Genomic DNA, 57,671 nt, shown 5'->3' on the forward strand with positions numbered 1-57,671 from the left:
ACAGCCTCTCAATCGTCAAACATCGGGCACCAAACGCGGCGACTATCATGGAGACCGAAGAGGTGGTTGCCATGATGCGGTTGTTCCACAGTACGACTGTCGGTGACGGCGGCGATGATGCCGCCCGCACCCTGCCCGAATCGACATACATCCGCCCGGCCGCGGTGGCCGGCTCGTTCTACCCGGCCGATCCCGGCGAACTGAAGGACATGATCGACCGGCAGCTGGATTACGCGCGCACGCTGCTGCACGATTCAGGGTTCGCGCAACGGCTGCCCGCCGGCGCGCCGAAGGCGGTGATCGTGCCCCATGCCGGATACGTGTACTCCGGCACCACCGCGGCGCTCGCCTACGCGCTGCTCGAACGCGGCCGCGGCACGATCCGCCGCGCCGTGATCGTGGGCCCGACGCACCGTGTGGCCGTGCGCGGCGTGGCCTGCCCGACGGCTGCCGCATTCCAAACCCCGCTTGGCACCGTGCCGGTCGACCGGGACGCGGAACGCCGTGCGCTCGCGGTCGTGCCGTCCATGATCGTCAACGACGCGACCCATGCGCGCGAACACGCGGTCGAAGTGCAGATCCCGTTCCTGCAGCGCGTGCTCGGCGACGATCTGAGCATCGTGCCGCTCAATGCGGGCGACGCGAGCCCGGCCGAGGTCGGCGACGCGATCCGCGCCCTGTGGGGCGGGCCGGAAACGGTGATCGTGATCAGCTCCGACCTGTCGCACTATCATCCCGAATCCGTCGCCCGCGCCTTGGACGACGCGACCATCGCGCGCATCGCGCCGCTGGGCGAGCCGACGATCCGGCCGAACCGCGCGTGCGGCGCGTACCCGATCAACGGCCTGCTGGACGTATGCCCCGGCAAGGGCATGACGCTGCGGTTCCTCGGATGCTCGACCTCGGGCGACGACGGGGAAGTGGCACTGGCGAACGCCGCGGCGGGAGCTCCGTCGGATGACAGCCCGCGCGCCAAGCGTCCGCCGATGCGCGACCCGGACACGCCGGTGGTCGGCTACGCGTCGTTCGCCGCATGGGAGCACGACCCCGAGCATGACCCCGAAGGCCATGAATCGCTGCAGGCCGCATCCGACCGTCGTCGTGCCGCCGACGGCGCGTTCGGCAGTGCGGCCAATCTGCCGGACCATGCCGACACGGTGCTGCCTGGTCTGGCCCGCGCCGCGCTCGCGCAATACTTTGGCCTCGCCCAACCCGGCGACCCCACGCCGGCCGACATCGTCGCCGCGCACCCCGAACTGAACCGCCCGGGCGCCAGCTTCGTCACCCTGACCGAACACGGACGGCTGCGCGGCTGCATCGGCACCATCGAGGCGTACCGCCCGCTCGGCCGCGACATCGCCGAACACGCGATCGACGCCGCCATCCACGACCCGCGGTTCCGCCCGGTCACCGCAGGCGAATACCCGGACGTCAGCGTCGAAGTGTCGGTGCTGTCCGCGCCCGAACCGATGCGCGTGCCGTCCCGCACCGCACTGGAGCGTATGCTCGAACCCGGCCGCGACGGGCTCATCATCGACGACCGCCACGGCCATCGCGCCACGTTCCTGCCGCAGGTGTGGGCCGAACTGCCCGACAGCCGCGAGTTCGTCGGCCATCTGCTGCGCAAGGCGGGACTGCCGGCTTCCTATGACTGGCATGACGGCAGCGTGATCTGCAGCCGGTACACCGTCGCCGCGTTCGACGAGGCGCGGCGATGAGCGCGAACGGCGGAGAGCCCGGATTCGCGCGAACGTCGGCGGTGCCGCCGACCGGACCGCTCACGGCGGACGAACGCCCGGCCGAGCACGCGACGGAACCGTCCGTTGCCTCGTCGGCGACCGGCCGCTGGCAGCACCGATTGCCGGACGGCCGCGTGCAGTGCGACCTGTGCCCGCGCCACTGCGCGCTGCGCGACGGCCAGCGCGGCTTCTGCTTCGTGCGCTCCAACCACCACGGCACGATCATGCTCGACACGTACGGCCGCAGTTCCGGCTTCGCGATGGACCCGGTCGAAAAGAAGCCGCTCAACCACTTCCATCCCGGAAGCGCCGTGCTCAGCTTCGGCACGGCCGGCTGCAACAGCGCCTGCCGCTACTGCCAAAACTGGTCGATCTCCGCCTCCCGCCAGTGGAGCACGCTCGCTGTCGAAGCGAGCCCGGAGAACATCGCCGCGGTCGCCGCCGACTACGGCGCGCAATCGGTCGCGTTCACCTACAACGATCCGATCATCTTCGCCGAGTACGCGATCGACACCGCACAGGCCTGCCACGAGCTCGGCATCAACGCGATCGCCGTCACCGCCGGCTACATGTCGGACGCCTCGCGCGCCGACTTCTACCGGGTCATGGACGCGGCGAACATCGACCTCAAAGGCTTCACCGAGGACTTCTACCGCAGCGTCACCGGCACGCGGCTGCGCGACGTGCTCGATACGATCGCATACGCGTGCAACGAAACGGACACGTGGGTCGAACTGACCACGCTGCTCATTCCCGGCTACAACGACGACGACGCGCAGCTGCACGCCGAATGCGCGTGGATCCGCGAGCATTGCGGCCGCGACGTGCCGCTGCACTTCTCCGCGTTCCACCCGGACTACAAGATGCGCGACGTGCCGCCGACCCCGCTCGCCACGCTTGTGCACGCGCGCGGGATCGCGATGGGAGAGGGCCTGCGCTTCGTCTACACCGGCAATGTGGTCAACCGCGACGGCGACACCACGTTCTGCCCCGGATGCGGCGCGGCGCTCATCGTGCGCGACCGGTACGACATCGTCTCCTACCGGCTCTCCGCCGACGGGCATTGCCCGGACTGCGGATCGGCGATCCCCGGCAGATGGGACGCCGACGGAGCCGGCGGCTTCGGACGGCGTCGGTGGCGCGTCGCCATGCGGTAGGAGAGGTTGGTGCGGTCTGCGCAATTCGGGCGGCTGATGTCCGGTCCGCGCGGTCGAGGCGCGGCAGAGTCCCGCAAACGCCGTCGTTCCGGACTTTGTGAAGATTCTGACGGGAAGCTGTGAGGATTACGTTGTTTTCACCTGCCGCCCAGCGCGTTGCCAAGAATTTTTACTAGGCTCACGAACCGTGAGGAATTTTTTCAAAGGCATATCGCTGACGTCGTTGGCCGCGGGCGCGCTCGCCGCGGTCACGTCGTTTCTGCTGTCGGCCAAGATAGGCATGGCCGGCTCGGTGATCGGCGTCGCCGCGGGTTCGATCGTCTCCGCGGTCTCGTCGCAGATCTACAAGAACGTGCTGAGCGCTTCCGGTCAGAAACTGCAGGACGTGACCGGCGTCGGTTCGTCGTCGGATGACGGCAAGGCCGACAGCAAGACCGATGCAGCTGCCGACAGTGCGTCCGATACGTCCGATACGGCCGGCGTGGCGAATGGCAATGACGAAACGACCGTGCTCGCGCCCGGCGCCGTCGCGTTGCAGGAACGTGCGGATGCGGCCGCTCGTGCAGGCCGCGTGATCAGCTCCGCGGACGGCGCCGATGCGACAGTCTCCGATATGACCGCGGTCGGTGCGGACGGCACGACCGTGCTGCCGACGATCGACGGTGCGGCCGGTGTGTCCGGAGCGGAGCAGGCCGGCAACACGCTGGCGAATCTGGTCAACGCGACCGAAACGGCGCACCATGGCGGTTCCGTTGATCGTGCCGGCCAAGCCGGTCGTGTCGGACGCGTCGCGTCGTCGCAGGGCGTGCATCATGTGGCCGCGCCGAGCATCGCCACGACCGTCAGGCAAAAGCGCATCGCGTTGGCCGTCGCCATCATCAGCTCGCTGGTCGCCGTGGCCGCGACCGCCGGCATCATCATGCTGATCACGCAGGGACAGGGCACCGACTCCGTGGTGCGCGACATTGTCAGCACCACGCAAACCCCGTCGCAGCCGAGCGATCAGGGGCAGACCGGCAACGCGCCGACCGAAGGCCCGACGGACACGCACCACGGCACGACGGACGATACCGGCACGACGGACGGCGACACCGATGGCACCGATTCCGGCACCACCGGTTCGACCACGCAGGACGGCGCCGATGCCAACGATTCGACCGATTCCGGCACCAGCGGCTCCACGTCGGACGGTACGTCGTCCGGCTCGTCGAACGGTTCGACCTCGTCCGGTTCGACCAGCGGCTCGGACGGTTCGACCTCGTCCGGCACGTCAAGCGGCACGTCCACCGATTCCGGCACCAGCGGATCCACCGACAGCGGTTCCAGCTCCTCCGGCGGTTCGTCTTCGGGCACGACCAGCGGATCGGATTCGTCCGGCAATTCTGGTTCGACATCCTCCGGATCCTCTTCCTCGAGCGGCGGCGACTCGTCGTCCGGCTCCTCCAGTGGCACCGGTTCGACGGACGGCTCCGGCTCGTCCACATCGGGGGAGAGCGGATCGTCATCCGGTTCGGCGCAGTGATCCGACGGCAATCCGCCATCCGGCCGGTGTGACGCGGCGGGCGGCTCGGCTTCTTCGGAACTGTCGGAACTGAGCGAAGCCGCCGACACGCCGATGTTGCGGGCCTGACCATACTGTCGTATGCTATCTCAGGTTCGCAAGAACGGGGCTATGGCGCAGCTGGTAGCGCATCTCCATGGCATGGAGAGGGTCAGGGGTTCGAATCCCCTTAGCTCCACCAACAAAGGCCCGGAAGCCAATCGCTTCCGGGCCTTTTGCATATCATTCGCATCCGGCAACGTGTTTGGCGTGACATTGTCCCTGGCACAGCCGGCCTACTAGCCGCAATGTCACGCTATAAGGTTGATTTGCGTGACATTGCGGCCAGTGTCTCCACTCTGCCCTCGGCAATGTCACGCAAGTGCCGCATGAACCGGACCCTACACGCCACTGTCTCTACACGCCACAATACGAAGGGCTTTTTCACCACACGATGGTGTGGCCGGCGGCAGCGGCCCCCAATTCCATGTGCAGCTTGGCGATGCCAAGGCCGATTTCGGATTGCACGCCATCCAACGCCTCGGCGCGGACCGTCTGGCCGTCGGCCAGCAGCGTGAACCGGAACGGCTGCTTGCCCAATGCGCTCGGCGCCAGCTGCGCGGCCTCCAGCGCGCTGACGAACCACGCCGGTGCATCGGCCAGCGTGCCGCCGCCCTCCACGGCGCCCAATTCCTCGACCGGCTTGCTGCGGTGCGGCCGGCCCGGACGGGTGGCGTGGCCGAAGGCGATCGCCGCGGGCATGCGCTCGCCGTCCTCCAGATGCCAGAAATCGTCGTGTTCCGCCACATCGTGCAGCACGGCCCAGCCGGTGTCCAAACCGAGCGACACGGCGGTCAGTGCGAGACGCTCGCCGAAATATCCGGCACGCTCGTCCAGATCGGCGGTGTCGCCGGCGGCCGCGTCGCGTCCGATCAGCGCAAGGCACCAGCGCACGTTCCTGAACCGGCCGTAATGCGTCGGGCATCCGCCGAACGCGTCCGTCTCGTCATGCACCAGCCGGATGTTGAGTCCGCCCTCCGCATTCGCCGCGGCCACCGCGGCGCGCAACTCATCCAGCGCGGCCGCATCGATCGGCTGGTCGGCGAAATCGCGCACGGCATGACGGGCTTCCATGGCTTCGGTGATGTTCATTACGGCTCCTCAACAACGTGTCCGTCGACGGACGGCACGAACGGCTGCATGATGCTGCACCCATCGTAGAAGACGCACGATATATTCTCTGAGAGATTTTTCACAGAGGCGCGCTGGCGGACGCATGCCGACCGGCGTAGGCTGGAATCGTTTGGCAACCGTATGTCGTAGTGAAAGGACGCTATCATGGCAACGCTCACCGCTGAGATGAAGACCTTCATCGAGAACAACCTCGCTTGGATCGCCACTGTCGACAAGGACGGCAACCTCGACCTCGGCCCGAAGATGTCGCTGTTCGTACTTGACGACAACCACCTCGCCTACCACGAGCGCACCGCCGGCCAGCATTACCAGAACCTTGAGAACGGTTCCCCGCTGGTCGTGGCCGTCGCGAACCTCGCCGAGAAGAAGGGCTACCGCTTCCGCGGCAACGTGACCCTGCACACCGACGACGCGATCTACGACGAACAGGTCAAGGTCGCCGAGGAGAAGGGCACCAAGAAGCCCGCCGCCATCCCGGTGCTCGAGATCACCGAGATTCAGGACCTGTCCTCCGGCGCCACCGCCGGCAAGACCATCGAAAAGGACTGAGCCGGTCCTTTCCGGCCGCATCTTGCTCGGCCGGTATTTGGTTTGGCCGGTGTCCGCGAATCGTCGCGGGCACCGGCCTTTTGCATTGCATGGTGCGTTACGTGGTCCGCAAGATCCCGGCGTCCTCGAAGGCTTCGCGGTAGACGTCGATCAGCCGCGGCAGCCGCATGGACGCGTTCGCCGGGCTGGTGGACGGCAGCTGGATCATGGGCACGGCGCACCCTGCGGCCGACAGTCCCGGTTCGATGAGGCGACGATACAGCTGCCCGGCCTTGGCGCCGGTCGTGAACACGCGCGTGACGCGCGAGCCGCGCAGGATCGGCGTGAGATCGTTCGGCATCGCATTGCGGATGCTCGAGTCGCTTGCCCCGACGATGTCGCACGAGGCGATCACGTCCCACAGCGCGACATGATGCCGCAACGCGAATGCGCGCCGCGAATCGGGGGAGTCTCCGGGCACGTCGTTCGGATCGGCAGGATCGGCGAACAGGGCGGCCATCACCGGCCAGAACCGGTTCTGCCGGTGCATGTAGTAGAACCCGGCCTCGCGGGATTTCGGGCTCGGCATCGACCCCAGCACCAGCACCCGGGATGCCGCGTCCCAGACCGGTCCGAACCCGTGTTCCACGTGTTCCATTCGTCTTGCCCTGCGATTCAGCGGATCCGATACTCGTGTCCGCGTTGCGTGATGAAGAACCCCAGCCGGCGCATTTTGCGCGTGAGCGAATACAGGGTCGTCGCCATCACGTCCCGCTGCTCCGCGAATCCGACCCCGTCGCCGAAGACGAGCCGCGACAGGTCGTCGAAGCTCAGGAACCGCCCGTCGGCGCGGATCAGCGCCTCCAGCGCCGAGTATTCGCGCGGCGACAGGGCGATCGGCCGGCTGGCGCTGCGGTAGTAGGCGCGTTGGGCCCGCGTATCGAGCGTCAGGTCGCCGTGGATGAGCAGCGCCGGACCGTCCGACCCGGCATGGCCGGGCGACAGCAGTTCGACGTAGGACAGCAGTTCCGCATCCGAGAACGGTTTGTTGATCGTGACCGACGGATGCAGGGGAGAGGCCGGGTCGTCGATGGCGTAACGGCTGGTCTGCTCGCGTCCGCGCGGCATCGACGGTGTGGCGAGCAACGCGATTTTCGGCAGCGGCCGGGCGTGGCTTTCGCCGCCGTCGGCATCGCCGTCGGCCGGATGGGGCTGCAGGAGCTGCGCGAGCCGGCCCATGAGCTCCGGGTCGGTCAAGTCGTCAAGCAGCACCGCATCATAAGGTTTCGGGGCGTGACCGCCGCGGCCGTCCCGGCCGTCCCAGCCGGCGCGGCGGGCTTCGCCGGGCGGCGTCCGCTGCGGAAGATCCTGATCGTGCAGGCTTGCCGCGATCCGAAACGCCTCGTCAAGCTGCCGCGCATCCGACGCCACGTCGACCGTGTGCCCGGCGGACTGCAGCGTTCCGGCCACGGCCGTACCGAGCGCCGCACTGCTGGTCACGAAGAGCAGATCCATCGTCGCCTCCCGCATCCCGCCGGATATCCGTATGCTCCAGCACGTATATTCCAGCACTATAGTCCCGCGGGTGCGCAACGGGACCGCCGCCTGAACGGTCGTTTCGGCCGGCGTGCCCGGCGCGGCCGCGCCCATCGCGCGTTCGATGCGGAGCGCCCCATGCCGCATGCGATATCGCCCGGCCGATATGATGTGAACGGAACGAACGGCCCGACCTTTGCGAAACGGGGGAGACGATGATCGACGAAGTGGTGATGCTCAGGCACGGACGGACCTCGTACAATCTGGCGCGCCGGCTGCAGGGGCAGATCGACGTGCCGCTCGACATCGTCGGCCAATGGCAGGCCGATCAGGCCGGCTTCGAGCTTGCGCAACGCTACTACTGGGCCAAAGTCGGCAACATCGCCCGCAATCCCGAGCTGCTCGCCCAGCCCGGTCCCGACGCGGCGGAACGCAGCAGCATCGACGAATACCGTCAGGCCCCGGCCGCCCGCCGCCGGCTCGTCGTGCTCGCGTCCGACCTGTTCCGCGCGCAGCAGACCGCGCACGCGTTCGCCGACCTGCTCGGCATTCCGGTCGAGCTCGACCCGCGCCTGCGCGAGCGCAAATTCGGCCAGTGGGAGGGCCTGACCCGCGAGGAGATCCGGACGATGGACGAAGCCGCGTACGTCTCGTGGCGCAAGCATGAGGGCGGCGAGCTCGCGTACGGCGTGGAGAGCCGGCGCGACGTGGGCCGGCGCGGAGCCGAGGCGATGCGCGCGATCATCGTCGACCCGCGGTATGCGGCCGAGCCGACCACGTTGGTGGTCGTCGGCCACGGGTCGTGGATCGCGGCCACGATCGAAACGCTGATCGGACTCGACCCGGACGGCAACGCGCTCGGCGGCATCCGCAACGCCTCGTGGAGCCGGCTGAGCGTGGTCGGCGCGATGGGCGGCGTGCCGCTCGACGAGCCGGTCTGGCAGCTCGACGAGTTCAACCGGTCGCCCATGATCGCCCAGTACGCCGACTGGGAGAACGGCCCGGCGGATCTGCGCGGCCCGGACATGCCCGGCTGGAAGCCGATCGCCATGTGACGAGGGGGACGACGGATCCGGACCGGCGCGCGGACGTGCGAGAACGCGCGCACGCACGCAAGCGCACGCACGCTCACGCATTCCGCACGCGAACATGAACGTGATGTGCCGATATGCCCGCCACGGCGGGCCTGTCGCACCATAGGGACTATTCTTGTCACGGTTTTACACGGGACGCGGCGGCACGCGCCGCATTCGAACGGCGGAAGGCGGGTGAGACGAGACATGCTGAGAATCTTCAGCACCATCAACGGCCAAGTGGAGCAGGTGCAGAAACCCGAGAACGGTTCGTGGATATCGCTGAGCGAACCGACCGACGTGGAACTCGCCACCATCGCGCAGGAGACCGGCGTGGACCTCGCCGACCTGCGCGCCCCGCTTGATGACGAGGAACGCTCCCGCGTCGACATCGAGGACGACTACACGATGATCATCGTCGACATCCCGACCGTCGAGGAGCGCGGCGGCCGCGACTGGTACGAGACGATCCCGTTGTCGATCATCGTCACGCAAAGCCTCATCATCACCGTGTGCATGCAGGACACGCCCGTGCTCCACCCGTTCATGGAGGGCACGATCCGCGGGTTCAACACGTTCATGCGCACGCGGTTCATCCTGCAGATCCTGTACCGCAACGCGACCATGTACCTGCGCTACCTGCGCATCATCGACCGCGAAAGCGACAAACTGGAATTGAAGCTCCGCCATTCCATGCAGAACCGCGAGATCGTGATGCTCATGGAGCTGAGCAAGACGTTGGTGTATTTCACCACGTCGCTCAAATCGAACGAAATCGTGATGGAGAAGCTCACCACGCTGCCTCGCGTCAAGCAGTACCCGGACGACGAGGACCTGCTCGAGGACGTCATCACCGAGAACAAGCAGGCCATCGAGATGGCGAACATCTACAGCGGCGTTCTTGCGAACATGACCGACGCGTTCGCCTCGATCGTGTCCAACAACCTGAACAACGTGATGCGCATCTTCACGATCATCTCGATCACCCTGTCGGTGCCCACGCTCATCTTCTCCATGTACGGCATGAACTTCCAGACCGGCATGCTCGGCATGCCGCTGAGCGACAAGCCGTGGGGCTTCGCCGCGATCATCATCATCTCGATCGCCCTGTCCGCGGTGGTGACATGGTTCCTCACCCGTTCGCGCATGTTCAAGTAGCCGCGTCGCGTGCGGTCCGCGCGGCGGCGGCCGGATGCGCGCTCGCCCTGCTGACGATGCCGTTGCTGTCGGGCTGCGGCGTCGCCTCGAGCGGCGGTGCAGCCGACGGAGGCGACGCCGCGGCGACGTCGGCCACGTCCGGACAGCCGCTCGGGCCCACGATCACGATCGGCGTCGCCGCCGACCTGCCCGGTCTCGGCTATTGGCACGACGGATCGTATTCCGGATTCGACGTGGACGTGGCCCGTCACGTCGCCAAAACGCTCGGCTACGGCTCTCAGCAGATCGTGTTCGTACGCGTCGAACCGCAGGATCGCGCCGCCGTGCTGCAGGACGGGAGAGCCGACATGGTCGTCGCCGGCTACGCGATGACCGACGAGTCCGCGCAGGCCGTCACGTTCGCCGGCCCGTATCTGGAAACCCGGCCGGCCGTGCTCGTGCACGACGACGATACGTCGCTCGACGATCTGTTCGCGACCGGCGATGATCGCATGAACGACGATCGCGAGGACAATACGGAACACGCGGCGGACGACGCGACGGTATGCGCCGCGACCGGCACGGCAATGCACGCGCGCGTCGCGTCCCGCGACGACGTGACGCTGTCCGACTACGACACATACGGCCGATGCATGACCGCGCTCATGGCCGGCACGGTCGACGCGGTCGCCGGCGACGACGCGACGTTGCCGGGACTGGCGCGCCACCGTCGCGAGTCGTACCGGATCGTCGCGGACGATCGCGGCGACGACGCGCTGCGCTACGGCATCGCCGTGCGCCACGGCTACGACGAACTCGCGAACAAGATCGCCGGAGCGCTGCGGGCGATGATCGACGACGGCTCGTGGCGACGGTACGTCGACGCCGATCTCACGCCGCTCGGATACCGGACGTCGCGGGACCTGTCCGCCCGGGACGTCACCGTCCACTAATCGCGGCGCCGGCCGCGGTTCGCCGGCCGCGTTCCACGGTGCGACCGCAATGGGCGGAATCACGCGCATGTGTCCAGTTGCGTGGCAATAATGCACCGTATGGCTAATGAGAAGAACACCGCCGCGCAGGCGGCCGAAGTCCCCGCCGAGCCGTCGTTCCGCTACAACGCGGCGCTCGCGCAGGACATCGAAACCAAGTGGCAGAAGAAGTGGGACGACGAGGGCACCTTCTGGGCCGCCAACGTCAACGGTGACCTCAAGGACGGCAAGGGCCGCAACGCGGACGGCCGCCCGGCCTTCTTCGCGATGGACATGTTCCCGTACCCGTCCGGCAAGGGCCTGCACGTCGGCCACCCGCTCGGCTACCTCGCCACCGACGTGGTCTCCCGCTACCACCGCATGAAGGGCGAGAACGTGCTGCACGCCATGGGCTACGACGCGTTCGGCCTGCCCGCCGAGCAGTACGCCGTGCAGACCGGCCAGCACCCGCGCATCACCACCGAGCAGAACATCGCCAACATGCGCCGCCAGCTGCACCGCATGGGCCTGAGCTTCGACAACCGCCGCTCGTTCGCGACCATCGACCCCGGCTACGTGCGCTGGACGCAGTGGATCTTCTCGCGCATCTACGATGCGTGGTATGACGAGGACGCCAAAAACCCGTCCGGCTCGCAGGGTTCGGCCCGTCCGATTTCGGAGCTCGTCGCCAAGTTCGAGAACGGCGAGAAGGCCATTCCGGGCCACGAGTCCGACGGCAAGGCGTGGGGCGACCTGAGTGAGGCCGAACAGCAGGACATCCTCAACGACTTCCGCCTCGCCTACATCTCCAAGTCGCCGGTCAACTGGTGCCCGGGTCTGGGCACCGTGCTCGCCAACGAGGAGGTCACCGCCGAAGGCAAGTCCGAGCGCGGCAACTTCCCGGTCTTTCAGCGTGAGCTGCGCCAGTGGTCCATGCGCATCACCGCGTACGGCCACCGCCTGATCGAGGACCTCGACGGCATCGACTGGCCGGAGAAGGTTAAGCTCATGCAGCGCAACTGGATCGGCGAGTCCCACGGCGCGTCCGTGCACTTCACCGTCGCGACGCCTGCGGGCGACAAGGACATGGAGATCTACACCACCCGTCCCGACACCCTGTTCGGCACCACGTTCGCCGTCGTCTCCCCGGAGCACGACCTGCTGCAGTACGTGCCCGCCGAATGGCCGGCCGGCATTCCGGACGACTGGAAGGGCGGCTACGCGACCCCGGCCGAAGGCGTCAAGGCATACCGTCTGGCCGCCGAGTCGAAGACCGCTAAGGACCGCGTCGAAGAGGCCGGCGAGAAGACCGGTCTGTTCACCGGCCTGTATGCGACCAACCCGATCACCGGCGTGAAGCTCCCGCTGTTCACCGCCGACTACGTGCTCATGGACTACGGCACCGGCGCGATCATGGCCGTTCCGGGCGGCGATCAGCGCGACTACGACTTCGCCGTGAAGTACGGCCTGCCGGTCATCTACACCGTCCAGCCGCTGCCGGAATCCGGCGACGACCTCGCCAACTACGAGGGCAAGGCGCCGTTCGTCAGCCACGACGGCATCGTCATCAACTCGTCCGTGGACGCGACCGCCGCGAAGGGCGACGCGCTTTCGCTCAACGGCCTGCGCGTCGACGACGCGATCGCCAAGGTCAACGCGTGGCTCGAGGAGGCCGGCGTCGGCAAGGGCACCGTGAGCTACCGTCTGCGCGACTGGCTGTTCAGCCGTCAGCGCTACTGGGGCGAGCCGTTCCCGATCGTCTACGGCGAGGACGGCACCCCGCACCTGCTGCCGGACTCCGCACTGCCGATCAACCTGCCGGACGTGCCCGACTACCAGCCGCGCACCTTCGACCCGATGGACGCCGAATCCAACCCGGAGGCGCCGCTGAGCCGCAACGAGGATTGGGTCAAGGTCGAGCTCGATCTTGGCGACGGCAAGAAGACCTATTACCGCGACACGAACACCATGCCGAACTGGGCCGGCTCCTGCTGGTACTACATGCGCTACATCGACCCGACCGACACGGCCCACATGGTCGAGAAGGACGAGTTCGACTACTGGATGGGTCCGAACCACAACAAGTACTCGGGTCCGGAAGGCGGCGTCGACCTGTATGTGGGCGGCGTCGAGCACGCCGTGCTGCACCTGCTCTACTCGCGCTTCTGGCACAAGGTGCTCTTCGACCTCGGCTACGTGGATTCGGCCGAACCGTTCCACAAGCTGTTCAATCAGGGCATGATCCAGGCGTTCGCCTACACCGACGACCGCGGCCAGTACGTGCCGGCCGCCGAAGTCGAGGAAGGTCCGGCAGGCGCCGACGGCGAGCCGACTTTCACGTGGCACGGCGAGCACGTCAACCGCGAGTTCGGCAAGATGGGCAAGAGCCTCAAGAACATCATCACGCCGGACGACATGTACGAGAACTACGGCGCGGACACGTTCCGCCTGTACGAGATGAGCATGGGCCCGCTGGCCGACTCCCGCCCGTGGAACACGCGCAACGTGGTCGGCGGCATGCGCTTCCTGCAGCGCCTGTGGCGCAACGTCGTGGACGAGAACACCGGCGAGGTGCACGTCTCCGAGGACGCTTTGGACGCGAAGACCCTCAAGGCGCTCAACAACACGATCGCCGAGGTGACCGAGGAAATGGAGGGCATGCGCCCGAACACCGCGATCTCCAAGCTCATCGTGCTCAACAACCACCTGACCTCGCTCGGTTCTGTGCCGCGCGCCGCCGTCGAGCCGCTGATCCTCATGCTCTCGCCGATCGCGCCGCACATCTGCGAGGAACTGTGGGCGCGTCTCGGCCACACGGAGTCGCTCGCGCACGAGCCGTGGCCGGTCGCCGACGAGCGTTATGTCGGCCAGGACACGGTGACCGCGGTTGTGCAGATCAAGGGCAAGATCCGCGCCAAGCTCGAGGTTTCGCCCGACATCGATCCGGCCGAACTGGAGAAGATGGCGCTCGAGGCCGTCGCCAACCGTCTCGGCGGCAAGACTCCGCGCAAGGTGATCGTCAAGGCCCCGAAGATCGTGTCGATCGTTCCGGCCGAGTGATCGGTTGCGGTCAGCCGCCCTCCGCGGTTGACCGTCGGTCGAACGGTTGTGGACAACCCGTTGTGGACAACTCCCGACCATTCGACCACACAGACTATTCCGACTGGACAAACGCCCGTGCATCCCGCACTGTTGGGAGGCATGGGCGTTTCTCATATCGGCACGAAACGCGCGCCCGCTGGCTCCGATCCGGCATTGCGGCTGCGCGCGGCGGCGCGGGACACGGTGCGGCGTGATGCCGAGCCGTTGCGTAATGCTGCCGTGCCGCATGACGCTGCCGTATTGCGTGACGATGGCGCATGGCATGATGCGCGGCATGACGAGTGGGGCAACGACGATCCGCCGTCGCTCGATCCGCCGCCCCCGCCTGCTGTTGCGGCCGTTGCCGCCGACGATGCGGCTGATGCGGCCGGCATCGCCGAGACTGCCGCATCCGCTGCGTCGCGACGACCGCGGATGACGTCGCTGCACGGCATCGCCGGCGTGCGATCGGGCGACGGCGACGCGGAACGCCACCGCATCGTGCGAGACCGGCCGCGGCTCGCGTTCAGGCAGATCCACGCGCTCATGGCGGTCCTGCTGCTGACCGCCGCATTGTGCGCGAGTCTGACCATGCTGCTGCAGCAGTCGCTGCGCTACGAGTCGGCGCTGGCGGAGACGCGAGCGCAGCTGCAGCCGGATGAATCATCATCGTCCGGTGACTCGTCCGATACGACGACGTCCGACGGAGGGCGGACGGGATCGTCGGCATCAGCGTCTCCATCCGACACGAACGACAGTTCTGGCAAACAAGCCGCGCAAGCCGGCACGGACGGAGGGAATGGCACCGTCGCAGGGGCCGACGACGGCGTCTCCGGCAACAACGATGCAAACGGCACGAGCGCTGTCGAGAACGGCGGCGGCGATGCCGCAACGCAATCCGACGGAAGCGCGGCATCCGGCACGGCGACCCAGCCAGTCAACGACGGACTGATCGATCTCAACACGGCGTCGGCCGAGGAACTTCAGACGATCAAGGGGATAGGCCCGGTCACCGCCGACCGCATCATCGCCTACCGCAAGCAGATCGGCCGATTCTCCAGTGTTGACCAACTGCTCGAAGTCAAGGGCATCGGCGCGAAAACGCTCGCCAAAATCCGCGATCAGGTGGCGGCGCGATGAGTCGGCAAGACCGCGAACAGGGCAGCCGCGACTGGCGCATGCTGCCGGTCGCGCTTGCCGTATGGGCGGCCAGCCTCGCCACGCACCACACGTTCACACGGATCATGAGTGCGACCGCGGGGGAGCGGTCCGTCCGACTGGTCTTGATCTGCATGGCGTCGCTGACGATGGCGTGCGGTTTGTTTGCCGCAATCGGCATGGGCGGTCGAATGCCTGCATGCTTTCGCCGCGGCTGCGCCGATGACGAATGTGGGCCAAACGACACTGCCAGAGTCATGAACGGAGTCCCGGTCGGAGGCGGCATGACCGTTGTCGTCATCGCCGTGCTGCTGTCGGCGGTCGCCGCATTATCCGCCGATCTGGCGCAGTGGCATGACCCGGCCAGCACGCTCGCACGCGAACGTTCGCCGGTCGTCACCGCCGACGTCCGCATCGCCACGCCGGCCACCGCGGCCGACAAACGCGGCATGGACTGCCAGATTGACGGCATCATCCGCACGCTGCACGACGGCGACGTCGAACGCGCATCGACGGCCGGCGTGCGCGTGTACGCGTCCGACGTGAACTGCGCGGCGCTCGTCGACGGCGCGACCGTTCGCGCGCAGGGCGCGCTGCAGCAGGCGCAATACGGCAAGCAGCCGCTGTGGCTCGTCATCGACATGCCAGAATCGGTTGCGATCGTTCGCCAAGCAAGCCCGGGCAAACGCGTCGTCGCGCACATGCAGGACGCGTTCTTCGCCGTCACCGAACGGCTCTCCGACCAAGGGCGCGTGCTCGTGCCCGGCCTCACGCTCGGCGTACTCGGACAGGACCACGTCGTCGCCGGCGGCGTGATCGCCGGTCACGGCGCAACCGGTACCGGCGCAAACCCGAACGGCAACGATGGCACGGGAGCGGCGGCCCAGCCGGGCGGGGCGACGGGCATTCCGAAACTCAACGCGACCTACGCGGCCGGCGTCGAAGAGAACTTCCGCCGTTCCGGCATCATGCACCTCATGGCCGTCTCCGGCGGGCACTTCATGCTCGTCGCCGACATGACGCGGCGAACGTGCGCACGGTTCCTGCTGCCGCGACGGATCGTCGCCGGCATGGTGGCGGTCGCATACCTGCTGCTCGCCGCGATCATGTACCCGTCCGATTCCGTGACGCGCGCGCTCGTCATGGGACTGTTCGGCGCTGCCGCGGTGTTCGTTGGCCGCCGGGGCCAATCCGTGAGCGCGTTGAGCTGGACCGTGATCGGCACGCTGCTGATCCGACCGAGCATGGCGGCCAGCTACGGATTCGCGCTCTCCTGCGCCGCCGTGCTCGGCATCGTCCTGTTCGCCGGCACGATCGGCGACCGGCTCGGCGCGCTCATGCCGCGGTTCCTCGCCCAGCCGCTTGCCATGACCATCGCCGCGCAGTCACTGACCTTGCCGATCCAAGTGCTCATGGAGCCCGAACTGCCGCTCGCTTCCGTGCCCGCGAACCTGCTCGTCAGCCCGTTCGTCGACTTCGCGACGCTTGCCGGACTCGCCGCGCTCGCCGTCTCATGGGCGAGTCCGCAGGTCGGATTCGCGCTTGCATGGGTCGCCTCCTGCGGCACGCAAGTCATGGAACGCGTCGCCGCATGGCTTGCCAGCGGCCGATACGCCGTCGTCCCGTGGGCGGGCGGCATCCCGGGAGCCCTGCTCATGCTTGCCGCCGAAGCTGCGCTCGTAGTCTTATTCGCCGTTGCCGTGCCTTGTTTTGTTCGTCGTCTGCGCGACGCATTCGGGACGCAGAACCTGCATGACGTGTACGGCGGACGAGACGTGCGTAGAAAACCGGGCATTCGTCGCATGCGTAATGGGCGTCATTTTCGTTCTTCCGCGTCAACGTTGCCCGGTGAATCGTTTCGTCCTGGTATCCGTGCCCGTGCCGCCCGATGGCTTGCCGAAACCACGACCCTGTTCGGCCGTGATTTCGACTGATCAGGATATGGCCTCGGCGGATGCCGGATGACGATCGGCGGCAGGGGTTAGTACTGTCCGGACTGCGAGGCGAGGGTCCAGCCGTCGTTGAAGGCGAAGTGATCGGTCACTTCGGTCTTGTTTTTGAGCTGGTACTTGGTGCCGGCGGTGCTGCCGTCATCATCCCATGTGGCGTCGATGACCAGCCATTTGCCGTCGATCTTCACGTAATTCCAGGCGTGCGACGTGCTGTAGCCGGACACGGAGCCGGAGACCACGCGAGTGTCGAGTCCGGCGGCCTTGCCAAGCAGCTGGTAGGCGTATGCGTAGGACATGCACACGCCCTTGCCGCTGACCATGCCGTACGGGCTCCACGCGTCCGGGTACCGCTTCGATGCGTCTATGCTGTCGAATGCGTTGGCGCTGTCGGTGCCGCCGGATCGTTTGAAATTGACGGCATCATAGTCGTAGGTCATCTGGCCGGCGAGGAACTGCTCGATGGCGATGGCCTTGTCCCGGTCGGAGCCCTGGAAGCGCGAGACGTTCGCGTTCACGAAGTCGGCCATTGTCTTCTGCCGCTGCTTGTAGTCGTCCGGGTATTTCACCCACATCACGGTCCTGTCGCCCTTCTTGCGCACCGCGTAAGCCACGCCGTCGGATTCGGTGCGAATGTACGGGTTCTGGTAGATGATCTCCGTCATCACATCCTCCGTGCTCACCTGATAGTCGTCGGCGGCGTACTCGGTGATGTCGATGACCTCATGGCCGTTGAGGATGTTGTTCGCAAGATATTTGCCGTAATCGGTCGACGCGAAGATGAAATACGGGGATTGGCTCGTGTCCGAATCGATCTTCTTCGTGTCGTAGCCGCTCCAGTCGGTATTGCCGTTCACTGCGTTGACGCGGTCGAGCACGCCGCCGGCCTTCGGCAGGGATTCGAGCGCGGCCTGCTGAATCTGCGGGAAGATCGCGTTCAGATCGCCCTCGTAGTACAGGTGCCCCGTGTTCGTGATCTTCGTGCCGGGAGCCGAGACCAGGAAGTTCCAGCTCGCATTGCCGGTTTTGCTGATCTCGCTGAACGTGCTGGGAATCGTCGCAGTCGAACCGTTGGCCATCGTCACGAACGTGTAGACGTATTGTTCCATGTCCTCTTCGAGCGTGTTGTCCTCTCCGAAGACGCCCTTCGAATTGTAGATCCACTGGCGGTGCTGCGTCTGGTTGGCGGGGCCGATCGGAATCGACGGCACGATGTCGTTCGCATCGACCGCGCGCCAGCGTCCCTCGTGGCCTTCCGCGTCCACGCCGGAGACCACAAAGTACAGTTTGCCCGCCGAATCCGGATTGTACGAGCCGCCGGCCTGCTGCAGCACGTCCGCGCAATAGTCTCTTGTGCTGCCCGTGCATGCGTCGATGTAGTCCTGATCCTCTACGGCCAGCGAATGGAACGCCTCGTTCTGCGAGTATGTGGTTTCCGGCTCGTTGTCGAGGAGCTTGCTGCTCTTGACCTTGTCGTAATCGTTCGAAAGCAGCTGAGTCGTCTTGGACGAGCCGATCTTCGTGATTTCGGTGCGTTCTTCGGAGAAGTTGTCGTCGCCCGGCTGGCCGACCTGCGGCAGCACGATGTACGTGTATACGTTGTACGATGTCGCGCCGTCGAGTTTGTTCCATGAAATGTCGACGCCGCCTTCGGCGTTGACGACCGGCGTGATGCCGCTGACAGGGGAGAGCTGTTCGACGTCGGTCGGATTGACGACCTTGAAGAACTGCACGATCGGCCTGGCGAGCTTCTTGCCGTCGGATCCCATGTACTGCACGTAGTAGTAGCCGTCGGACGGCAGAAAGCCACGTTCCTTGCCGATGCTGTCGCCGTACTGCATATACTTGGGGATGTCCATCGTGCCGCTTACGTCGACGGTGCCGTTGCCTTCCTTGTCGTTGCTTGGCATGCCGGCGTTGATGCTGGTTGGGATCGGCACCGAGAGCGAGGCGTCCTGGTAGATCTTCGCGCAGTCGAATTCCGTCATGTCGGTGTTTTTGAGCGTGAACGCCCAGTAGTCGTCGCTGACGACCGATGCGTCGCCGGTGAGCGTGATGCGGAATTCGTGGTAGATGTCGACCGCGATCGGATCCTTGAGCTCGTATTTGGATGCTGGCAGTGCGCTGCCGTATGCCTGTTCTGCGGTTGGCAGCGCCGTGTTGGCGAGTTTGTCGCGTCCGGTGAGTTTGTAAGCGACGAGCAGTCCGCCGCCGATGATGAACGCCACGGCGACGATTGCCGCGACGACCACGATCCACCAGCGGAACCGTCGTGGCGCGTGCCGCTGTGCTCGCCGCGACGCGCGCCGGTCGGGCGACAGGCCTTGCGGCTGGGCGGCTGGACGACCGGGTTGCGGAGGTTGCGCGTATGCCGGTGACTGTCCGTAGACCGGTTGCGTTGATGGCGTTGGTTGCGGCGGTTGCGCGTAGGGTTGCGCTGTTGCCGGCGGTTGTCCGTACGTCTGTCCGATCGGTCTTGATTGCCGTTGCGGAATTCGCGGCGCGCCCTGTTGTTGCGGATAGGCCGGATAGCTGGACTGCGGCGGATATGGAGCCTGCGGTTGGGGCGGCCGCGGCTGACTGTATGGCTGACCGTATTGCTGTCCGACGGGTTGCGTCGGCCGTGGTTGTCCGCTTGCCTGCGATCCGGTTGTTGGTGGATACGGCTGTTGATAAGGCTGCGAGGGTGGTTGCGGTGTGTGCGGGACGGGCTGTTGGACGGGCTGTTGCGGTGCGATGTGCGGATCGGGTTGTGATTCGTCGCCTGGCTGTCCGGAGTGCGTCATTGCCGTTTGTTCCCTTCTCTGGCGTCTGTGCGTTGGTTCCAATGGTATAGGTTTTCACCGTGTGCGGCCCGTATTGCCCGCATGGTATCGGTCCGTGTTGCGTCCGACGCGCGGCGAGATTCGTGAACGGTTCGCGTCGGGCGCGACACGGGTCGTATGCGACCGTCGTCACTGGTACTGTTCGGTTTGCGAACTCAGCGTCCATCCGCTGCGGGCCGGGAAGTGGTCGGCCACGTCGGATGGCTTCTTGAGCTGATACCTGGTGCCTGCGTCCGCGCCCTCGTCGTCCCACGTGGCGTCGACGAACAGCCACTGGCCGTCGACCTTCACATAGTTCCACGCATGGCCCGCCTTCGTACCGCTCACGTAGCCGCTGACCACGCGGGTGTCCAGTCCGGCCGCCTTGGCAAGCGCCTGATAGCCGTATGCGTATGACATGCACACGCCTTTGCCGGTCACCATGCCGAGCGAACTCCATGCATCCGCATATTCGGCCGTCGCCTCCACGTTTTCAAACGTGTTGCCGTTGCCCTCCTTGACGGCGGCGAACGCGTCGGTGTCATACGTCATCGCCTGCGCGAGGAAGCGCTCGACGGCGATGGCCTTGTCTCGATCCGATCCTTGAAACCGCGAGACGTTGGCGTTCACGAAGTCGGCGAGCCGCTGCTGGCGTTCGCGGTAATCGTCAGGGTATTTGATCCACAGCACTGTCTTCTCGCCGACCTTGCGCTTCGTATAGTCGAAGGCGTCGCTGGTGACGGCCAGATACGGGTTCTGATAGCGCAGCTCGTTGATCACGTCACCGGTGTCCATCTCCCATTCGGGATAGTCGGAGACGTCGATGACCTCGTGCCCGTTGAGGATGTTGTGGGCGAGATACGTGCCGAACGCATTCGACGCGAAGGTGAAGTACGGCGACCGTTCATCGTCCGAATCGATTGCCTTCTTGTCGTATCCGCTCCAGTCGACTTCGGCTACGTCGGTGAGACGGTCGAGCAGGCCGCCGGCTTTCGGCAGCGCCGCGATCGCCTCCTGTCTGACGTTCTCGAGCTTGGCGTTCAGATCGCCTTCGTAGTAGAGGGTGCCGGAATCTTCGAGCGCGGTGCCGGGGGCCCGGTATTGGAACGACCATGCGTGTTCGATGCCGTTGGCGTTCGGCGTCAGGGCGCTGAATTCGCTGACGATGGGCACGGTGGCGCCGTTGGCCATCGTCACGAACGTGTAGACGTATTCCTGCATTCGTTCGGCGAGCGTGTTGTCCTCGCCGAAGATGCCGCGCTCGCCGTACATCCATTGTTCGGTCGTCGCGCCGTTCGCGACGCCCAACGGGATCGACGGCACGAGATCGCTCGCGTCGTATGCGTGCCAGCAGCCCTCATGGCCGTTCTCGTCCACGGCCGTGACGGCGAAATACAGTCGGCCGGCCGAATCGGCATGCCATACGCCGCCGGTGCGCGTCATGGTCTCGGCGCAGCCGTCGCTGTCGCTGGTGGGGCAGATGTGTTCGATCTCATCCTGATTTTCGGTGGCCAGCGCCCGGAACACGTCGTTCTGCCGCCATGTGCGTGTACCTTCGCGGTTGCCGTAGTCGTAGTTGGAGGTGGCCTTGTCGGTGTCGTAGTCGTCGGACAGCAGCTGCGTCGTCTTCGACGTGCCGAGCTTGGTGATGCTGCCGCGTTCGCGCCGATAGTAGGAGTCTCCCTCCTCGCCGATCTGCGGGGTGATGATGTACGCGTACACGTTGTACGATGTCGCGCCGTTCACCGAGTTCCAGAAAATGTCGATGCCGCCGTGGTCGTTGACGACCGCGTTGACGTCAGGTGCGCCTGACAGCCGTTCGATGCCGTTATCGGTGTCGTCTTCGCCCACCACCGTGAAGAACTGAACGATCGGCTTGGCGAGCTTCTTGCCGTTCGAGCCCATGTACTGCACGTAGTAGTAGCCATCGGAGGGCAGGAAGCCGGTGTCTCCGACGATCGCGTCGTCGTCGTGCAGTTCGCCGGAAAGCGGCATGAGGCCGCTGATCTCGATGTCGCCGCTGCTCCTGTCTTCGTATCGCGGCAAATGGGCGTACGCGCTGGTCGGGATCGGCACGCTCAGCGCCACGTCCTGATACACACGTGCACTGTCCTCGGCGCTCATCTCCGCACCGTGGAGCACATAGCTTGATGTTCCCGACTTCTCCGAGAAAGTCACCTTGGCCGGGTCGGTCAGCGAGATCACGAACTCGTGATTGGTTTTCACGACGATGGGATCGCGCAGCTCGTACTTGCTGGCCGGCAGGGCGGTGCCGTACACCGTTTCGGGACTTGATGCCGATCTGAGCACGTCGTCCGGCTGCAGAAGTTTGGCGACGTACAGTCCCGTGCCCACGATGGCGATGGCGACGATCGCCGCGATGATCGCGATCCAGCGTTTGACGCCGTGTCGTTTGCGCTGTTGGACCGTTTGGTTGCCGAATGGTTGACCGACGGCCGGTTGACCGCCGAACTGCTGGCTGTCTGCCAGTGGATTGCCGGTCGGCGGATTGCATGGCCGACTGTCGGCCGGCTGTCGGTATGCTCCCTGCGACATGGCATATGCCGGTCGTCCGACAGGGGGAGCGCCGTACGCCGCAGGCCGTTGCTGCGATGATGACTGCGCAGTCGGCGGATGGGTGCCGTATATGGGGCCCGGTTGCTGCGGAGGATGCGGTTGCGCTGGTTGTGGGACCGGTGGCGTTCGCATAATCGGTGGCGTTTGCGTCCGCTGAGGATAGGCCGGCTGTACGGGGGATTGAGGACCCGTGTTGAATACGTTGTCATCATGTGGCGGCTGTGTCATGGATCCCCTTTGTTCTCTCGTTATGACGTTGATAACCATCTTACAGATATGCACTCCTGAATCCAAGAATCTGCCCACCTTTGCAAAGCGGTTTTCCTTACTTGAGGTGTGAGGATCAGCAGGCCAGCGACAGTGCGGGAGCTTCCCCGTGCGAGACGATCGAAACGGCTTCCGAGGCGGGTGCCTTGGCGTCCGCTTCGGAAGCGCGCAGGATCCACGCACGGATCGCGGCCGTTCTTGCCTGCTGACGTTCGCCGTAGCAGACGCCAAGATGTTCGCCGGCATTCGGCATGGCCCACTGCTCGTGTTCCGTTTCGTATTCGGCGGCGAGCTTGCGGCAGACGGACATGAATCCCGCAAGCAACTGTTCGAGCCCCGATCCATTGGCGTCGTAGGCGAGGCGCAGCGTGCGCCACACCCACGGGTTGGTGAATGCGGATTCGGGCACGCCGGCCTCGCGCAGGCAGTGCAGGCCCGCAACGGTGATGACGCGCTGAGCTTTTCTCGACCGTATGCCGATCAGTTCGAACACGTTGGAGGACACGTTGAGGATGTGGTCACCATGCGCGAACATCAGCGTCTGGCAGTAGTCGTATTCCTGGCTGTCGATCTGCAGCGGGCGCAGGTCATGGCTGGTCAGATGCCAGCCCTTGCACATCGGGCAATGGTAGATGCGCTGCTCACGACGACGGTTCGATGCGGAACCGCGGCATGATGCCAGTGCGAGCTGAGCCTCGTCGGCTGTCGCATAACGGTTCTTGCCAGTGTGGCAGTGGCCGCGGGTCTTGGCGATGTGTTGAATGCTATACATGCGCATGGTGGTGCTCCTTCGTATTGCCGTGATCCCTGTTGATCACGTCCGGAGGTTTTCCCTCCTGCAATGCCTAACCGGACAAAGCGTCGATGCCTGTGCCCGACGGCTTCCGAAGAGCCGCGGCACCGTTCTTCGCCGTTGTCCAACGCTGCGGCGAGATTGGGGAGCATGCCCAGAAAGACAGCGGCGGGCGCGCCGGTACGCATCGTGGTCGGCGGCGACCCGTATCTCAACGAGCAGACGGCCCGCGACCTGCGGCACCAGGCCGAACGCGCGCATCCCGACGCGGACACCATCGAACTCGATGCGACCAGCGCCGGGCAATACGACTTCGACGAGGCCGTCAGCCCGTCATTGCTGTCCGACACGGCCATCGTCATGGTCACGAACCTGCAGAACGCCGACGACAAACTCGCCGAGGCGATCGTCGCATACTGCAAGACGGCCGGCAACGATCCGAACGCAAGCATCGTCATCTGCCGGCACGAGGGCGGGCAGAAAGGCAAGCGCATCGTCGACCAGCTCGAACGCGCCGGCGCCCGACGCGAGAACGTGCCCGACCTCAAAAAAGCCGACGCGAAACTCAACTTCGTCATCCAACGATTCGAACGCAGCAAACGCCGCGTCGAACCGCTCGCCGCGCAGCAGCTCGTCGCCGTGCTCGGCGACAAAACCGGCGAACTCGCCGCCATGTGCGACCAGCTGTGCTTCGACTTCGACGACGACCCCATCGGCCTCGACCGCGTCAACCAATACCTGACCGCCAACCCGCAGGTCACCGGCTTCGCCGTCGCCGACACGGCCGTCGCCGGACGCACCGCCGAAGCGATCGTGCAGATGCGCTCCGCGGTCGAACAGGGCACCGACCCGATCGCGCTCATCGGCGCGCTCGCCATGAAACTGCGCGGACTCGCCAAAGCGTCCGCCGTGCGCGCCGGCACCATCTCGCAGGCCGAAGCGAACATGAACCCGTGGGTATTGCGCAACGCGCAACGCCAGCTCGGCGGGTGGACGTCCGACGGTATGAGCCGCTGCATACGATTGCTCGCATGGGCCGACGAACAAAGCAAAACCAACGGCGGCGACCCCGTGTACGCGCTCGAACAGTGCATCATCGCGATCAGCCGGAAAGGACGGGAATCATGAGCGACACCACCAGCCCCGACACTTCTGTCACCGTCGACGTGCCCACCGGCGACGACATGCGCGCGTTCGGCGAACGCATCGCGCGAGCCACCCGCGGCGGCGACGTGATCCTCCTGTCCGGCCCGCTCGGCGCCGGCAAGACCACGTTCGCGCAGGGATTCGGCCGCGGCCTCGGCATTGCCGGGCCGATCGTCTCGCCCACGTTCACCATCGCCCGCGAACTCAACGGACGATTCGCCGACGGTTCACCGGCACATCTTGTGCACGTCGACGCGTACCGGCTCGGCGGCAACGTGTACGCGCCCGGACAGGATGCGACCGACCGCCTGCTCGACGAACTCGAATCGCTCGGACTCGACGAGGAACTCGAGGATCCGGGCGAGAACACGGTGATCCTCATGGAATGGGGCGAGCAGATGGCCGCCGCGCTCGCGCCCGAACGGTTGGAAGTGCGCATCGCGCGGCCGATCGACGCGACTTCCGGCACCGGCGATGCCGCGACCGATCCGAACGCCGAACTGACCGGCGACGGCACGCGCATCGTCACGCTCACGCCCGTGGGCAAGGCCTGGCAGGGCCGCGACCTGCTCGGCTGACGTTGCTCCGGCGCGGCCTCGGCGCCGCCGCACACCAGTGCTCGGCACGGTGATGGACGCTGGTGCGAAGCGGCCATAGACTCCCCGTTGTAGACTCGTAACGATTCTTGGGACAAGGGAGGAACACGCATGGGCTGCACGCTGGTGATCGACACGTCATACGGTTCGACCGTGGGCGTCGTGGGACGCGAGCCGATCGTCGAAACCGACTCGCGCACCCACGTCGAACGTCTGCAGGTCAACATCGCGCGCGCGGTGAGCGAAGCCGGATACGGGCCGCACGACATCGGCACCGTCGTCGTCGGGCTCGGTCCCGCGCCGTTCACCGGCCTGCGCGCCGGCATCGTCGCCGCCAAGGCCATCGCCTTCGCCGCCGGAGCGAAGCTCATCGGACAAAACGTGCTCGAGCCGCAGGTGCAGTGGAACCTCATCCGCCGCGCCAAGGCCGGCACGCTCGGTGATCCGGCGAACCTGCATGTGCTCACGCTCGCCGTCAACGATGCGCGCCGCAAACAGCTGTACTTCGAACTGTGCGACAGCCCGCTTGCCGGCGGCGACGTCACGGCCGCCGAAGCCGCCGAAGCCGCCGAAGCCTTCACGGACGGCACGGCCGCTGCGACTGCGGCGACGCCGGCACGCCCGCTCATCGACATGGACATCGACTATCCCGCATCCATCGTCGAACGCGTCAACAGGGCCGTGCGCGACTACCGCGACCATGTCGGCGGCGACGTGGTCGTCGACGTCATCGGACATGGAGCCGGCAAATACACGGATGCGCTGGCAGGCATCGAGCATCTCGGCGACGTCACGGACGAATCCGTGCTCGACGGCGGCAAACAGGGCCTTTCCGTATTCGCGACCGACGCGACGCTCGCCCACGAACGCAACCCCGAAGCCCCCGTCGAACCGCTGTACCTGCGCCGGCCCGACGCGGAAATCCCCGCGCCGCTCAAGCACGTGCTCGGCCACGCGGGCGCGGAGAGGACCGCCTGATGCTCGCATCGTTGGACGAACTCGACCGCGAAACCGCGGTCGCGGCCGTGCGCGCGCTCGAAATCGAACTGTTCGGCAGGCATGCGTGGAGCGAAGCGTCGATTCGACAGGAACTCGACGCGCCCGCGCGCACGTACGTGTTCGACGTCGCGGCCGATCGCGTCGACGCGACGATCCGACCGAACGATATACGCGGATTCGCCGGTTACTGGTATGACGGCGACGACGCGGAAATCATGGACGTCGGCGTCGGCAAGGCGCACCAGCGGCAGGGCATCGCGGCTGCGATGATGACCTGGCTGATCGAGCGGGCGCGATCGCAGGGCGCACGGCGAGTCCTGCTCGAAGTGCGCGTCGACAACGAGCCAGCCATCGCGCTGTACCGCCGATTCGGCTTCGAAAACATCGGGCTGCGCAAACGGTACTATCAGCCCGAAGGCATCGACGCGCACGTCATGGCGCTCGACCTGGAACCGCGCATCGTCGGCTTCCAGAGCGCCGGAGCGGACGCGGGGCATGCGGGAAACGCGGTGGACGCGGCGGACGCGGCGCAGCAGGCGTCCGCCGTCGCGTCGGCGCATGGCACAACAACGAACATCAGAGAGCACACAAGCAACGAGGAGACGAAATGAGCGAACCGATCGTACTGGGCATCGAATCGACCTGCGACGAAACCGCCGCGGCCATCGTGCAGGGCCGCACGCTGCGCTCCAACATCGTCGCCTCGTCCATGAACGAACACGCGCGCTACGGCGGCGTCATCCCCGAAATCGCGTCGCGCGCGCACGCCGAGGCGTTCGTGCCGTGCGTCTCGCAGGCGCTCGCCGACGCCGGGCTCGAACTTGCCGACGTGGACGCGATCGCCGTGTCCGCAGGCCCGGGCCTCGCCGGATGCCTCGCCGTCGGCGTGTCGGGCGCGAAGGCGCTCGCATGGGCCGCGAACAAGCCGATCTACGGCATCAACCACGTGATCGGGCACATCGCCGTCACGCAGCTGCAGTTCGGGCCGTTCCCGCCCGACACGCTCGCGCTCATCGTCTCCGGCGGCCACACGTCGCTGCTGCACGTCGAGGACGTGGCCCGGCGCATCGACGTGGTCGGCACCACGCTCGACGACGCGGCGGGGGAGTGCTTCGACAAGGTCGCCCGCCTGCTCGGCTTCCCATACCCGGGCGGCCCGCACATCGACCGCCACGCGCAAAACGGCGACCCGAAGGCCATTCGCGTACCGCAGGGCCTGACGCAAGGCAAGGCCGGCGCGGCGCACCCGTACGACTTCAGCTTCTCCGGCGTCAAAACCGCCGTGGCCCGCTGGATCGAGGAACAGCAGGCCGCCGGACATGACATTCCCGTCGACGACGTGTGCGCGTCGCTTGCGGACTCGGTAGCGACCGTGCTCGCGAAAAAGGCGATGCGCGGGTGCGAGCAGTACGATTCCAAGACGCTGATCGTGGGAGGCGGATTCTCCGCGAACTCGCAGCTGCGCGCCAAACTGCTCGAATACGGCGAACGCCACGGCGTCGACGTGCGCATCCCGCAGATCAAGCTGTGCACCGACAACGGCGCGATGGTCGCCATGCTCGGCGTGAACCTGGTCGAAGCCGGCGTAGCTCCGTCCGCGCCCGATTTTCCCATCGATTCCGCCATGCCGATGGACACAATCAGCATGTGACCGGGGTGCGCCCGGCTCTCGTGCGCAAGGCGCGACACGCACGGGCGCGATCCCGATTTGCGTTTTTGCGAATGAGGGATATTATTTTTTCCTTGTGTGCGGTGCTTCGCCGTGCATGAGGAACATTCCTGCGTAGCTCAGTTGGCAGAGCATCCGACTGTTAATCGGACGGTCACTGGTTCAAGCCCAGTCGCAGGAGCTTCTTCCGGTCGGGCGGCAACGTCTGCTGGTTGATAATTGAACATTCCTGCGTAGCTCAGTTGGCAGAGCATCCGACTGTTAATCGGACGGTCGCTGGTTCAAGCCCAGCCGCAGGAGCTTACCGAAACCCCGGATTCACGTCCGGGGTTTTCTTGTATCGTCCCGGGGCGCTCGAGTCCGCAGGGGACGGGGCGCGGGTACTTGTGCGGCATGATGCGGCTCGTCATGGGCGAAGTGGCGGCATGCGGGGGAGTGTGGACGGAGCTGTGGACGACACGCCGGGGTGTGGATAACCCGGACCGTTCGACCACATGCCCCGTTTCGGATGGACAACGGAACGGCAATCCCGCATGATGGAACGTCCCGGCACGGTGGCCGGGGCCGTCGGAACGCGTTCAGCGGGCGGGCCAAGGGCGGCGGCCGTCGATTTCAGGGAAGGGGAGTGCCGTGAGCGAGATGAACCGGACGGACGATGCGGCTCGGGGACTGCGACGACGCAGACGCGCGCGTTACGACATGCGCGAGCGCGAAGCGGAGGAGGATCGCCGCCGTTTGCGACGATGGGTCGGACTGGCCGCCGCGTCGCTGTCGGTGCTGTTCCTGATCGTCGTGTCCGCCGCGGTGCCATGCGCGGATTCCGGTTCGCTGTCGTGCGTTGCCGCGTATGCGGATGATGCGGCCGCGGCGGAAGCGGGATGCACGGCGGACATGGTCTGGCCCGTACGCGACACGGTCGTGACCGCAACGTTCGACGGCCCCACGCAGCCATGGCTGCCTGGCCATCGCGGCGTCGATCTGGCCGCAGGACCCGGTACGGAACTGCTCGCGCCCGCGGACGGCGTCATCGCCTTCGCCGGCAAGGTGGGCGGCAAATCGGTGGTGAGCATACGGCACGGCACGCTCACGTCCACGTTCGAGCCGGCGGTCACCGATCTGCGCGTGGGCGCGCCGGTCGCCCGCGGCGAGCCGTTCGGCGAGACCGGAGGCGTATCCGACCATTGCGGCGACTCCTGCGTGCACTGGGGCGTCAAACGCGGCTCGGACGCCTACGAGGATCCCCAATCCAAGACGTCCGCACGCAAAATCGCCCTCAAACCGGTTGCCTGATCGTACGGTCTCGTCGCAATGCCCATGTGACGCCGTGCAACGCGGCACGGCGCCTGCAATGCCGTGCGGCGTCATGCGTCGCGGACGTTTCGCTTGGCGGACTCCGCGATGACGGCCAATAAGGCCGCGGCCGTTGCATTGCGGTTGCATGCCGGCACTAGAATGCCGGAAGGAATGCAAGGCAACCGTGACATGGTCAGGAGCACAATGCAGAAGGAATACACGCGTCCGCTGGAGAAGCCGATCGACGACGATAAGAACCTGTTCGAAATCCTCGTGGAACGCGCCGAACGCACGCCCGACGCCTCGCTGGTCGAATACAAGGACGATGCCGGCGCATGGCGTTCGTTCACCGCCTCGGAATTCCGCGACAAGGTCATCGCCATCGCCAAGGGCCTGATCGCGCGCGGCATCATGCCCGGCGACAGCGTGTCCGTCATCGCGCACACCTGCTGGCAGTGGACCGCGCTCGACATGGCCATCATGTCGATCGGCGCGCTCACCGTGCCCGTCTACGAAACCAACTCGCCGGCGCAGGTCAAGATGATCTTCAACGACTCGCGCGTCAAGATGGCGTTCGCCGAAGACGACGGCCAGCGCGACAAGATCGAATCCGTGCGCGGCGCATGCACCGACCTGCGCGACGTGTACGTGATCGGCTTCGGCGCGATCGACACCATCGAAACCTACGGGCAGGGCGTGTCCGACGCGGAATTCTGGGAGCGGGAGCGCGCCGTGCGCGGCGACGACCTTGCCACCATCGTGTACACGTCCGGCTCCACCGGCACGCCCAAGGGCATCGAGCTGAGCCACCGCAACTTCGTGTTCATCACGTATTCTGGCGTGCAGTCCATGCCCGACATCGCGCTCGGCCCCGACCGGCGCCTGCTGCTTTTCCTGCCGCTCGCGCACGTGTTCGCCCGCTACATGCAGTTCTTCTGCTTCGCCGGAAACGTCACGCTCGGCCTGTCGAGCAACCTCAAGACCATCCTCGCCGACTTTGGCGCGTTCAAGCCCACGTTCATCCTCGCCGTGCCGCGCATCTTCGAGAAGATCTACAATGCGGCCTCGCAGAAGGCCGGTTCCGGATTCAAGGGCCGCGTGTTCGCCGGCGCCACGCAGGCCGCGCGCGACTGGTCGCACGCGCAACAGTCCGGCGAGCCGATCCCGTTCGCGCTCAAGGCCAGGCACGCGCTGTACGACAGGCTGGTCTACCGGTCCATCATGAACGTGTTCGGCGGCCATGTCGAATACGCGGTGTCCGGCGGCGCGCCGCTCGACCCGTCCATCGCGCACTTCTTCAACGGCGTGGGACTCCCGCTGCTCGAAGGCTACGGCATGACCGAAACGTGCGCCCCGTCCAGCGTCAACCCGACCGTCGGCTACAAGATCGGCACGATCGGCCTGCCCATGCAAGGCGTGACCATGGGCGTCGACGACGAGGGCGAGCTGTGCATCAAATCGCCGGCCGTGTGCGTCGGCTACCACAACCATCCCGAAATCACGCGGCAGCAGATCGTCGACGGCTGGCTGCACACCGGCGACCTCGGCGCGATCGACGACGACGGGTTCGTCTCGATCACCGGACGCAAGAAGGACCTGATCATCACCGCCGGCGGCAAGAACGTGTCTCCGGGCATGCTCGAGGCTTCCGTGATGACCTCGCCCGTGGTCGACCAGTGCGTCGTCGTGGGCGACCGCAAGCCGTTCGTCGCCGCGATCGTCTCGCTTGATCTGGCCGAAACGAACACGTGGCTCAAGGCGCAGGGCGCCGAGCCCGTCGCCGACCTCGAGGCGGCGGCGAAGAACCCGATCGTCTACGCGGAGGTCGAGCGTGCGGTCAACAAGGCCGACGAGCTGGTCTCGCGCGCCGAATCGATCCGCAAGTTCGAGATCGTGCCCGACACGTTCACCGAGGCGAACGGCATGCTCACGCCGAGCCTCAAGGCCAAGCGGCAGGTCATCACCGAGCATTACCGCGACCTGATCGACAACGTCATCTACGCGGGCAAGAAGTGACCGCCGCCCGCGGGCGTATCGGCGACATTCCAACGTTTGTCGGCTACGTTGCCGGATTGCGCGAGGTGCGACACGCCGATGATTGGACAACCGCGGCGGATCGCGTAATATATCTACTCGTGCTCCGATGAGGAACACGGAACGGCCCCGTAGCTCAGTTGGTTAGAGCGCCGCCCTGTCACGGCGGAGGTCACCGGTTCAAGTCCGGCCGGGGTCGCCATCACAGGCCCGCAAGTTCGCTTGCGGGCCTTTTCATTTCCGGGCGCGCGGAGCGGAGGCAACGAACCGCATCGCCGCGCGATTCACCCGACCAGGCCGGTCAGTTCGCCGAGGTTGAGCTCGAAGCTCAGGCCGCGCTCTTCGAAACGGGGCTGGTTGCGCGTGTTGCCCATCGCGTGACGCACGAACTCGCCGGCGATGCGCGCCGACTCGGCGAGCCCGCGGCCGGCCATCACCGCACCGCACAGGGCGGAGGCGAACGCGTCGCCCGTGCCCTGAATCATGTACGACAGCTTTTCGTGCGCCAGCTCGCGCCTGCCCGCGGCGCCACCGGCGGCATCGGCAACGTAGTTGCGGATCAGCCCGTCGCCGCGGTCGACGCCCTTGAGCACCACATGCCTCGCGCCCATGCCGAGCAGCGCGTCCAGCAGGCCGTTCACGGCGCGATCGTCCAAATCGCCGCCCGCATAGTCGCGGCCGGCCAGAATCGCCGCCTCGGTCAGATTCGGCATGAGCACGTCCGCGCCGTCGACCAGCGCGCGCATCGCCTCGCACAGTTCCGGCGTGTACGTCGGATACAGTTCGCCACCGTCGCCCATCACCGGGTCCACGAACCGCAGCGCGCGCGGATACTCGCGATACAGCCGCCGGATGATCGCCACCTGCTCGGGCGAGCCGAGAAACCCGGAATACACGCCGTCCAGATCGACGTGCTCGGCCTTCCACGCATCCAAATAACCGGGCAGGATACCGGTCGTGTCGTGGAACGTGAACACGTCGTATTTCGTGTGCGCGGAGAACAGCGCGGTCGGCACCGGGCACACGTCGCAGCCTGCGGCCGACAGGATCGGGATCGCGGCGGTCAGCGAGCACTTGCCGTAGCCGCACATGTCGTGCACGGCCGCGACGCGCGGAATGTAGCGCGGATCGCGGGAGTACAGCGCCGGATCGCCGGCCGCTGCCGTTGCGACGTCCGCGCTGACGGTCACGGCATGGGCGTCGGTCGTTGCGTCGGTCATAAGTCGTCCTTTCGTCGGTTCCGACGTACGACTGTAACGCGACGCCGTCACGGCCGGCCGACGACGTCCGATCTTTCGTCGTCGCGGACGCGTGACGGGCCTGCGATCGACGCCGGTCAAGACGTTCCGCATGGTCGGCGCGCCGGATGCCGCGCATGATCGCCCGCAGTCCGCGGCGGCCGTCCGTTCCGGCGTGTCGCGTCCGTGACGACGGGTTTTTCGACGTCATCGGGATGGTGGAAAACCAATGGTTCCAAGGGTTTATAAGGTGGTATAGGCAACCGTGATAGCGTTCGGCTTGCGTTCGGCGGCGCCGTGCCCGTATGGTCTTAACCAACACCTCGCCACGGAGCCCGGACACACCGGAAACGGCCGGCAGGGTGGCGACAAGAACAAGACCAACGGCCACAGGCCAAACCCACTGAAGGAGCACATCATGACCGACCCGAACAAGAAGTACCGCTTTGAAACCCTGCAGCTGCACGTCGGCCAGGAAGAGGCCGACCCGGCCACCGACTCCCGCGCGGTCCCGATCTACGCGACCACCTCGTACGTCTTCCACAACTTCGACCATGCCGAGGCCCGCTTCGGCCTCGCCGACCCGGGCAACATCTACGGCCGTCTGACCAACTCCACCCAGGGCGTGTTCGAAAACCGCATCGCCGCCCTCGAAGGCGGCACCGCCGGCCTCGCGGTCGCCTCGGGCGCCGCCGCCGTCGAATACGCGGTGCGCAACATCACCCAGTCCGGCGACCACATCGTCTCCTCCAAGAACATCTACGGCGGCACCTTCAACCTGCTCAAGCACACGCTGCCGCGCGACGGCATCACCACCACCTTCGTCGACCCGGAGGTCCCGCAGAACTTCGAGGACGCCATCCAGGAGAACACCAAGCTCGTCTACTTCGAGACCTTCGGCAACCCGAACGCCGACCTGCCGGACTTCGAGGCCATCTCCGCGATCGCCCACAAGCACCACCTGCCGGTGATCGTCGACAACACGTTCGCCACCCCGTACCTGTTCCGCCCGCTCGAGCACGGCGCCGACGTCGTGGTCGAATCCGCGACCAAGTTCATCGGCGGCCACGGCACCACCCTCGGCGGCGTGATCGTCGAAGGCGGCAACTTCAACTGGGCCGAGGTGCCGGGCAAGTTCCCGACCCTCACGGAAGCCGACCCGTCCTACCACGGCCTCAACTTCTACGAGGCGCTCGGCGGCGCCGCGTTCGTGACCCGCATCCGCGCCATCCTGCTGCGCGACACCGGCGCCACCCTGTCCCCGTTCGCCGCGTTCCTGCTGCTGCAGGGCACCGAAACCCTGTCGCTGCGCGTCGAGCGCCACGTCCAGAACGCGCTCAAGGTCGTCGAATACCTGCAGACCGTGCCGGAAGTCGAGTCCGTCTCCCATCCGTCCATCCCGGGCCGCCGCGACCACGCGCTGTACGAGAAGTACTTCCCGAACGGAGCCGGCTCCATCTTCACCTTCGACATCAAGGGCGGCAAGGACGCGGCGCGCGTCTTCATCGACAACCTGCACCTGTTCAGCCTGCTCGCCAACGTGGCCGACGTGAAGTCCCTCGTCATCCACCCGGCCTCCACCACGCACTCGCAGGAGACCCCGGAGGAGCTCGAGGACCAGGGCATCCACCCGGGCACCATCCGCCTGTCCATCGGCACCGAGAACATCGAGGACATCCTCGACGACCTGAAGGGCGGATTCGAGGCGGTCCGCGCCTCCGGCCTCGCCAAGTAGCAGCCAAGTAAGGCGACGATGCGCCGGACGCCGCGCGTGCCGATGGACACGTAACGGACGACCGGCCGCGAACCGAGTATCCTAAGCCATGACCCCGCCCGCAAGAGCGGGGTCATGGCTTGTTCTATGAGAGAGGAACCCCATGAGCGCACGCACGCAGAAAACCATCACCGCGGGCACCATCCCGCTGATCGCCGTCATGACCGCCGTCACCACGGTGCTCACCATGTTCGTCAAAATCCCCACGCCCACGCGCGGCTACCTGAACCTGTCCGACACGATGATCTACTTCGCGTCCTACGCGTTTGGCCCGTGGGTCGGCGGCATCATCGGCGGCCTCGGCCCGGCCCTGTCCGACCTGATCGGCGGCTACCCGCAGTGGGCGATCTTCACGTTCGTCATCGACGGCGTGCAGGCCCTGATCGTCGGCCTGTTCCTCAAGGAATTCAAGCCGTTCAACGTGGCCGTCGTCTCCATCCTCGCCGGCGTGTGGAAGGTGTTCGGCTACTTCATCGCCGGCGGCATCCTCTCCGGCTGGGGCCCGGCCCTCGGCGAGGTCGCCGGCAACAGCTTCCAGATGGCCGTCGGCCTGATCGTCGGCCTCGCCCTGTTCTCCGCCGTGCGCAAGGCGTACCCGCCGCTGGTCCGCCTCGGCAACCTCGGCGTCAAGTCCGCGGCCTGAGCGGTTCCGGACCGTCGTCTATAACGGCTCCCTTCCCGTCAGTGGAAGGGAGCCGTTTTTGCGTCTCCGTACGTCACGCGGGCGGTACGTCAACGCGCTCGCTAGGATGAATCGAATGAGCTTGGACGACCTGATCGAAACGAGGGAACTCGGCTGGGACTACGCGCCGATCGCCGACGGCGGACATCCCATCCCCGGACTCGACGGCGTCGGCGTGCGCATCCGCGCCGGCGAATTCGTCGGCGTCGTCGGACCGACCGGAGCCGGCAAATCGACGCTGTGCATGGCGCTCGCCGGCATCATCCCCAACCTCGCCGACGGCGACATGCGTGGCACCGTCACCGTTGCCGGATGCGACACGGCCCGCACGTCCGTCGCCGAACTGTCGCTCAACGTCGGCTACGTGCAGCAGGACCCCGAATCGCAGCTGTTCTGCGCGTCCGTCGAGGACGAAATCGCATTCCCGCTCGAAAACCGCGGCATGGACCCGACGCTCATGGACCGGCGCATCGACGACGTGCTCGCCCTGGTCGGCATGGGGGCGTACCGCAGGCGCGTGCCCACCAGCCTGTCCGGCGGGCAGATGCAGCGCGTCGCGTTGGCCGCCGCGCTCGCCGCCGAACCGGACATCCTCATCCTCGACGAACCGACCGCCGCGCTCGACCCGGACGGCAGGCGCGACGTGTTCGCCGCGCTCGCCGCGATCCGCCGCAGCCGCACGGGCCGCAACCTCACGGTCGTCATGGCCGAACAGGACACGTCGCATTTCCCCGGTTGGGCCGACCGCATCCTCGTGCTCGACCGCGGACGTCTCGTCGCTCAAGGCGACGTCGGCCTGTTCGACCGTGAGCCGGACCTGTTCGCGCGGCTCGGCGTCGCGCCGCCCGGCGACGGCGAGCCGACGCTGCGCGTGCTTCCGGCCGACGGCGGGGGAGCGGCGGACGATCCGGCGATCGTGCTGGACCATGTCACATACCGGTACGACGGAACGGAGAGCGGCGAATCATCGGACGACGGAACGCCTGACGGCAACCGTTCGGCCACACCCGCGCCCGCGCTCGACGACGTGACCTGCACGATCCCGCGCGGCGCGTTCGTCGGCCTGGTCGGCCGCAACGGTTCGGGCAAAACCACGCTCGCACGCCATCTCAACGCGCTGCTCAAACCCGCCTCCGGCCGTGTCGTCGTGGACGGGCTCGACACGCGCACGCACACGGTCGGCCGCATGGCCGCGCACGTCGGATTCGTGTTCCAGAATCCCGACCATCAGATCTTCTGCGCCACCACGCGCGAGGAAATCGGCTTCGGTCCGCGTGCGCTCGGCCGCACGGACGCACAGGTGCGCGCCGCCGTCGACGACATGCTGCGCCTGTTCGACCTGGAACGATTCGCCGACATATCGCCCGCGACGCTCGGATACGGCGACCGGCGCATCGTCGCGCTCGCGTCGGTGCTCGCCATGCGCACGCCGATCCTCGTGCTCGACGAGCCGACCGCCGGACTCGACCGCAACCTGTCCGCGACGCTGCTCGACGCGGTCGCCGCGCTCAACCGCGCCGGCACGACCGTGATCATGATTAGTCACGACATGCGCGCGGTCGCACGCTACTGCACGCACGTCATGCGCATGGATTCGGGCCGGCTCGTCGCATACGGGCGGCTCGCACGTGATACGCGCGCCGCGCACGATACGTACGATGACGCGCGCGATCCGAACGACGAACATGACGAACACGACGACCGGCGAAGGGAGCTCCGATGAACGCCGACCTGTACGTGCCCGGCGACGGCTGGCTGCACCGCGCCGACCCGCGCGTCAAATTCGCGATGTCGCTCGCGCTGCTCGTCCTGTGCCTGATCTGGCGCAACTGGACGTTCATGACCGCGGCGCTCGTCCTCGAGCACGCGATGCTCGCCGCCGACCGGGTGCCGGCCGAACGCATGCTGTGGGTGTGGAAGATCCTCGCGTTCGTGATCGTGATGATCGTCGTGCTCTGGCCGATCTTCGACCCGGGCGGCGCGCACGAACTGTGGCGTTGGGGATTCCTGCGGTTCACCCGCGAAAACCTGATCATGGCGGCCGTCATGGGCCTGCGCATCCCCGCGCTCGGCTTCGCATGCTTCCTGACCCTGTTCACCACGAGTCAGGCGAAGCTCGTGCGCGGGCTCGTCGCGCTCGGCGTGCCGTACCGCGCGGGACTCACGCTCGCCACGTCGCTGCGCTACATTCCCGTGTTCTTCGGCATCTTCCAATCCGTGTCCGACGCGCAGCGGGCGCGCGGACTCGACCTGTCCGGCGGCGATGGGACCGGAGACGGGGCGCGCCGCGGCAACCCGTTCACGCGCCTCGTCGCGCGGTTCAAGTCGTATCTGCCGATCATCGTCGCGGTGCTCATCCGCGCCTACCGCATGAGCCAGGGCGTCGGCTGGGCCATGGAATCGCGCGGACTCGGGCTGCCGGGCGCGCGCACGTACCGCGTGCGGCTGCGCATGCGCCCGGCCGACTGGGGGCTGCTCGTGGCGACGATAGCCGGAACCGCTGCCACCGTCATCCTGATGGTGATGGATTAGCCGGGTAATTCAAGCTCGCCGAGCTTGTCGGTGAGCTTCATGTTCTCGCTGTAGTCGACCGGGCAGGCGATGACGTGCACGCCGCCGTCCGCCGTCATCGCGGCTTCGATCGCCGGCCCCAGCTCGTCCGCGGCCTGAATCAGCGTGCCGGTCGCGCCGAAGCTCTCCGCGAGCTTGACGAAGTCCGGATTGCCGAAATCGACGTCGTCGTGGTGGCCGGCGTGCAGGTCCATCTTCCACTTGATCAGGCCGTACGCGCGGTCCACCCACACCAGAATCACGATATGGCAGCCGAGACGCACCGCCGTCTCGATCTCCTGCATGTTCATCATGAAGCTGCCGTCGCCCATCACCGCCAGCACCGGCCGTCCGTGGCGGGCGAGCGAGGCGCCCACCGCGCCCGGCAGCGTCCAGCCCATCGTTGACAGGCTGTTGTCGATGATGCACGTGTTCGGCAGGTACGTCGGGTACAGGCGCGCCATCCACATCTTGAGCGCGCCCGTGTCCACGAGCGCCACGTCGCTGTCGCCGAGCGCGCGGCGCGTGTCGTAGACGACGCGCTGCGGCTTCATCGGGAACGAATCGTCGTCCTTGCGCGACGCGAACTCGTCCGTGAGCAGACGGCGGATGTCCGACTCCATGTCGTCGAAGCGCACGTCGCGCTCGCGCAGCGCGTCGATCAGCTGCGTGAGCGTCGCGTCGATGTCGGCCATGATGTTCAGCGTGGTCGTGTAGTGCGCGTCCGTGTCCTCGACGAACGTGTTGATGTGGATGATCTTCTTGTCGTTCTTCGGGTTGATCTTGACCGGGTCGAACTGCTGGATCGAGAAGCCGATCGCGATGATCAGGTCCGCGTCGTCGAACGCGAAGTTCTCGTAGTCGTGCCGCATGAAGCCGACCACGCCGAGCGCGTTGTCGTGGCGGTCGGAGAACACGCCCTTGCCCTCGAACGTGGTCGCCACCGGCAGGTTGAGCTGTTCGGACAGGATGCGCAGCTGGTAGTCGGCGTGCGCGCGGCTCACGCCGTTGCCCGCGAGGATGATCGGATGCTTCGCCTTGGCGATGATGTCGGCCGCCGCGTCGATGTCGGCGGGCGTCGGCACGGTGTGCACCTGCAGCGCGCGGCTCAGCGGCTCGGCGTCGGCCGGCGCCGGTTGTTCGGCGATGTCCTCCGGCAGGATGATGCACGTGGCGGCCGGCCGCTTGCGCTGGGCGAGCGCGAAGCCCTTGCGCAGCGTTTCGGTCACGGCCTCGGGGCTCAGGATCATGTTCGTCCAGCGCGTGATCGGGCGGAACACGGACACCAGGTCGATGATCTGATGCGACTCCTTGTGTAGCCGGCGCACGCTGCCCTGCGCGCACAGGGCGACCAGCGGCGTGTTGCTCGCGTTCGCGCACGCCACCGGCAGCGTCAGGTTCAGCGCGCCCGGTCCCAGCGTGGCCAGGCACACGCCCGGCTTGCCGGTCAGATGCGCGTACGTGAGCGCCATGAAACCTGCGCCCTGCTCGTGGCGCGTGACGACGAAGCGGATGCGGCCGTCGCGTTCCAGCGCTTCGATGAACGGGATGTTCTCCTCGCCGGGGATGCCGAAGATCACTTCGACGCCCTCCTGCACGAGGCACTGGACCATCAGGTCGGCCACGTTGCGTTCATGGGCGGGCGATTCGGCGTTGCGCGGCGCGGATGATTGCGTCTGCGGTGCGGCGGCGTCCGCGTCGGCGTACGGATGACGGGCGGCGTTCTCGTGCAGCCTCGATTCGAGGCGCGAGATCAGGGAATGATGTTGCTGTTCTGTCACGAGTGCATGAGTATAACCGGGCCGGTGATCGAACCGGTGTAATGGCCGACACATGTCCGTAACAATCGGGATCGTTCGCCGCCGCCGTACGCTGCCGCGCGTGGTACGAGCGCGACGCGGCCTTTCATCCTCGGGGATGAGGGAGGCGCCGGCCTGATTCCGTCCGCCGCACGATGTCGGCGAAGCGCGTTGCGAGAGACCATGAAGCCATCATCCGATAACCGTCACGAGGAAACGAGGAATCATGGAAGGTGTGGTCACTCCGGCCGTCAACCCGACCGCCATCGAGGCGATCGATCTGGTCAAGGACTACGGGCAGGGCGACACGGCCGTGCACGCGCTGCGCGGCGTCAACGTGCGCTTCGAACAGGGCAGGTTCACGGCCATCATGGGCCCGTCCGGCTCCGGCAAGTCCACGCTCATGCACACGCTCGCCGGACTCGACTCGGCCACGAGCGGCCGCATCGTGTTCGACGGCGCCGACATCACGAAGATGAACGACAACCAGCTCACGCTGCTGCGCCGGCACAGGATCGGCTTCATCTTCCAAAGCTTCAACCTGCTGCCCATGTTCACCGCCGAACAGAACATCCTCATGCCGTTGACGCTCGCCAACGAGAGGCCGGACCGCCGCTGGTTCGACCAGCTGGTGCGCACGCTCGGACTCAAGGAGCGTCTCGACCACCGCCCGAACGAACTGTCCGGCGGCCAGCAGCAGCGCGTCGCCATCGCGCGGGCGCTCATCACCAAGCCGTCGCTCGTCTTCGCCGACGAGCCGACCGGCAACCTCGACTCCGTCTCCAGCGCCGAAGTCCTGAGCTTCCTCAAGCAGTCGGTCAGGGAACTCGGCCAGACGATCATCATGGTCACGCACGACGCGGTGGCCGCCTCCTACGCCGACCGCGCGATCGTGTTCGCCGACGGCAACATCGTCGCCGACGTGCCGAACCCCACCGCCGAACGGATGAGCGACCTGCTCATGGCCGAACGCGAACGCGCCACCCGCGCCGCCATCTGATAACCATCGTCTCTTGGCTCCCTCTGATGAGGGAGCTGGCACGCGGAGCGTGACTGAGGGAGAGAAGAAGATCAAACCTTTTGACTACCCCTCAGTCGGCTGCGCCGACAGCTCCCCTGACAAGGGGAGCCAAGTATGTGTACAAGGAATTTCCCATGTTTTCCATCACGCTCAAACTCATGAAGAAAAGCGCGCGGATGCTCATCCCCGCGGGCATCGCGATCCTCATCGGCACCGCGTTCATCTGCGCCACGTTCCTGTTCTCCAACACCATGACCGACGCGCTCGGCCGCCAGCAGACCGGCAGTTACGGCGGAGCGAACACCATCGTCACCATCGATTACGACGCGTTGGGTTCCGCGACGAAAGAGGAGAGGGACGCCGCGTACTCGACCACCGTCGGCGACTTCCATCTCGACCGGCTGGCCGCGATGGACGGCGTCGACGGCGTGCGCGCCAACACGATGACCGACGCCGTCGTCGTCAACGGCGACAAGAACGTCAGCGGTATCGCCCTCGGCACCGCCAAGGACGCGCGGCTGCTGCCCGTCGGGCTTGCGGACGGCGACCTGCCGGCCGACAACGGCGAGATCGCCCTGCCGAAGTCCGTCGCCAAGCAACTCGGCGTGACGATCGGCGACACGGTGACGGTCGGCTCGCGCATCCTGCAGGAGGAGGCGTCGGCTGCAGGAACCGCGTCTGCCGGCGCATCCGGCGGCGTTACCGTGCGCGTCGTCGGCCTGACCGACGATCCGAACGGCGTATACGGCTCCTACGGCGGCGCGTCCGTGATCTCCGACGACGTCATGGCCGCGTTGCAGGCCGTCGGCGACTTCTCGCAGGTGCGCACCAGCCAGCTGTTCCTCGACCTCGCCGGCGGCGGTAACGGCGGCAGCGCCACCGATCCCGCCAAGGCACAGGCCACGGCCGACCGGATCGCCAAACTCATGCCGAAGCACTACCGCATCCTCTCGCGCGAGGCGGCCAACCAGGAGGCCATCAAGGCGCTCAGCGCGGACGGCGGCACCGACATCACCACCACGTTCCTGCTCAGCTTCGGCGTGCTCGCCATGTTCGTCGCCGCTCTCGTCATCGCCAACACGTTCCAGGTGCTCGTCGCGCAGCGCCGCCGCACGCTCGCCCTGCTGCGCACGATCGGCGCGAAGAAGGGCCAGCTGTACGGATCTGTCCTGTTCGAGGCCGGCGTGCTCGGTCTCGTCGCATCCTTGCTTGGCGTGGCGCTCGGCTGCGCGCTGATCGGCGGATTGTGCGCGTCCGGACTCATGGCGTCGACCGGCATGGACGCGCGGTTCATCGTCAGCTGGCAGGCGTTCGCCGTGCCGGTCGCGTTCGGCATCGTCATGACCGTGCTCGCCTCGCTCGGCTCCGCGCGCTCCGCAACCTCCGTCACGCCGCTCGAAGCGTTGCGTCCGATCGAACTGACCGACACGCGCCGGGCCGGAATCGTGCGCGGCGTCATCTCCGTGCTGCTCGTGATCGCCGGTCTGGCGTTCGCCGGATTCGCCGCATGGCAGATGAGCGAGTCGATCGCCGGACAGTCGTCCATGGTCACCGACGCATACTCCACCGTGCTGCTCATGGCCATCTTCGGCTGCGCACTGATCTTCCTCGGCCTTGTGCTGTCCGCCGTGTTCTGGCTGCCCGTGCTCATGCGTGGCGTGGGCGCGCTCGTCGCGCTTGCCGGACCGTCCGCCAAGGTCGCGCACGCGAACATCCAGAAGAACCCGCGCCGTGTGGCCGCGACCGGCGCCGCGCTGTTGATCGGCGTCACACTCGTGGCGACCATCGCGACCGGTGCGACCAGCGCCAAGCAGACGATGGGGGAGGCGCTCGACAAGCGGTTCAGCGTCGACATGATCGCTGACGGCGCCGATATGACCGGCGCGCAGGCGGCCGCCGCGGCCAAGATCAAGGGCGTTGTGGCCTCCGTGTACGCGCCGACCGTCATGAAGTACACGACCGACAAGGACGGCAACGACCTGTCCGTGCTGTTGGTTGGCGTGAACGATGCGGACGCACTGCGCTCGGTGATGAAGGCCGATCTCAAGAACGTCACGATTGGCGACGACACGGTGCTCATGTCGAAGTACGACGTGTTCACCGGCAAGAAACTGGCGTTCGCTGGCGGCACGGCGACGTTCGCTGACATGACGGGGGATTCCGGCGATAGCACAGGCACGTCGGACGGGACGACCGGTTCGGCCGAGTCGACCGGCAAGCCGATCGCGCTCAAACCCGCGTACGTCGACTACCGTCGCGTATCCGAAAACTACAATGCGGTCGCGTTCGTCAGCGCCAAGCATTTCGACAACGGTGATCTTACGGCCTCCGGGCACATGCTGCTCATGAAGATCGACGCGGACGCCGCCGGCGTCTCCCTGAACGACGTGCTCACCGACGTGCAGCAGACGTTCACCGCCAGCTCCGGCGTGCAGGTGACCGGACCGATCGCCGAACGGTCGCTCTGGGAGACGATGATCAACGGCCTGATGGCGCTGCTCGTCGGCCTGATCGCGGTCGCCGTGCTCATCGCGCTCGTCGGCGTGGCGAACACCTTGTCGCTGTCGGTCATCGAACGCACCCGCGAATCCGCAACCCTGCGGGCCATCGGCATGACGCGCGGCCAGCTGCGCCGCTCGCTCGCGGTCGAGGCGCTGCTGCTCTCGCTCGTCTCCGGCGTGTCCGGCGTGCTGCTCGGCACCGCATTCGGCTGGCTCGGCTCCTATATGGTGTTCAGCCTGTACGGCGACGTGGTCTTCCCGTTCGACTGGGCGGGCAACGGCATCATGCTCGGCGTCGCGGCCGTCGCCGCGCTCATCGCCAGCATCGCCCCCGCCCACCGCGCCGTGAGCACGCCACCGGTGGAAGCCCTCGCCGAAGCCTGACCTGAAAACTTGGCTCCCCTTGCCAGGGGAGCTGTCAGCGAAGCTGACTGAGGGGTAGTCGGAAGGTTCAACCTCCTGACTACCCCTCAGTCCCACTGCGTTCGACAGCTCCCCTGACAAGGGGAGCCTGTATTGTGCATGAACTCACACGATCCCGTTGTCATAGGCGAAGACGACGGCCTGCACACGGTCGCGGGCGTTGATCTTGGCGAGAATGTGCGCCACATGCGTCTTCACGGTCGGCAGGCTGATGAACAGCTTGCTCGCGATCTCCTGATTGCTCAGCCCGTGCGCGATCTCGACGAGAACCTCGCGCTCGCGGTCGGTGAGCAGCTCCAGTTCCGGATCGGTGTACGCCGGACGCCCGCCCTGCGACGGCGCGGCGGCTGCGGCGGACTGCGCTCCGGACGGTATGCCGGCCAGCGAACGGTCCTTCGCATACCCGTCCTGCATCATTTTTTCGATCAATCGCTTCGTGGCCGACGGCGCGATGATCGCGTTCCCGTTGAACACCGTGCGAATCGACGAGAGCAGCGTCTCCGGCTCCGTGTCCTTGAGCAGGAATCCCGACGCGCCCGCGTTGATCGCGGCCATCACATATTCGTCCAAATCGAACGTGGTCAGGATGATCACGCGCGTCGGCCGCCCGTCGGCGGACGCCTGCAGCGAACTGACGCGCCGCGTCGCCTCGATGCCGTCCATGCCGGGCATGCGCACGTCCATAAGCACCACATCAGGCCGCAGCGTCTCCGCCAACGCCACGGCCTGCGCGCCGTCCCCGGCCTGCCCGACCACCTGCATGTCCGGCTGGGAGCCGATCACCATCGCGAACCCAGCGCGCACCAGCTCCTGGTCGTCCGCGATCACCACTCGAATCCTGTTCTCACTCATAGCTCACCACTGTATGCGTTGCCCGGTAAGACGGCAGCGGTCGACACCCTGAATTCTCCCTGAATTCCAGCTACCCGTGATGAGCTGCGCCGAGCTGCTCGTCGAGCAAGGCGGCCGGCCGAAGCTGCATTTCGGGCTGCGCATGTCCGTGCGCCTCGTCGCTGAACCCGGTTTCGCGCAGCACGTTCAGCAATTGGCGCATGCGCTTCAATGCGGAGCGGCCCTGCTGGCCGATCGCCGCGAACGCCGCCGCGATCGACTCGGCGGACGGCTCTGTGCCGTGGGCCTCGGCCTCGTTCATCATGCGAATGCCGGCCACGGTCCGGTCGATCACCGAGGTCAGCGTTTCACTCACCTCGTTTTGGATGTTCGCGCTGATTCGGTCGCGTTCCATATTCGCCGCCAGCACCTTCTGCTTGGCCTGTTCGGCGCGCAGCGCCTCTTCGCGCGCCTGCAGGACAAGCACGTTCGATCCGTTCGACCGCTGCCATCGCGCCAGCAGGATCGTGCCAGTGCACATCGCGCCGACCAGCGCCGCCCAAGACAGATCCTCCACCCATAGTCTGAACATGCTGGGAACCGCGGAGACTGCGAAGTCCTCAGTGCGCAGCATCCAATGCAGGATGCTGTCGTACCCGTAGGAACTGAGCGCGACCTTGAAGCCGAACAGCACGGCGACCGCCGCGGACGCGCAGCCCGTCCACCGCCATGCGGTCGGCCGGCCGTACAATACCGCCGAATACAGTGCGCACAATGCGAACAGGTTCGAGAACAGCACCGGCTGGAACACGACCAGTTGGAATGTGGATGCGATCACGACCGCCAGCGCCGCGCCCTCGGGAAAACGGCGTCGGAAACACAACGGCAGCATCGTCGTCACCACAATGAACCGGCCGATCGCCAGTTCGCCGGTGGTGCCGTACAGATACCCGTCGAACATTGATATCGTGTTGCTGCACATGATCGCGGTGAGCAGGAGCGTGCCGATGATGTCGGTCGCCAGGTAGTGTCGTTCGGTCCACTGCGACAGGCGTTCCACCCAGTTGAACGGCTTGCCGTTCGCCAGTCCGGCCTGCGCGATCGGCTTGGAACGCAGACGGGCGTGCAGACGCGCCCACGTGGGGAGTTGGGGGAGCGCGGGGGAGGAAGGATGCCTCCGCTCGCTGCGCTCGGTCGGCATGACATGGGAATTGGCTTGTTTGGCTGCGATGGGAGAGTTGGCTTGTTTGGTCGACATGACGGGGAAGTCGGCTTGTTCGATCGATATGGCGGAGGAGCGTGCGTGTGCGAGCGGTGTCGCGGCGGGGAACGAAGCGTTGCCCGAGCGCGCGGGGAAATCGCCGGCCGGCATGGCGACGACGGGACGATCGGCCGGTTCGGTTCCGGACAGCTGCACCGGTGCGGCTTGTGCGGCTTCGGCCCCGCGCAGCGGCACGACGGCGTGTACGGCGAACCCGCCGCCGACCTGCGGTCCGGCCGTCACCGTGCCGCCGGCCGCCTCGACGCGCTCGCGCATGCCGAGCAGCCCGTAGCCCGGCTTGTGCCCGTCCAACGCCGACGCCGCGCCGCGGCCGTCGTCGCTGACGATGATCTCCAGCGCGCGGTCGGACCAGCGTTCGTCGATGCGCACGTGCGCGTTCGGTCCGGCGTACTTGCGCACGTTCGTCAACGATTCCTGCACGAGATGATAAACGGCCGTGCTGGCCGCCGCGGTCAGCAGCTCCGGTCGAACCGTGCCGCTGACTCGGCGTACGATCGCGTCGCCGAATGGACCGGATGATGCGGATGCCGATGCCGCGTTCATCTCCGCCGCTGGCGCTGCGATGTCCGATGATGGTGCGGATGTCGCCGCCATGGCCGTTGACGTTGCCGCGGCGGAAGATCCGGCGGCCGCCCGCGCCTGGTCGACGAGCGCGCCGATGTCCGCGTAGTCGGCGTGCGACGACCCGCCGAACACGCCGAACAGGCGCTTCATGTCGTGCAGCGCGCGCTCCGACTCGTGCCGGATCGTCTCCATCGTGTGCCGTGCCACGGCCGGATCATGCGCGCCCGCGTACCGGCCGCCGTCCGACTGCACGATGATGATCGACAGCGTGTGCGCGACCACGTCGTGCATGTCGCGGGCGATGCGCGCGCGTTCCGCCAGCGCCGCGATGCGGCGCTCCTCGGCTTCGCTCGCCTCGAGCGCCTCGTTGCGCTCCTGCATCATGCGGATCGTGATCAGCCTCGCCCGCTGCCAGAACGCGGCGATCACGGTCGCGGCAAGACACGCCGCGATCGCCGCCAGATATATCGCCGACTCCTGCAGCAACATCTGCGCGCACGAACCGGTGAACCCGCCGCCCGCATACACGGCCCGGCAGTCCGGAATCGACCCCGGGACGGCCTGAGCGTATTCGTCGGGCGTGATGTACGGGTCGAAGAGCGGGCCCAGGTCAAGCGCCCACGCCATCACCGGGCCGGCCAGCGCGCCGACCGCCGAAGCGAGCACGATGAACGCCGTCGTGTTGCGCGGGTCCCCGTAGACGATCACCGAATACAGCATGACCAAAGCCAGAAAATCCGACGGAACCATCGCCGGCCCCAGCACCAGCTGGATGGCCGCCAATGACGCGAATATGAGCGCCGCGGTCTGCGGACGCACGCGACGGATCGCGAGCGGCAACGCCAGCGCAACCGACCATGCGGCCGTCGGACCGATATCGTATGAGAACAGCATGCCGGGCATATTGCCGACGCTCGTGCCGAACAACAGGCCGAACGCGAGCGCGGCCAGCAGCGCGGCGATCGAGTCGACGGCCAACGCGCGCGTCCGTCGGTTGCGTGCAAAAATGTCCCGTATCGTCGTCAGTCGTCGCGTCATGTCCATGACCGTCCAGCGTAGCGCGCCATCATCCGTACGGCCATCATGCGTCGGGATGAAGCAGGGGAACGACGCGTGGCAGACGGCAGGGCAGTGGACCTGACGGCAGACGGAACAGGCCCGCGATACGATCGCGAACGGCTTGGTTGTCCCCGCGTGCGGCTGATATGGAGGACATCACGGATCCGCCGAGAGCGTTCGCGGGACCGCGAAGGTCTTGCGGACACGTTCCGCGGAGAACGCCGCCGCGGAAGCCAAGGAAAGGAATAGCGCAATGACGTTGCTTGCCGAATACTACGTGCCGGGACTGCACGTTGAGGACCATTCGATCAAAGTGCCGCTCGACTGGACCGGGCACGAGCCGGGCCGAGGCTTCGACGGCGAGTCGATCAGCCTGTTCTACCGCGTGGTCACCGCGCCCGAACACGTGCACGACGACCTGCCGCTGCTCGTCTACCTGCAGGGAGGCCCGGGCGGCGAAAGCCCGCGCCCGCTCAGCCCGAGCTCCGACGGCTGGATCGCGGAGGCGATCAAGCACTTCCGCGTCGTCTTGCCCGACCAGCGCGGCACCGGACGCTCCAACCGCGTCGACACGCAGGTCATGGCACGACTCGCCCCGGCAGGCGCCCGCGCGCAGGCCGACTATCTCAAGCTGTTCCTCGCCGATTCGATCGTGCGCGACTTCGAACACCTGCGCCGCACCGAGTTCGCCGGCGCGAAGTGGGTGACGCTCGGCCAAAGCTACGGCGGCTTCCTCACGCTCACCTACCTGTCGCTGTTCCCGGCCGGCGTGGCCGCGAGCTTCACGTGCGGCGGCATCCCGCACGTGCCGGCCGACGCGGCCGAAGTGTACGAGCACACGTTCCCGCGCATGGTGCGCAAGACCGCGCAGTTCTACGAACGCTACCCCCAGGACGTCGAACGTGTGGCCGCCGTGGCCGACCGCCTTGCCGGCGGCGACGTGACGCTGCCGAACGGCGACCCGTTCACCGTGGAACGCCTGCAGTGCCTCGGCTCCGACTTTGGCATGAAGCCGAGCTTCGAACGCGTGCACTGGATCTTCGACGCCGCGTTCCTCGACGGCGACGGCTCCGCCAGCGCCGGTTCGCCGCTGTCCGACGAGTTCCTGTCGCGCGTGGAGGCGGCCACGTCGTCGCGCCCGCTGTACTGGCCGCTGCAGGAGTTCATCTACGCGAACGGCGAGATGAACGAGCCGATCCGCTGGGCCGCGCAGCGCGTGCGCGACACGAAGCCCGAATTCGCCGCCGGCGTGCGTCCGCTCAACTTCACCGGCGAGGCGATGTTCCCGTGGATGTTCGAACAGGAGCGCGCGCTGCGCCCGTTCAAGCCGGCCATGGACTTGCTCATGGAGGACACCAAGTTCGGCGTGATCTACGACGCCGACCAGCTGGCCCGCAACGAAGTGCCATTGCAGGCGGCCGTGTATTTCGACGACATGTACGTCGACTCCGGCATGCAGCTCGACACGCTCAGCCGCGTCGGCAACGCGCACGCCTGGGTCACCAACGAGTTCGAGCACGACGGCAACCACGGCGACCGCGTGTTCAAGCATCTGTACGCGGAAGCACTGAACCGCGGCGATCTGGAACCGCTGTTCTGACAAGCCGCACGGCATCCGCCACGTACGCAACGAAAGGACACACCATGAGCATGGACATCACCATCGGATTCATCGGCTACGGCAACATGGCCCAGGCCATCGCGCGCGGGCTCGTCGACGCGGGCGTCGTCGACGGCGGCCGCATCGTCGCCTGCGCCGCGCATTGGGACAAGCTCGAACGCACCACGGCCGAAATCGGCGCGCGCCCGCTGCGCAACGCGACCGAAGTCGCCGCCGCGGCCGACGTCGTGATCGTCGCGATCAAGCCGTACCAGATCGAGTCCGTCGTCGGACCGATCGTCGACGAGCTGGCCAAGCCCGGCAAATTCGTCGTGTCGATCGCCGCCGGCTGGGATCTCGCGAAATACCGCGACCTGTTCGGCGACGCGTTCGCGGACGCGCACGTGCAGTGCACGATCCCGAACACGCCGATGGCCGTCGGCAAGGGCGTGCTCGTCACCGAAGCGGACAACACGCTCACCGACGCGCAGAACGCGACGTTCGAGGCCCTGTTCGCGCCGATCAGCCTCATCGAACGCGTCGACGCCGCGCATATGAACATCGCCATGTGCATCGCCGGCTGCGCGCCCGCGTTCACCGACATGTACATCGAGGCGCTCGGCGACGCCGGCGTCAAATACGGTCTCCAGCGCGCCGCCGCCTACCGCATGGCCGCCAAGATGGTCGAAGGCGTGGGCGCGCTGTACATGGCCACCGAAACGCACCCCGGCGCGATGAAGGACGCCGTCTGCTCGCCCGGCGGCACCACGATCCGCGGCGTCGTCCAGCTCGAAAAGGACGGCTTCCGCGGCGCGGTCATTAACGCGGTGGACGCGATCGAGGCATAACCTGTCCTCCAACGGCACCAACGCGCGCGAACGGCCGGCACCAACCATGTCGGCCGCACGATCAACGGCAACGGAAGGAGCACCGCATGTTCAGCATCCTCGACATGTTCAAAATCGGCGTGGGACCCAGCTCGTCGCACACGGTCGGACCGATGTGCGCCGCGCACGAATTCGCCGCGTCGCTTGTCTCCGACGGACTGATCGACCGCGTCGCACGCGTGCGCACCACACTGTACGGCTCGCTCGCCCTGACCGGCATGGGCCACGGCACCGACCGCGCCTCCGTCGCCGGACTCGAAGGAGGTCTCCCGGCCACCGTCGACACCAACCACGTGCTCTCCATCAAGCAGGAATGCGAGCAAACCGGCCGGCTCAAACTCGCCGGGGTCAAGGACATCGCCTTCGACTACGAGCACGACGTCGTCTTCGAACTGTGGCAGCGCATGGCTGCCCACCCCAACGGCATGCGGTTCCAGGCGTTCGACGCGTCCGGCAACCTCGTCGACGAACAGGTCTGGTATTCGATCGGCGGCGGCTTCATCCGCAAGGGGCACCCGGGCGACCTCATGATCGGCATCCACGACAGGCCGCCGGCGGGCACGTCGTTCGCCGACGAGGACGAATCGTCGTCCGTCGACTTCGGACCGCGCGTGCCGTACAACTTCACGACCGGCAGCGAACTGCTCGCCATCTGCAAACGCGAGCGCATGCCCATCGCCGACATCGTCTGGGCGAACGAAATCGCGATGCGCCCCGCCGAACAGGTGCGTGCCGAACTGCTGCGCGTGTGGACGACGATGCACGAGTGCGTGCTCAACGGCTGCATGAGTCCCGCGAAGACGCTGCCCGGCGGACTCGACGTGCCGCGCCGCGCGCCCAAGATGTACGCGCGGCTGTCCGCCAACAGCGACCTGCTCAACCGTCGCCGGCGTTCGGACGCGGTGCTCGAATCGTCCGACGCGGCATGGGTCAACCTGTTCGCGCTCGCCGTGAGCGAGGAGAACGCGGGCGGCGGGCGCATCGTGACCGCGCCGACCAACGGCTCGGCCGGCATCATCCCGGCCGTGCTCGAATACTACTGGCATTTCGTCGATTCGGCCGACGAGGACGGCATCGTCACGTTCCTGCTCACCGCCGGCGCGGTCGGCTACCTGTTCAAGCGCAACGCGTCGATCTCCGGCGCGGAGGTCGGCTGCCAGGGCGAGGTCGGCTCGGCCTGCTCGATGGCCGCGGCAGGACTGTGCGCCGTGGTCGGCGGCACGTCCGCGCAGGTCGAGAACGCGGCCGAAATCGGCATCGAACATAACCTCGGCCTCACCTGCGACCCGGTCGGCGGCCTCGTGCAGATCCCGTGCATCGAACGCAACGCGATGGCCGCGAACACCGCCATCAACGCGGTGCGCATGGCCATGCTCGGCGACGGATCGCACATCGTCACGCTCGACCAGGCCATCAAGACCATGAAGGACACGGGCGAGGACATGATGGCCAAGTACAAGGAGACGTCGCAGGGCGGGCTTGCCGTCAACGTCGTCGAATGCTGAACGCGGCCCGTACGCCGACCGCCGGACGGCGATAGGGTGGGCGTCGGCCATGGCGCCGCCATCGGCCGGTCGCCGATCGGCCGCATCGGCCGCACTCACGAAAGGAAGACCGTCGCATGAGCGACATGCAATACTCGTACGAAAACGCGATCCGCGAATTCGTGTACATCGAACTGCCGTTCGACGGCGATGCGGACGGACGCAACGATCTGGTGCGCGCCGACATCATCCGCCCGCGCGAACTCGACGGCACGGCGAACATCCCCGTCATCATGGACCCGAGCCCGTATTACGAGCTGTACGACCGGCACGGCGAGAAGTTCGAATACTCGCATCCGGAGGACAAGTGGAACAGCCCGCTCAAGCTGTTCCCGTTCTTCTACGACAACTACTTCGTGCCGCGCGGCTACGCGGTCATCCTGCTCAGCACGTCCGGCACCGCGCTGTCCGAGGGATTCTGCGACATCGGCGGCCCCAAGGACATCGCCTCCGCGAACGCGGTCGTCGACTGGCTCAACGGGCGCGCCAAAGGCTACATGACGCGCGACCGGCGCACTCCGGACAACGAGATGACCGCCTACTGGGCGTCCGGGCTCGTCGGCGCGATCGGCAAATCCTACGACGGTTCCGTGCCCAACGGCATGGCCGCCACCGGCATCGACGGGCTCAAGACCATCGTGCCGATCTCCGCGATCTCCAGCCAGTACGACTGGTACCACCCGCACGGCGCGCTGCTCAACGGCGACGACGCGGACGGCGGCTGGTTCGAACCCGACAACTTCGCCGTCACCCTGCAGTCCACCGCCGACGGCAAACTCCAGCGGTTCAACACCAAGGGCGGCTGGCAGCGCCTGCACGACGGAGCCGACAAGAAACACCGCAGCACCAACGAATTCTGGGCCGAACGCGACTACCGCGCGCACGTCGACCGGTTCAAGGCCAGCGTGTTCCTCGTACACGGCGTCAACGACCTCAACGTGATGATGAACCAAGTCGACTCGTATTGGAAGGCGCTGGGGGAGCACGGCGTGCCGCGCAAGATCTGGCTGCACCAGTACGCGCACGACGACCCGTTCGACGTGCGGCACGACATGTGGCTCGAGACCTTGGAACGCTGGTTCGACTACTGGCTCAAGGGCATCGACAACGGCATCATGGACGAGCCCGAAGCCTCGATCGAGGACCCGGACGGCAACTGGCACGAATACGCGAGCTGGCCCGTGCCGGGAGCCGCGCCGCGCACGTTCGGCGTGCGCGCGGCGTGCGGAAACGCGGATGCGGACGCCGCCGGTGCCGCCGACGCTCGGCTCGAACTGGCCGACATCGCGGACGACGGCGTCGACGACGATCACGCGTCATCCGACGCGACGAACGAGCCGGCGCACGTCGCCACGATCAAGGGCGCGCGCATCAGGGAACTCACGACGTACGCCGAATCGCACGCCGCGCACGACGACCGGCTGCTGGCCGTCGGCGCGCCGCTGGAGCGCGACCGGCACATCTCCGGCACACCGCGGATCAGCCTGCGCGTCAAGGCGAGCGCCGCCGACACCAACCTGTGTGCGTCCCTCATCGAATACGGCGAAGGCAACTACGTGCAGGTGAGCGAAGACATCCACGCGCTCGTCGAACTCAAGGAAAAGCGGCAGCCAGCCGGCGGCACGTCCGACGACGACAAGGCGATCTTCCCCGTGTGCGTGCCGCGCAAGTCGCACGAGATGCAGAACATGGTCACGCGCGGCTGGATCGCCACCGCGCACAAGGACTCGTTCGCCGAATTCACGCCCACGCCGGTCGGCGCATGGATGGACGTGTCGTTCGACCTGCTCGCCACCGACTGGACCGTGCGCGCCGGGCACCGGCTCGCGCTCGCGGTCTACAACAACTCGAAGCGCCTCGCCGCCGTGCCGTTGTCGGACTTTGCGATTGACCTCGATTCGGTGCGATTGACGATTCCGATGAACTGAGCGGCGAGGGCGTGCGCGGCACGCCATCAGGCTTGCGGTCGCGTGCGCACGTACAGGTGGTAGCGCTCGTCGCCGAGCCGCCAGAGCGGCACGAACCGCAGTCCGGTCGCGACATGCGTGAAATCCAGCGTGCCCGGCTCGTGGCGGAACGCCGCATCCGGATCATCGGCGGCCACCGCGACATCGAGCAGCCGTTCGCCGTCGTCCAATGCGGCGAGCGCATACGGTCCCCATGCCACCGCCGCCAGTTCGGGCCGGTCGGGTGTGGCGATCAGACGCATGCGCGGCGCGAATCCAAGCTCGAGCCGCACGCCGCCCCACGAGCCGAGTCCCAGCTGATCCGCGTGCAGCGCGAGGTCGCCGGCCGCCGTGCGCGACAGCTCGACCACGGCGTCGGGCACGGCCGAGCCGTTCGCCGCAACCGTCACCGAACCGTCCGCGCTCCAGCCGGGCACGCGCAGGCACAGCACGTCGCGGTCCAGCCGTTCGACGTCGATCGTCACCCGTTCGGGCGCCGCATCGTCCACGCGCACGGTTAGCCGCGCCGCGTCGTCGTCGAGCGCGCCGTTGAGATACCGTCGCACGTACAGCGCATCCCGGTCCGTGGCATATGCGCCGGCTGCGACAAGAAAATGCGATTCCAGGCCAGTGCCGTGGCAGCAGCTGTTCTCCGCCGTGTCGATGTCCTTGCGGCCGCCCGGCTGCGTGGGCATGAAGTATATGCTGCCGCCGTTGCCGGCCTGACCGGGGCGGTGATCGCAGGTCGCGGCGACGTGGTTGATCGTCGCGTGCTCGGCATAGTCGGCGTATTCCGGTCGCGGCACGTGCGAGTCCAGCATCGCGACGAGCTTGAGCAGATTGTACGTGGCGCAGCTTTCCGCCGTGTCGTCGGCCAGTGCCGCGCCGATCACGTCCGGCTGGTCGAACATCTCGCCATGCCCGGTGCCGCCCATCGCATAGCAGTGATGGGAGATCACCGCGTCCGCGAAGAACCGCGCCTGATCGAGATACCGGGGCAGGCCGGTCGTCTCGAAGAGGCGCACCGATCCGATGACCTGCGGAATGTGCTGGTTCGCGTGCATGCCTCCCAGCGCGTCCACATGCTGGCGCATCGGCGTCATCAGCCGATCGTTGTCGAACATGCGCGCCGCAGCCAGATGGCGCTCGTCGCCGGTGATCGCGTACAGGTCGGCCAGCGACTCGTTCATCCCGCCGAACTCGCCGGCGATGTACAGGCTCCACATGCGTTGCAGCCGCTCACGGGAGAGTTTCGACAGCCGCGCATGCGTCCAGTCGCCGATGCCGCGCGCCACGTCGAGCGCCGCGGCGCTGCCCGCGTGGCGGTACGCGTCGAGCAGGCCGGCGAGGATCTTGTGCAGCGTGTAATACGGGGCCCAGATCGTCGGATACGGCGCATACTCCTCGAGCCGGTCGAACTGCGTCTCGTCGTAGGCCGACAGGAAGCCGGGGTGCGCGCTGGGCCTGCGCGCGAACGCCCGCTGCACTTCGGCCAGCGCGTCCACCACATAGTCGAGCTTGGCTTTGAGCACGCGGTCGCCGCTGGCCGCATACGCCAGCGCATAGGCAGACAGCGTATGTCCGGTCGTATGCCCGCGCAGCAGCGAATCCGGCGCGTCCCAGCCGGTCATCGGCTGCGCGCCGCGCGTGTCGAGCCCGGCCGCACGGCGGAACTCGACCAGCAGCCGGTCGTCGTCCACGCCGCGCAGATAGGCGATTCTGGCGCGTTGGTCGCGCGCCAGTACGCCGTCGCCGTCCAGACGCACATGGTCGATCGGAATCGGTGTGCGACGCACGGCGGCGTCCACGGGACGATCGGGATCATGGTCGGTCACATGCACGGTCGCGGTCACGGGCACGTCCGTGCCGTCGATCACGCCGTGCCAATGCAGCGCATGCGGTCCGTCGCCGTCGTGCGCAGGCCGCGCCGCCGTGTGTTCGATGCCGTCATGCCAGTCGATGCGCTGCGAGACCAGCATGCCGTCGTCCGTGCGCACGGCGGTGTACGTCGGCAGATCGTACGTCGAGCCGGCCTGCACGGTCATGACGATGGGGAACACGTCGCGTACGACGATCCGGTTGCGCTGTTCGAGCACGCGCACCGTGAACGTGCGCGTCGCGCTCGCCGCGCCGCGCGTCACCGTCGCCGTGAGCGCGACGTCGCGGTATCCGCGGCCGTATTCGGGCCGGTACACGGCGCCGTCCGGTTCGACCCACCGTTCGTCGCCGCTCGACCATGCGATCGCCGATCCGTTCGCGCCGCTCGTCGGCAGATCGAGATCGAACTCCACGGTGCCGGTGTTGCCGATGACCAGCAGCGCGGCGTCGCGGTCGACGGCCTGCCGGTCGGTGAGCATGATCTCGTCCATTGGATGCCCTCCTGGAAACTCGGCGGATGACAACAGCGTAACGCAGCCGTCGTTCCGGAATGCCGGCTGCGGCATACAATGCAACCGTAACCAGACGGGAGACACGATGAGCGAGCCATATCACTACGATGCGCAGACGCTGCGCACATTGCGCGAAGCCGCCGCAGACAACGGCACCGAACCCGAAACGGGCAAGCGGGCCGGCGGCCTGCGGCTGGACGGCAAAGGATTTGAGGACATCATCTACAGCCATTGGGGAGCGAACCCGAACAAGCGGCCGGCCGAACGCAGCCCGTTCGCCGACGACGCGGCAAAGCACCGCGCCGAACTCGCCGCCAAACTGCCCGGCGAGCGTCTCGTGATTCCCGCGGGCGCGGTGCGCCATCGCACATGGGACACCGATTTCCTGTTCCGCACGGGCAGCGCGTTCGCGCACATGACCGGACTCGGCCGCGATCTGGAAGCCGGAGCCGCGCTCGTCATCGATCCGACGATCGAAGCGGACGGCACGGTCGGCCATCATGCGACGATCTATCTCGAACCGACGATCGACCGGACGAATCCGCGGTTCTTCTCCGACGCCAAGCACGGCGAATTCTGGGTCGGACCGCGTCCGCTGTCCGAAGACTTCCACGTCATGACCGGACTCGACGTCCGCGACATGACCGGATTCGAGAACGCGCTGCGCGCAGGCGCCGGCCCGGACGGCATCCGCGTCCGCGTGCTGCGCGGCTACGATCCGGCCATCGACGCGACCGTCGACCGCATCCGCGAAGAGACTGGCCTGGGGGATGCGGACGCCAACCACGGCGCGGATGCCGTGCTCGAGGAACGCTCCGACGAGTGCCGCATCATCAAAACGCCGCGCGAAGTCGCCGAAATCGTCAAGGCGGTCGACGCGACCAAACGCGGCTTCGAACGCGTGGCCGACATCCTGCCCATCGCACGGCGGGTCAAGCGCGGCGAACGTCTGCTGGAGGCGACCTTCACCCACTCGTGCCGCTACGAGGGCAACGGCATTTCCTTCGGCACCAACGCCGCATCCGGACCGCGCGCCACGATCCTCGACTACCACGCCAACGACCACGCCCTGAAGGACGGCGAACTGTTCCTCCTCGATGCCGGCATCGAACTCGACTCGCTGTACGCTGCCGACATCACGCGCACCTTCCCGATCAACGGGAAATTCACCGAACCGCAGCGCGAGATCTACCAAGCCGTGCTCGACGCCTCCAATGCGGCCATCGACGCGGCCAACAAGCCGGGAGCCGTCTACCACGACATGCTCGACGCGGCGCTCGCCTCCGTCGCGCGCTCGCTGCACCGGCTCGGCATCCTGCCGGTCAGCGTCGAGGAGGCGCTGCGCCCCGACGGGCACCAGCACTACCGCTGGCTGTATCACGGCACCGGCCATCACATGGGGCTGGACGTGCACGATGCGTACCGTTCGCGCAACGAATACTATCCGGATGCGCCGCTCAGGCCGGGCATGGTGTTCACGCTCGAACCGGGACTGTATTTCGACGCGGCCGACGAGCTTGTGCCCGAACGCTACCGCGGCATCGGCGTGCGCATCGAGGACGATCTCAAGGTCGACCCGGACGGCAAAACCAGGCTGATCAGCGACTTCGCCCGCACGCCGGACGAAGTGGAGGCGTTCCTCGCCTCGCACGGGCCCGAACGGTATCTCGACAGTTTCCTGGCGCAGGAGGCGGTTTGCGCGGAGTGATCGCGCCGATCGCACTGGCTGCGCCGGTCCGCTGACTCATGCCGTGCCGGGACTTGCGTTGCACGGCGCATGTTCTGCGGCGCGGGCGGAACACTGCCGCGACCTCGAGGTTGCCGTGACCGCGGCCGCAACGCAATGACAAGACGGGAAGGTAGTGTGGGCACCATGTCTCTTACTATCGGAATCGTCGGCCTGCCGAACGTCGGCAAGTCGACCATGTTCAACGCGCTGACGCGCAATAATGTTCTCGCGGAAAACTACCCGTTCGCCACCATCGAGCCGAACACCGGCATCGTGCCGCTGCCCGACAAGCGCCTGCCCGTGCTCGCCGAGCTCGTGCACACCGAGAAGATCGTGCCCGCCACCGTCACGTTCGTCGACATCGCCGGCATCGTCAAGGGCGCTTCGGAAGGCGAAGGCCTGGGCAACAAGTTCCTCGCCAACATCCGCGAGGCGGACGCGATCTGCGAGGTCGTGCGCGCGTTCAAGGACGACGACATCGTCCACGTCAACGGCAAGGTCGACCCGGCCGACGACATCGACACGATCAACACCGAGCTGATCCTCGCCGACATGCAGACCATCGAGAACGCGCTGCCGAAGCTCGAAAAGGACCTGCGCGGCAAGAAGA

40 protein-coding genes and 4 tRNA genes (1 of these 44 running past the window's edge) are annotated in these 57,671 nt (G+C 66.6%); 33 read left to right on the plus strand and 11 right to left on the minus strand.

What is annotated here, in order from left to right:
* Window positions 1–71: 71 nt before the first annotated feature.
* The 4 genes from amrB (at window position 72) to KIH79_RS04820 (ending at window position 4,638) form a co-directional block, all read left to right on the plus strand.
* Window positions 72–1,718: an AmmeMemoRadiSam system protein B gene (amrB, locus tag KIH79_RS04805; RefSeq protein ID WP_236023622.1), complete on the plus strand. Its 1,647-nt coding sequence runs from the start codon at window positions 72–74 to the stop codon at window positions 1,716–1,718.
* Window positions 1,715–2,896: an AmmeMemoRadiSam system radical SAM enzyme gene (amrS, locus tag KIH79_RS04810; protein ID WP_219058378.1), complete on the plus strand. Its 1,182-nt coding sequence runs from the start codon at window positions 1,715–1,717 to the stop codon at window positions 2,894–2,896. The genes amrB and amrS overlap by 4 nt, the downstream gene beginning before the upstream one ends.
* 187 nt (window positions 2,897–3,083) lie before the next feature.
* On the plus strand, window positions 3,084–4,418 hold the full coding sequence (locus KIH79_RS04815; protein WP_219058379.1) for a hypothetical protein: 1,335 nt from the start codon (window positions 3,084–3,086) through the stop codon (window positions 4,416–4,418).
* A 144-nt stretch (window positions 4,419–4,562) separates the two neighbouring features.
* Window positions 4,563–4,638, plus strand: a tRNA-Ala gene (locus KIH79_RS04820).
* 242 nt (window positions 4,639–4,880) lie between these two features.
* On the opposite strand, the gene KIH79_RS04825 is transcribed toward KIH79_RS04820, so the two are convergent.
* Window positions 4,881–5,588, minus strand: a complete 708-nt coding sequence (locus KIH79_RS04825) for a nitroreductase family protein (protein ID WP_219058380.1) — start codon at window positions 5,586–5,588, stop codon at window positions 4,881–4,883.
* Between the two features lie 186 nt (window positions 5,589–5,774).
* Here KIH79_RS04825 and KIH79_RS04830 point away from each other — a divergent pair, with 186 nt between their 5' ends.
* On the plus strand, window positions 5,775–6,179 hold the full coding sequence (locus tag KIH79_RS04830; RefSeq protein ID WP_033493298.1) for a pyridoxamine 5'-phosphate oxidase family protein: 405 nt from the start codon (window positions 5,775–5,777) through the stop codon (window positions 6,177–6,179).
* 97 nt (window positions 6,180–6,276) lie between these two features.
* Here KIH79_RS04830 and KIH79_RS04835 read toward each other — a convergent pair whose 3' ends face one another.
* The gene (locus KIH79_RS04835; RefSeq protein WP_219058381.1) at window positions 6,277–6,816 is read right to left on the minus strand and encodes a DNA-deoxyinosine glycosylase; all 540 of its coding nucleotides are present in this window, start codon (window positions 6,814–6,816) and stop codon (window positions 6,277–6,279) included.
* Between the two features lie 17 nt (window positions 6,817–6,833).
* On the minus strand, window positions 6,834–7,808 hold the full coding sequence (locus tag KIH79_RS04840) for a response regulator transcription factor (protein WP_236023623.1): 975 nt from the start codon (window positions 7,806–7,808) through the stop codon (window positions 6,834–6,836).
* A gap of 101 nt (window positions 7,809–7,909) precedes the next feature.
* On the opposite strand from KIH79_RS04840, the gene KIH79_RS04845 reads away from it, so the two are divergent.
* The 6 genes from KIH79_RS04845 to KIH79_RS04870 all read left to right on the plus strand — a co-directional run bounded on the left by KIH79_RS04845 (window position 7,910) and on the right by KIH79_RS04870 (window position 17,048).
* A complete protein-coding gene (locus tag KIH79_RS04845) occupies window positions 7,910–8,749 on the plus strand; it encodes a histidine phosphatase family protein (RefSeq protein WP_219058382.1) in 840 nt (279 codons plus the stop codon).
* Between the two features lie 225 nt (window positions 8,750–8,974).
* Window positions 8,975–9,925, plus strand: a complete 951-nt coding sequence (locus KIH79_RS04850) for a magnesium transporter CorA family protein (protein WP_033493306.1) — start codon at window positions 8,975–8,977, stop codon at window positions 9,923–9,925.
* The gene (locus KIH79_RS04855; protein ID WP_219058383.1) at window positions 9,892–10,857 is read left to right on the plus strand and encodes a transporter substrate-binding domain-containing protein; all 966 of its coding nucleotides are present in this window, start codon (window positions 9,892–9,894) and stop codon (window positions 10,855–10,857) included. The genes KIH79_RS04850 and KIH79_RS04855 overlap by 34 nt, the downstream gene beginning before the upstream one ends.
* A gap of 90 nt (window positions 10,858–10,947) precedes the next feature.
* Complete coding sequence (leuS, locus tag KIH79_RS04860) at window positions 10,948–13,935, plus strand: leucine--tRNA ligase (RefSeq protein WP_420829354.1); 2,988 nt, start codon at window positions 10,948–10,950, stop codon at window positions 13,933–13,935.
* 141 nt (window positions 13,936–14,076) lie between these two features.
* Window positions 14,077–15,096, plus strand: coding sequence for a ComEA family DNA-binding protein (locus KIH79_RS04865; protein ID WP_236023624.1), 1,020 nt, complete (start codon window positions 14,077–14,079; stop codon window positions 15,094–15,096).
* Window positions 15,093–17,048 carry a ComEC/Rec2 family competence protein gene (locus tag KIH79_RS04870; protein WP_219058385.1) on the plus strand — a complete coding sequence of 652 codons (1,956 nt, stop codon included), beginning with the start codon at window positions 15,093–15,095 and terminating at the stop codon, window positions 17,046–17,048. The genes KIH79_RS04865 and KIH79_RS04870 overlap by 4 nt, the downstream gene beginning before the upstream one ends.
* Window positions 17,049–17,095: 47 nt before the next feature.
* On the opposite strand, the gene KIH79_RS13110 is transcribed toward KIH79_RS04870, so the two are convergent.
* From KIH79_RS13110 to KIH79_RS04885, 3 genes are all read right to left on the minus strand, one after another.
* Window positions 17,096–19,315 carry a transglutaminase domain-containing protein gene (locus tag KIH79_RS13110; protein ID WP_219058386.1) on the minus strand — a complete coding sequence of 740 codons (2,220 nt, stop codon included), beginning with the start codon at window positions 19,313–19,315 and terminating at the stop codon, window positions 17,096–17,098.
* A gap of 702 nt (window positions 19,316–20,017) precedes the next feature.
* Window positions 20,018–22,423 carry a transglutaminase domain-containing protein gene (locus KIH79_RS04880; RefSeq protein ID WP_219058387.1) on the minus strand — a complete coding sequence of 802 codons (2,406 nt, stop codon included), beginning with the start codon at window positions 22,421–22,423 and terminating at the stop codon, window positions 20,018–20,020.
* A 364-nt stretch (window positions 22,424–22,787) separates the two neighbouring features.
* On the minus strand, window positions 22,788–23,483 hold the full coding sequence (locus KIH79_RS04885) for a hypothetical protein (protein ID WP_219058388.1): 696 nt from the start codon (window positions 23,481–23,483) through the stop codon (window positions 22,788–22,790).
* A gap of 171 nt (window positions 23,484–23,654) precedes the next feature.
* On the opposite strand from KIH79_RS04885, the gene holA reads away from it, so the two are divergent.
* The 10 genes from holA to KIH79_RS04935 all read left to right on the plus strand — a co-directional run bounded on the left by holA (window position 23,655) and on the right by KIH79_RS04935 (window position 31,443).
* Window positions 23,655–24,632 carry a DNA polymerase III subunit delta gene (holA, locus tag KIH79_RS04890; protein ID WP_219058389.1) on the plus strand — a complete coding sequence of 326 codons (978 nt, stop codon included), beginning with the start codon at window positions 23,655–23,657 and terminating at the stop codon, window positions 24,630–24,632.
* Window positions 24,629–25,228 (plus strand): tRNA (adenosine(37)-N6)-threonylcarbamoyltransferase complex ATPase subunit type 1 TsaE, encoded by a 600-nt coding sequence (gene tsaE / locus KIH79_RS04895; protein ID WP_219058390.1) that lies wholly within the window; start codon window positions 24,629–24,631, stop codon window positions 25,226–25,228. Before holA ends, tsaE begins: the two co-directional genes overlap by 4 nt.
* 129 nt (window positions 25,229–25,357) lie before the next feature.
* Window positions 25,358–26,224 carry a tRNA (adenosine(37)-N6)-threonylcarbamoyltransferase complex dimerization subunit type 1 TsaB gene (tsaB, locus tag KIH79_RS04900; protein ID WP_219058391.1) on the plus strand — a complete coding sequence of 289 codons (867 nt, stop codon included), beginning with the start codon at window positions 25,358–25,360 and terminating at the stop codon, window positions 26,222–26,224.
* Window positions 26,224–26,856, plus strand: a complete 633-nt coding sequence (gene rimI / locus KIH79_RS04905) for a ribosomal protein S18-alanine N-acetyltransferase (protein WP_219058392.1) — start codon at window positions 26,224–26,226, stop codon at window positions 26,854–26,856. Before tsaB ends, rimI begins: the two co-directional genes overlap by 1 nt.
* Window positions 26,853–27,896, plus strand: a complete 1,044-nt coding sequence (tsaD, locus tag KIH79_RS04910) for a tRNA (adenosine(37)-N6)-threonylcarbamoyltransferase complex transferase subunit TsaD (protein WP_219058393.1) — start codon at window positions 26,853–26,855, stop codon at window positions 27,894–27,896. The genes rimI and tsaD overlap by 4 nt, the downstream gene beginning before the upstream one ends.
* A 126-nt stretch (window positions 27,897–28,022) precedes the next feature.
* Window positions 28,023–28,095 (plus strand) — tRNA-Asn (locus tag KIH79_RS04915).
* Between the two features lie 46 nt (window positions 28,096–28,141).
* Window positions 28,142–28,214: transfer RNA gene (locus KIH79_RS04920), tRNA-Asn, on the plus strand.
* Between the two features lie 339 nt (window positions 28,215–28,553).
* Window positions 28,554–29,204 carry a M23 family metallopeptidase gene (locus KIH79_RS04925; protein ID WP_219058432.1) on the plus strand — a complete coding sequence of 217 codons (651 nt, stop codon included), beginning with the start codon at window positions 28,554–28,556 and terminating at the stop codon, window positions 29,202–29,204.
* Between the two features lie 207 nt (window positions 29,205–29,411).
* Complete coding sequence (locus KIH79_RS04930; protein ID WP_219058433.1) at window positions 29,412–31,223, plus strand: AMP-dependent synthetase/ligase; 1,812 nt, start codon at window positions 29,412–29,414, stop codon at window positions 31,221–31,223.
* A 143-nt stretch (window positions 31,224–31,366) separates the two neighbouring features.
* Window positions 31,367–31,443, plus strand: a tRNA-Asp gene (locus tag KIH79_RS04935).
* A gap of 82 nt (window positions 31,444–31,525) precedes the next feature.
* Here KIH79_RS04935 and KIH79_RS04940 read toward each other — a convergent pair.
* Window positions 31,526–32,461: a bifunctional hydroxymethylpyrimidine kinase/phosphomethylpyrimidine kinase gene (locus KIH79_RS04940; RefSeq protein WP_219058394.1), complete on the minus strand. Its 936-nt coding sequence runs from the start codon at window positions 32,459–32,461 to the stop codon at window positions 31,526–31,528.
* A gap of 436 nt (window positions 32,462–32,897) precedes the next feature.
* Here KIH79_RS04940 and KIH79_RS04945 point away from each other — a divergent pair, with 436 nt between their 5' ends.
* From KIH79_RS04945 to KIH79_RS04960, 4 genes are all read left to right on the plus strand, one after another.
* Window positions 32,898–34,214 carry an O-acetylhomoserine aminocarboxypropyltransferase/cysteine synthase family protein gene (locus KIH79_RS04945; RefSeq protein WP_033491948.1) on the plus strand — a complete coding sequence of 439 codons (1,317 nt, stop codon included), beginning with the start codon at window positions 32,898–32,900 and terminating at the stop codon, window positions 34,212–34,214.
* Between the two features lie 142 nt (window positions 34,215–34,356).
* On the plus strand, window positions 34,357–34,896 hold the full coding sequence (locus KIH79_RS04950; protein WP_033491950.1) for an ECF transporter S component: 540 nt from the start codon (window positions 34,357–34,359) through the stop codon (window positions 34,894–34,896).
* Window positions 34,897–35,011: 115 nt separating this feature from the next.
* Entirely contained in the window at window positions 35,012–36,658 is a 1,647-nt protein-coding gene (locus tag KIH79_RS04955; RefSeq protein ID WP_236023625.1) for an ABC transporter ATP-binding protein, read from the plus strand.
* Window positions 36,655–37,467 (plus strand): energy-coupling factor transporter transmembrane component T family protein, encoded by an 813-nt coding sequence (locus tag KIH79_RS04960; protein WP_219058395.1) that lies wholly within the window; start codon window positions 36,655–36,657, stop codon window positions 37,465–37,467. Before KIH79_RS04955 ends, KIH79_RS04960 begins: the two co-directional genes overlap by 4 nt.
* Here KIH79_RS04960 and KIH79_RS04965 read toward each other — a convergent pair.
* Window positions 37,464–39,110 (minus strand): acetolactate synthase large subunit, encoded by a 1,647-nt coding sequence (locus KIH79_RS04965; protein WP_338023119.1) that lies wholly within the window; start codon window positions 39,108–39,110, stop codon window positions 37,464–37,466. The two genes, KIH79_RS04960 and KIH79_RS04965, sit on opposite strands and share 4 nt — an antisense overlap.
* A 400-nt stretch (window positions 39,111–39,510) precedes the next feature.
* Between KIH79_RS04965 and KIH79_RS04970 the strand changes: the two genes are divergently transcribed.
* Together KIH79_RS04970 and KIH79_RS04975 are read left to right on the plus strand one after the other, a co-directional pair.
* The gene (locus tag KIH79_RS04970; RefSeq protein WP_219058396.1) at window positions 39,511–40,284 is read left to right on the plus strand and encodes an ABC transporter ATP-binding protein; all 774 of its coding nucleotides are present in this window, start codon (window positions 39,511–39,513) and stop codon (window positions 40,282–40,284) included.
* Between the two features lie 155 nt (window positions 40,285–40,439).
* Window positions 40,440–43,190, plus strand: a complete 2,751-nt coding sequence (locus KIH79_RS04975) for an ABC transporter permease (protein ID WP_219058397.1) — start codon at window positions 40,440–40,442, stop codon at window positions 43,188–43,190.
* Window positions 43,191–43,334: 144 nt separating this feature from the next.
* On the opposite strand, the gene KIH79_RS04980 is transcribed toward KIH79_RS04975, so the two are convergent.
* Together KIH79_RS04980 and KIH79_RS12805 are read right to left on the minus strand one after the other, a co-directional pair.
* Window positions 43,335–44,081 (minus strand): response regulator, encoded by a 747-nt coding sequence (locus KIH79_RS04980; RefSeq protein WP_219058398.1) that lies wholly within the window; start codon window positions 44,079–44,081, stop codon window positions 43,335–43,337.
* 70 nt (window positions 44,082–44,151) lie between these two features.
* Window positions 44,152–46,944, minus strand: coding sequence for a sensor histidine kinase (locus KIH79_RS12805; RefSeq protein WP_236023626.1), 2,793 nt, complete (start codon window positions 46,942–46,944; stop codon window positions 44,152–44,154).
* Between the two features lie 274 nt (window positions 46,945–47,218).
* On the opposite strand from KIH79_RS12805, the gene KIH79_RS04990 reads away from it, so the two are divergent.
* The 4 genes from KIH79_RS04990 (at window position 47,219) to KIH79_RS05005 (ending at window position 52,924) form a co-directional block, all read left to right on the plus strand.
* On the plus strand, window positions 47,219–48,565 hold the full coding sequence (locus KIH79_RS04990) for an alpha/beta fold hydrolase (RefSeq protein WP_219058399.1): 1,347 nt from the start codon (window positions 47,219–47,221) through the stop codon (window positions 48,563–48,565).
* 44 nt (window positions 48,566–48,609) lie between these two features.
* Window positions 48,610–49,413: a pyrroline-5-carboxylate reductase gene (gene proC, locus KIH79_RS04995; RefSeq protein ID WP_219058400.1), complete on the plus strand. Its 804-nt coding sequence runs from the start codon at window positions 48,610–48,612 to the stop codon at window positions 49,411–49,413.
* Window positions 49,414–49,499: 86 nt separating this feature from the next.
* On the plus strand, window positions 49,500–50,957 hold the full coding sequence (locus KIH79_RS05000; RefSeq protein WP_219058401.1) for an L-serine ammonia-lyase: 1,458 nt from the start codon (window positions 49,500–49,502) through the stop codon (window positions 50,955–50,957).
* A gap of 116 nt (window positions 50,958–51,073) precedes the next feature.
* A complete protein-coding gene (locus KIH79_RS05005; RefSeq protein WP_219058402.1) occupies window positions 51,074–52,924 on the plus strand; it encodes a CocE/NonD family hydrolase in 1,851 nt (616 codons plus the stop codon).
* 26 nt (window positions 52,925–52,950) lie between these two features.
* Here KIH79_RS05005 and KIH79_RS05010 read toward each other — a convergent pair whose 3' ends face one another.
* Complete coding sequence (locus KIH79_RS05010; protein WP_219058403.1) at window positions 52,951–55,311, minus strand: beta-L-arabinofuranosidase domain-containing protein; 2,361 nt, start codon at window positions 55,309–55,311, stop codon at window positions 52,951–52,953.
* A 106-nt stretch (window positions 55,312–55,417) separates the two neighbouring features.
* Here KIH79_RS05010 and KIH79_RS05015 point away from each other — a divergent pair, with 106 nt between their 5' ends.
* A complete protein-coding gene (locus KIH79_RS05015) occupies window positions 55,418–57,040 on the plus strand; it encodes an aminopeptidase P family protein (protein ID WP_219058404.1) in 1,623 nt (540 codons plus the stop codon).
* 165 nt (window positions 57,041–57,205) lie between these two features.
* Window positions 57,206–57,671, plus strand: the 5' portion of a protein-coding gene (ychF, locus tag KIH79_RS05020; RefSeq protein WP_219058405.1) for a redox-regulated ATPase YchF. Its footprint extends 632 nt past the window's final position; the window shows 466 of its 1,098 coding nt (coding positions 1–466); its start codon is at window positions 57,206–57,208; its stop codon lies off the right edge, out of view.

The sequence above is a fragment of the Bifidobacterium miconis genome, assembly GCF_019331735.1.
GTDB classification, from domain to species: Bacteria; Actinomycetota; Actinomycetes; order Actinomycetales; family Bifidobacteriaceae; genus Bifidobacterium; species Bifidobacterium miconis.

Excerpts from the sequence above, each read along its gene's own strand:
- amrB (WP_236023622.1), top strand. The coding sequence starts at position 72 with ATGATGCGGTTGTTCCACAGTACGACTGTCGGTGACGGCGGCGATGAT.
- amrS (WP_219058378.1), top strand. The coding sequence starts at position 1,715 with ATGAGCGCGAACGGCGGAGAGCCCGGATTCGCGCGAACGTCGGCGGTG.
- KIH79_RS04825 (WP_219058380.1), bottom strand. The coding sequence starts at position 5,588 with ATGAACATCACCGAAGCCATGGAAGCCCGTCATGCCGTGCGCGATTTC.
- KIH79_RS04830 (WP_033493298.1), top strand. The coding sequence starts at position 5,775 with ATGGCAACGCTCACCGCTGAGATGAAGACCTTCATCGAGAACAACCTC.
- KIH79_RS04835 (WP_219058381.1), bottom strand. The coding sequence starts at position 6,816 with ATGGAACACGTGGAACACGGGTTCGGACCGGTCTGGGACGCGGCATCC.
- KIH79_RS04840 (WP_236023623.1), bottom strand. The coding sequence starts at position 7,808 with ATGGGCGCGGCCGCGCCGGGCACGCCGGCCGAAACGACCGTTCAGGCG.
- KIH79_RS04845 (WP_219058382.1), top strand. The coding sequence starts at position 7,910 with ATGATCGACGAAGTGGTGATGCTCAGGCACGGACGGACCTCGTACAAT.
- KIH79_RS04850 (WP_033493306.1), top strand. The coding sequence starts at position 8,975 with ATGCTGAGAATCTTCAGCACCATCAACGGCCAAGTGGAGCAGGTGCAG.
- KIH79_RS04855 (WP_219058383.1), top strand. The coding sequence starts at position 9,892 with ATGGTTCCTCACCCGTTCGCGCATGTTCAAGTAGCCGCGTCGCGTGCG.
- leuS (WP_420829354.1), top strand. The coding sequence starts at position 10,948 with ATGCACCGTATGGCTAATGAGAAGAACACCGCCGCGCAGGCGGCCGAA.
- KIH79_RS04865 (WP_236023624.1), top strand. The coding sequence starts at position 14,077 with ATGGGCGTTTCTCATATCGGCACGAAACGCGCGCCCGCTGGCTCCGAT.
- KIH79_RS04870 (WP_219058385.1), top strand. The coding sequence starts at position 15,093 with ATGAGTCGGCAAGACCGCGAACAGGGCAGCCGCGACTGGCGCATGCTG.
- KIH79_RS04880 (WP_219058387.1), bottom strand. The coding sequence starts at position 22,423 with ATGTCGCAGGGAGCATACCGACAGCCGGCCGACAGTCGGCCATGCAAT.
- KIH79_RS04885 (WP_219058388.1), bottom strand. The coding sequence starts at position 23,483 with ATGTATAGCATTCAACACATCGCCAAGACCCGCGGCCACTGCCACACT.
- holA (WP_219058389.1), top strand. The coding sequence starts at position 23,655 with ATGCCCAGAAAGACAGCGGCGGGCGCGCCGGTACGCATCGTGGTCGGC.
- tsaE (WP_219058390.1), top strand. The coding sequence starts at position 24,629 with ATGAGCGACACCACCAGCCCCGACACTTCTGTCACCGTCGACGTGCCC.
- tsaB (WP_219058391.1), top strand. The coding sequence starts at position 25,358 with ATGGGCTGCACGCTGGTGATCGACACGTCATACGGTTCGACCGTGGGC.
- rimI (WP_219058392.1), top strand. The coding sequence starts at position 26,224 with ATGCTCGCATCGTTGGACGAACTCGACCGCGAAACCGCGGTCGCGGCC.
- tsaD (WP_219058393.1), top strand. The coding sequence starts at position 26,853 with ATGAGCGAACCGATCGTACTGGGCATCGAATCGACCTGCGACGAAACC.
- KIH79_RS04925 (WP_219058432.1), top strand. The coding sequence starts at position 28,554 with ATGAACCGGACGGACGATGCGGCTCGGGGACTGCGACGACGCAGACGC.
- KIH79_RS04930 (WP_219058433.1), top strand. The coding sequence starts at position 29,412 with ATGCAGAAGGAATACACGCGTCCGCTGGAGAAGCCGATCGACGACGAT.
- KIH79_RS04940 (WP_219058394.1), bottom strand. The coding sequence starts at position 32,461 with ATGACCGACGCAACGACCGACGCCCATGCCGTGACCGTCAGCGCGGAC.
- KIH79_RS04945 (WP_033491948.1), top strand. The coding sequence starts at position 32,898 with ATGACCGACCCGAACAAGAAGTACCGCTTTGAAACCCTGCAGCTGCAC.
- KIH79_RS04950 (WP_033491950.1), top strand. The coding sequence starts at position 34,357 with ATGAGCGCACGCACGCAGAAAACCATCACCGCGGGCACCATCCCGCTG.
- KIH79_RS04955 (WP_236023625.1), top strand. The coding sequence starts at position 35,012 with ATGAGCTTGGACGACCTGATCGAAACGAGGGAACTCGGCTGGGACTAC.
- KIH79_RS04960 (WP_219058395.1), top strand. The coding sequence starts at position 36,655 with ATGAACGCCGACCTGTACGTGCCCGGCGACGGCTGGCTGCACCGCGCC.
- KIH79_RS04970 (WP_219058396.1), top strand. The coding sequence starts at position 39,511 with ATGGAAGGTGTGGTCACTCCGGCCGTCAACCCGACCGCCATCGAGGCG.
- KIH79_RS04975 (WP_219058397.1), top strand. The coding sequence starts at position 40,440 with ATGTTTTCCATCACGCTCAAACTCATGAAGAAAAGCGCGCGGATGCTC.
- KIH79_RS04980 (WP_219058398.1), bottom strand. The coding sequence starts at position 44,081 with ATGAGTGAGAACAGGATTCGAGTGGTGATCGCGGACGACCAGGAGCTG.
- KIH79_RS12805 (WP_236023626.1), bottom strand. The coding sequence starts at position 46,944 with ATGACGCGACGACTGACGACGATACGGGACATTTTTGCACGCAACCGA.
- KIH79_RS04990 (WP_219058399.1), top strand. The coding sequence starts at position 47,219 with ATGACGTTGCTTGCCGAATACTACGTGCCGGGACTGCACGTTGAGGAC.
- proC (WP_219058400.1), top strand. The coding sequence starts at position 48,610 with ATGAGCATGGACATCACCATCGGATTCATCGGCTACGGCAACATGGCC.
- KIH79_RS05000 (WP_219058401.1), top strand. The coding sequence starts at position 49,500 with ATGTTCAGCATCCTCGACATGTTCAAAATCGGCGTGGGACCCAGCTCG.
- KIH79_RS05005 (WP_219058402.1), top strand. The coding sequence starts at position 51,074 with ATGAGCGACATGCAATACTCGTACGAAAACGCGATCCGCGAATTCGTG.
- KIH79_RS05010 (WP_219058403.1), bottom strand. The coding sequence starts at position 55,311 with ATGGACGAGATCATGCTCACCGACCGGCAGGCCGTCGACCGCGACGCC.
- KIH79_RS05015 (WP_219058404.1), top strand. The coding sequence starts at position 55,418 with ATGAGCGAGCCATATCACTACGATGCGCAGACGCTGCGCACATTGCGC.